This window comes from Nocardia sp. NPDC051929 (assembly GCF_044548645.1).
Classification (GTDB): domain Bacteria; phylum Actinomycetota; class Actinomycetes; order Mycobacteriales; family Mycobacteriaceae; genus Nocardia; species Nocardia sichangensis.
Map to the genome: position 1 here is coordinate 1 of NZ_JBIUCG010000032.1, position 57671 is coordinate 57671.

The following is a 57671-nucleotide window of genomic DNA, read 5'->3' on the forward strand; positions in this document are numbered from 1 at the left end:
CGTCTCGCCGGTATTATGGGTATTTCTGCGACAGCTCAACCAACGCGCTGACACAACACAAACCCCCCACGCCGAACAAATCTGCCCCGAAACCCGTTTTTGGGGGGGCCCCCGCGGGGGGGCCCCACCCCATCAACTACTTCGAAACACCCCCTAGCGCACGTCCGGGCCGTATCGCGGCTCCCGCACACCGGAATGCGGCGGCGCGCCTGACACCGGAGGGTGACGAGGGCGGCTTCCGGTGTCGGCGCACCGGTCCCGGTCCACGCCGCCCATTCGGTTCCTACCGGCGGACTGGGGTGCATGTGACGTCCGCGGCCGATTCGCCACGGCCCCGACCCGAATTCGCGGGTCGGGGCCGTTTCAGCGCCGGAGTAGCCGCGCTCAGAAGCGACGGATGGCGTAGATGTCGAATTCGTCCAGCGGAGTGAAGCCGACCGGCACGCCCTGACCGTACGCGTTGAGCACCCGGCCGTTTCCGGCATAGATACCGACGTGCGAGCCATCGCTGTTCAGCACGATCACGTCGCCGAGCGACAGCGAGCCCCGCGGGACGGGCGCGCCCACCTTCGCCTGCTGCCAAGTGGTCCGCGGAAGACTCACGCCGACCTGACGGTACGCCCACTGCACGAGGCCCGAGCAGTCCCAGCTGTCGGGGCCGGTCCCACCCCATTCGTACGGCTTGCCGATCTGCGTCGTCGCCGCGGCCAGCGCGCCGACGCCGAACACACTGGGTATCGGCAGGTCGGCCGAGCCGCTGGCGCTGCCGGACGAGGAACTGCCGCTACCCGCCGAGCCGAACGACGCGCTGCCCGGCCCGCTGCCGGAGGCGCTGCCGGTGTCGGCCCAGGCGGGTCCGGCGAACAGGAGGATCGTGATGATCGAGAGCAGGAATCCGAGTGCGATGCGGTGCAACGATTTTCTCGGCACGTGCTCGCCCCTTCCATGGGCGCGGTTGACTGGCCGCCGATCGGCAGCCTGGCTAATACATGGCATCAGCAGCGGCCTCCGATGCGGAGCCGCGGCCACCCGCGCCGGTCACATTCCCAGCACGGCCAAATTCCAAGTAGGACACACTGAAAAGAGAAACTGCCGCCCCGGAGATCACCTGGGTAACAGCAGCGACACCGCAGATTGTGCCTGGGATATCGGCGAATTGTCGGGAATCAGCAAATTCTCAGCATGTGATCTAAATCACCAGACTGCGCCGTGAATACCAGGTTTGAGATCGGAAAACCCTGCCATCGTGTTGCCGGCCGGTCGCGTGCGGTACGCGGGCGCCAGGTGAGCGACCCGGGGCATCGGCGACCGAACAGACCGCGCCCGGACCTGTCCGGCCCCGCCGAGAACATCGAGCGGACCGATTCCGGCAGGCTCGGATCGCTGCCACCGATCGGCTCGGAACAAACGGCACCAAGACCGCTCGAACAGCAACCGGGGCGGGACCTTTCGGTCCCGCCCCGGCTCGAAACCCGGCGCTCAGGCCTTGGCGATCTGCGCCCGCACTCCGCCGACCAGATCGGCGGCCTCCGCTCCGGCGTCGCCGAAGGTCAGCGTGGTGGCGAGGATCTCCCCCGCGATCAGGTCACGGTGCGTCTCGGCCCACGCGGCCCGGTCCGCCGGAACGTCCAGGACCACGGTGATGCGGTCGGAGACGTCCAGCCCGGCGGACTTCCTGGTCTCCTGAAGGTCGCGGATCAGGTCCCGCGCCCAGCCCTCGGCCTCCAGCTCCTCGGTGACCACCGAATTCAGCACCACGAGACCCGCGTTCCCGGGCAGCGCCGCGGTCGACTCGGGCTCGGCCGCCACGAGACGCTGGGTGTACTCCTCCGGCAGCAGGGCGATGCCGGCCGCCCGGACTGTGCCGTCGGCGTCCTCGGCCCAGTCACCGGCCTTCACCGCCTTGATGACCGCCTGCACGTCCTTGCCCAGCCGCGGCCCCGCGGCGCGGGCGTTGACCACCAGCTCGAACCGGCCGTGCGCGTCCACGTCGGTGGTCAGATCGACCTTCTTGACGTTGACCTCGTCGGCGACGATGTCGGCGAACGGCGCCAGCCGCTCGGCGTCGGCCGCGGCGATGGTGACCTCGGCCAGCGGCAGCCGCACCCGCAGGTTCTGCGCCTTGCGCAGGCTCAGCACCGTCGAGCACACCAGGCGCACCTCGTCCATGGCGGCGACCAGCTCCGGATCGTCCGGCAGCTCGCCCTCCTTCGGCCAGTCGGCCAGGTGCACCGACTCACCGCCGGTCAAGCCGCGCCAGATCACCTCGGTGATCAGCGGCAGCAGCGGCGCGGCCAGCCGGGTGACCACCTCGAGCACCGTGTGCAGGGTGTCCACCGCGTCGCGGTCCTCGCTCCAGAACCGCGAGCGGGAGCGCCGCACGTACCAGTTGGTCAGCGCGTCGGCGAACGAGCGCAGCTCATCGCAGGCGCCCGCGATGTCGTAGGTCTCCAGCGCCTCGGTGATCACGTCCCTGGTGCGCGCCAGCTTCGCCAGGATGTATCGATCCAGCACGTGCGGCGAATCCGTGCGCCACACACCGGGCTTCGACGCGTACAGCTGCAGGAACGTCCACGCGTTCCACAGCGGTCGCAGCGCGTGACTCACGCCCTCGCGGATGCCGCGCTCGGTGACGATGAGATTGCCGCCGCGGAGGATCGGCGAACTCATCAGGAACCAGCGCATCGCGTCCGAGCCGTCCCGGTCGAACACCTCGTTGACGTCCGGGTAATTGCCCTTGGACTTGCTCATCTTCAGGCCGTCGTCGCCGAGCACGATGCCGTGCGCCGCGACGGTCTTGAACGCCGGGCTGTCGAACAGAGCCGTCGCCAGCACGTGCAGCGTGTAGAACCAGCCGCGGGTCTGGCCGTTGTACTCGACGATGAAATCGCCCGGGAAGTGGCTGTCGAACCACTCCTTGTTCTCGAACGGATAGTGCACCTGGGCATACGGCATCGAGCCGGACTCGAACCAGCAGTCCAGCACCTCCGGCACCCGGCGCATGGTCGAGCGGCCCGTCGGGTCATCGGGATTCGGCCGGGTGAGCTCGTCGATCATCGGGCGGTGCAGATCGGCCGGGCGCACCCCGAAGTCGCGCTCCAGCTCGTCCAGCGAGCCGTACACGTCGACGCGCGGGTAGGCCGGATCGTCGGACACCCACACGGGGATCGGGCTGCCCCAGTATCGATTGCGGCTGATGTTCCAGTCGCGCGCGCCTTCCAGCCACTTGCCGAACTGGCCGTCGCGGATGTGCTCGGGCACCCAGGTGATCTGTTTGTTCAGCTCCACCATGCGATCGCGGAACTTGGTGACCGCCACGAACCAGGACGGCACGGCCATGTAGATCAGCGGCTGTCCGGAGCGCCAGCTGTGCGGGTAGGAGTGCTCGATCGTCTCGTGCCGCAACAGCTTTCCCGCGGCCTTGAGGTCCTTGATGATCACCGGATTCGCGTCGAACACCATCAGGCCCTCGTACGGCGGAACCATCGAGGTGAACCTGCCGCCCGGGTCCAGCGGCTGCACCAGCTCGATGCCGTGCGCGGAGGCGACGTCCATGTCCTCCTCACCGAAGGCGGGTGCGAGATGCACTATGCCGGTGCCGGAGTCGGTGGTCACGTAGTCGGCGGTGAGCACGCGGTGGGCGTGGGGATGGCCGAGGAAGAAGTCGAACGGCGGCGCGTAGGACAAATCCGCCAGCGCGGCGCCATCGAACTCGGCGAGCACCTCCGGCTCCGCGCCGAACTCCCGCGCGTAGTGCGAAACCCGTTCGGCCGCGAGCACATAGCGTTTGCCGTCGGCCGCGCGCAGGTGCACGTAGCGAACGTCGGGATGCACCGCTATCGCCAAGTTGGACGGCAGCGTCCACGGCGTCGTGGTCCAGATCAGCGCGTTGGCGCCGTCGAGTTCGTGCAGCGGATGCTCCGCGGGCACGCGCAACGCCATGTCGACGGTGACCGCCGGGTCCTGGCGCATCTTGTAGGCGTCGTCGAGGCGGGTTTCCTGATTCGACAACGGCGTCTGCTCGTACCAGCTGTAGGGCAGCACCCGGAAGCCCTGATAGATCAGCCCTTTGTCGTACAGCGATTTGAACGCCCACATCACCGACTCCATGAAGTCGGTGTCCAGCGTCTTGTAGTCGTTGTCGAAGTCGACCCAGCGAGCCTGGCGCGTCACGTAGTCGCGCCATTCCCCGGTGTAGCGCAGCACCGATGTTTTGCAGGCCGCGTTGAATTCCGCGAGCCCCATCGCGTCGATCTGTGATTTGTCCGTGATACCGAGCTGCTTTTCGGCTTCGATTTCCGCGGGCAATCCGTGACAGTCCCAGCCGAATCGCCGGTCGACCCGCTTGCCGCGCATCGTCTGGAAACGCGGGACGAGGTCTTTGACGTATCCGGTGAGCAAATGTCCGTAATGCGGCAGACCGTTGGCAAAGGGCGGCCCGTCATAGAAGACGAATTCGGCTGCGCCGGAACGGTTTTCGATGCTCGCGCGGAAGGTGTCGGCGGCCGCCCACGCGTCGAGCACGCGGCGCTCCATCTCGGGGAACGACGCCCCGCTGCCGACGCTCAGGTCGACGCGCGGGTACGCGCTGTTGCTGGAAGTCTGGTCCGCCATTGCGGATACGTCTCCTCGTGCCGAGTCGTTGGCACGGGGACGATGACGGCGCCCGGTGCGCCGAAACCGCGGTACCACCCCGCTTGTCCGGCGTGGCGACACCGGACCTCTCATTCGCGAGCTGTGACGGGCTCACCCGTTCGGTTCTACTGAGCGCCCGGCCCGCAGGCCGTGCCGCCGTTCTTCCGAAGGCTCCCCGGTGATGGCCGGATCGACGCCGTATTCATGTTTGATTCTAGCCCGAGCGGTCAACTCACTTTGTGAGGCAGGTCAGCGTTTGGCATGACGACCAGGAGGCGGCGGGGAATCACTATCCGGACTCCGCATGGACAAAGCACTCACCAACAAGAGCATCGCGCCGATGACGCACACCACGATGCAGCCCCACGCCCAGATCACCGATCCGGTGGTGAGCGCGGCCACGAGCAGGGCGAAGCCGATCGCGGCAAGGACGAGTGTCAAGACGAGCATGGTGACCCCCAAGGCATGCCGGGCGGCTCGACAGTTCCTCTAAACGGTATGCGAACTGCTGTGCTGGGGCGCGGCGCGCTACTTGCCGCCCTTGGCGAATGACGCCGGCGCGAGGTTGTTCGCCGTGTTGGCATCCGCGAAGGCTTCGCCGCCGTCGACCGGAACGGCCGAGCCACGGTTCTCCAGCTCCTCCAGCTGCGACTCCAGGTAGGACTTCAACCGCACCCGGTACTCCCGCTCGAACGTCTTGAGCTGCTCGATCCGGCTCTCCAGCACACTGCGCTGCTGGGTGATGGTCGCCATGATCTCGGTGTGCTTGCGCTCGGCGTCCGCCTGCAGCGCGTCGGCCTTCTCCTTGGCCTGGCGCAGCTGGCTGTCCGAACGACTCTGCGCGTCGGTCAGCATCGCATCCGACTTCTGACGGGCGTCGGCGATCATGGCCTCCGACCGCGTCCTGGCGTCTCCGACCAGTCGCTCGGAATTCGCCCTGGCATTCGACAGCAAGCTCTCCGCCTCGCTCTTGGCGTCGCTGGTCAGCCGATCCGCCATCTCCTGGGCGAGGCTGAGCACCTTGGCGGCCTGCAGGTTCGCGTCCGCGCCCGGCGCGTCCTTGGCCACCGGCGCGGCGGGCATCGGAGCGGGCGGGGCGACGGGAACCGGGGGCTTGATCGGTTCCGGCTGCGGCGGCGGGGCCTGCGGAATCGGCGGTTTCGGACTGTTCACTCCGGCCGGGCCGCGGTTCTTCTTCGCGTCGGCCAATTCCGCGTCGAGTTCGGCGACCCGCTGGCGCAGATCGGCGTTCTCCTCGATCAGACGCGAGAGCTCCTGCTCCACCAGATCCAGGAACGCGTCGACTTCATCCTCGTTGTAGCCGCGCTTCCCGATCGGCGGTTTGCTGAACGCGACGTTGTGCACATCGGCTGGGGTCAGCGGCATGGAAGGATCCCTTCACGCGTCTTTTGGAGATCTAGCAGATCTAGCAAGCTGTCTTCACGGCCCATTCTGTCACACCGGAGCTACCGGCTGCCCGAGCCTGCCCACGATCGACATCAGGATGAAGACGATGAAAAGCAGGACCATTATCGACAGATCCAGGCGAATTCCGCCCAGTGACACCGGAGGTATCAAGCGCCTGAGCAGTTTCACCGGAGGATCGGTGATCGTGAAGATCACCTCCAGGACGACGACCACGACACCGGTAGGACGCCAGTCTCGGGCAAAGCTACGGATGAACTCGACGATCACCCGGCTGATCAGCAACAGCCAGAAGATGAACAGTACGAAGTACAGCACCGCGAACAAGGCCACGAGTTCACTCTGCCGTAAAAATCGCTTCGCGCAAAATGACCGCGCCGCACAACCTGCGACCGGTCTGCTCCACCCCCCAGATCACGAGCTTATTTCTGGTTGTAGAAGCCGGTTTCCGCGATGCGTCTGCGTTCTTCCGCTGATACGTCGACATCGGCCGGTGAGAGCAGGAACACTTTTGTCGCCACCTTGTCGAACGATCCGCGCAGCGCGAAGGCCAGGCCCGCGGCGAAGTCGACCAACCGCTTGGCGTCGGCGTTGCTCAGATCCACCAGGTCCATGATCACCGGATTGCCCTCGCGAAAGCGTTCGCCGATGATCCGAGCCTCGCTGTAATCGCGCGGGCGCAGCGTCGTGATCTTGGACAAGGGGCCTCCGTCCTCGAAGATCCCGGGCCGCCGCACCGGGGCGGGCTCGGGACGCACGCGCTCCTCCAGCCTGCGCTCCTCGGCGTCGGGATCGACGGCGAGCGCGCCACGGGTCGTACCGCGCAGCGGAGGCGGGCTCCCGCCCGCGCGGAACCGGCCCGACGGCGCGGAGTCGATCCGGGTCGGACGCCGGGGCGCGTCGTAGCGGTCGTCGCCGTAGGGCTCGTCGGCGTAGTCGTCGCGCCGCGACACCGAGTAACCCGCCTTGTAGGGCGACTTGTACGCGGGCTCGGGATAGTCGACGTCGTCGAAACGGCTTGCGCCGTACCGATCGTCGGCGTAGCGATCGACGTAGCCGTCGCGGTCGGAGTAGTCACGGGGCCGGGGCCTGCGAGCGCCGCGCTCGTCCACCCCTCGGGGAGCGCGATCGTCGACGTAGTCGTCTTCGTAATCCTCGAGCGGAACCATGCCGAAGTACGCCTTGAACTTGTGCAGCGTGCTCATTGGTCGACCTTCCTTCGGCCCCGGTGGCGGCCGGGTGTTGAAGTCTTGCTCAGCCCTCGTCAGATCCCAGCATATGTGTCGAATGTGACTGATGAGGTTTCTTTGCTAGCCCGAGGTTATCGGTCGCATACCCATCAAGGCGGTACCGACACGCACAACCGTCGAACCATGTTCGATCGCGCATTCCAGATCACCCGACATTCCCGCGGAAAGCTCTGTCGCGTCCGGATGATCGGCGACCAACAACGTGTGCAACATCGCAAGTCGCGCAAATGCGGCATCGGACTCCGAACCCAAGGGTGGAATGGCCATCAGACCCGACAAACGTAATCCCGGAGCGTCCGCAATCCGTTGCGCGAGCACGGGAAGATCAGCGGCCGTGACACCCCCTCGCGCGGGGTCGTCGTCCAGGCTCACCTGGAGCAACACCCGCAGCGGTTCGGTGCGTTCGCCCGCCTCCAGCGCAGCCACCGCGCCGGCGTTCAGAGCGGTTGCCAGACGTTCGCTGTCGACCGAGTGAACCGTGTGCGCCCAGCGGGCGACACTGCGCGCTTTGTTCCGCTGCAACCGCCCGATCATGTGCCAGCGGATGCCGGAGAGGTCTTCCTCACGTAACGCCGCCACCTTGGCGGCCGCCTCCTGCTCCCGCGACTCGCCGAACTCGCGCCGGCCGAGCCGATGCAGGATCGCCACGTCCGAAGCCGGGAAGAATTTCGTCACCGGCAGCAGCCGCACCGAATCCGGCGACCGACCCGCGGCGCGACACGCCGCGTCGATGCGAGCGAGCAGACCGGCAAGGTTGTCCGACAGCTCGGCGGTCCTGGCGGCGAGTGCGCCGTCCACCGCGGCCCCGGCTTCGGCGCTCATGCGCGCGCCTCCCCGGCGCACGGCGCGTCGACCAGACGGGCGATTCGCGCGGTCACGCGGCGGCCTCCATCCAGATCACCCCGCCGATCCGGCCGGTCGGCGCGCCACGGCGATGGCTGAACAAGGTGCGGTCCTCGATGGTGCACCGCGGGTCCACCGCGATCGCGCCGACGCCTGCCTCGGTGAGCTGCCGGGAGATTCCCGCGCGCAGATCCAGGCCCGGCGTGCCGCGGACCGTGGTGGTCGCACTGCCGGGCAGATGCGCTTCGACGTCGGCGCGCATGGCGGCGGGAACCTCGTACTGACGGCCGGAGGCGGCGGGCCCGAGCAGCGCGCCGACCCGATCCAGGCGCGCGCCGACCGAGACCATCGCGTCGAGCACACGCGGCACGATGCCGATGCGAGCGCCGATCCGCCCCGCGTGCACCGCGGCGATCACGCCCGCCTCGTCGTCGGACAGCAGGATGGGCACGCAGTCGGCGGTGAGCACGACCAGCGCGAGACCCGGCACGGTGGTCACGAGCGCGTCGGTGGCCGGGACCGGTTCGGCGCGCGGCCCGTCGACGATCTCCACGTTGCGGCCGTGGATCTGTTCCATCCAGACCAGGCGCTCCGGCGGCAGGCCGATGCCCTCGGCCAGCCGGTCGCGGTTGCGCCGCACGGCCGTCGGATCGTCGCCGACGTGGTCGCCCAGATTGAACGAGTCGTAGGGTGGCGCCGAGAAGCCTCCGGACCTGGTCGTGGTGACCCGTCGGACAGTGATGGTCGGCGCGATAGTCATGGCGACGAGCGTAGTGGCGCTCGGTGAAGGGCGTCGAAATGCCCAGGTAGAGAGCGAATATTCCCCCGGGACGGAATCAGTCGCGTCGTATCGAGCGCCTCGGCGCCCGGTCCCGCCCGGCCGGCCCCCGCACCGGCGTCCCCCGAATTCCTGTGCACAGTCGTGCTTCGGGACCGCTTCGGCGTATCCCTCCGACGCGTCCCGGCGCGGGCCGGGATCGCTCTTTCCAGCTCGGTCCCGGCCTGCGCCGGAACCGGATTCCAGCGCCCGATGGGTGCTGCCGGACGCAGTCCGTCTTCAGCCCGCGCATGGCCGGAGCGAAGGCGGAGGTACGCAGCACGCGCATGGCCGGAGCGAACGCGGAGGTACGCAGCACGCGCATAGCCGGAGCGAACGCGGAGGTACGCAGCACGCGCATAGCCGGAGCGAAGGCGGAGGTACGCAGCACGCGCATGGCCGGAGCGAAGGCGGAGGTACGCCTAATGGGCGCTGCCGGACGCAGTCCGTCTTCAGCACGCGCATGGCTGGAGCGAAGGCGGAGGTACGCCTAGCCCCTCCGCATGAACGACGGCACGTCCACGTCGTCGTCATCGTCGTCGGCATCCGGCGGCGTGATGTGCGGTCGCGTGCCGCTCGTCACCGACGGCTCGCCCAGGGTGCGCGGCCGTTCGGTGTCCCGGTAGCTCGGCAACGTGCCGCGGCCAGCCGTACCCGTGACGGACGTGCTCGGCGTGCTGTCGCTGCTTCGCGCGGTCAACTCGCTGGTTCGGCTCTGCCCGATCTCACCGGACCGCGCCGTGCCGATGGTGCTGCGACCCGACGTCTCGAAGGTGCGCCGGGCCGGGCCGCCGCCGTCGAAGCCCGCCGCGATCACGGTGACCCGCACCTCGTCGCCGAGCGAGTCGTCGATCACGGTGCCGAAGATGATGTTGGCCTCGATGTGCGCGGCCTCCTGCACCAGCGAAGCCGCCTCGTTGATCTCGAACAGCCCGAGATCGGACCCGCCCGCGATCGACAGCAGCACGCCGTGCGCGCCGTCCATGGAGGCTTCCAGCAGCGGCGAATTGATCGCCGCCTCGGCCGCTTTCACCGAGCGGCCCTCGCCGCGCGACGAGCCGATACCCATCAGCGCGCTGCCCGCGCCGGACATCACGCTCTTGACATCGGCGAAGTCGACGTTGATCAGACCCGGGGTGGTGATCAGGTCGGTGATGCCCTGCACACCGTTGAGCAGCACCTCGTCGGCGGAGCGGAACGCGTCCATCAGGCTCACCGCCGCGTCGCCGAGCTGCAGCAGCCGGTCGTTCGGGATGACGATCAGCGTGTCGCACGACTCGCGCAGCAGATTGATGCCGACCTCGGCCTGATTCCCGCGCCGCTTGCCCTCGAAGGAGAACGGGCGGGTGACCACGCCGATGGTGAGCGCGCCGAGCTTGCGCGCGATCTGCGCGACGACCGGGGCGCCACCGGTGCCGGTGCCGCCGCCCTCACCCGCCGTCACGAAGACCATGTCGGCGCCCTTGAGCACCTCTTCGATCTCGTCCTTGTGGTCCTCGGCGGCTTTACGGCCGACCTCGGGGTCCGCGCCTGCTCCGAGACCTCGGGTCAGCTCGCGGCCGACGTCGAGCTTGACGTCGGCATCGCTCATCAGCAGCGCTTGGGCGTCGGTGTTGACCGCGATGAACTCGACACCTTTGAGTCCCTGCTCGATCATCCGGTTGACGGCATTCACACCGCCGCCGCCGATACCGACGACCTTGATCACCGCAAGGTAGTTGTGCGGGGGCGTCATGGGCTCTCGCCTTCCTTCGATCTAAAGCCTGTCGTTTCCGGATGCTCGGCACACCGCTTTTTCGGCCCGGTCCGGGGGTCGGGTCGCTACGAGGAGCGAACCGCGGCTCGGGCAAACCCTAAAGCTCAACCATAGGGTTAGCGTTATGTCAAGTATCCGACTGGTGCGGAACGCTATTCGCAGCCGACGCGATACGCGCGCAGGCGCGCCGAAACGAGAGCCAGAATCTTGCGTGATCCCGCTCGTCTCGCCGCTCCACACGTCGTATGGTGAACGGTTGCCCCCCGGCTCCCTTCTCGGCGCCGGAACAACTCCCGGACCGCCGAAAATTACCTGGGCGCAATGGGTGTGGATCACTTTACCGTGACCAGATTGGGACTCGACACATCGAACACCGTTCCGGGGCGCGTCAACAACGGCAACACGACCGCCGCCTTTCGTTCGGCGTCGTCGCTCCCGCCCCAGAGTACCGTGCGGCCGCCCTTCAGATTCAGCGAAATATCCGAAATGGACCGTGCCACAACCTCGCTCACCTGAACCGCCAGCGCAGGCGGCACGATGGCGATCACCGAGACCGCAGCCCTGGTCACCGGATCGGCGCCGCCGGGATGATCGGTGATCAACTTCGGCACGCCGATCGGAGCCGGCTCGACCGCGAATTCCACGCCGTCCGCGTCCAGCAGATGCGCGCCTTCCCTGCTGTCGTAGAACAACACCGCGGCGCGCTCGACGACCGTCACCCGAACCGTGGACGGAAACACCCGCTGCACCCGTGCCGTGCGTACCTTCGGAATGCTCGCCACCCGGCGTGCCACGGCATTGGTGTCGATCCGCAAGATCGAGCGGCCGGAAGGAATTTCGAGCACATCCCGCACTTGTTGTTCGGGCACCGCCACCGCGCCCTCGATTCGCACGCTGCGCACCGAGAGCACCGGGGTGAACCAGGCGAGAACACAGAGCACTGCAAGGACGCACACGCTCAGCAATCCCCACAGGCGAATTCGGCGCCAGTCGAGCTCGCCGAACCGATCACCCGCGCGGCGCCCGGCTGCGCGCGCCGACCCGACCCCGCGCACGCCGGGTCACCGTCCGTGCTGGGGACGCGCCCGTAATCCGTCGAGAATCTGACCGCCCAGCATCGTCACGTCGCCCGCGCCCATGGTGATCACCACGTCGCCCGGCAACGCCAGCCCCGCGACCTGGCGCCCGACCCGGGACATGTCCGGCTGGTAGTGCACCGGCTTGGTCACCGATTGCGCCACCAGCGCTCCGTTCACGCCCGGCAGCGGCTTCTCCCGCGCGCCGTAGACATCGAGCACGACGACCTCGTCGGCCAGACTGAGCGCGGCGCCGAAGTCCTGGGCGAAGGTCGCGGTCCGGCTGTAGAGATGTGGCTGGAAGACCACGATGACCCGGCCCTGCCTGGACCGGGCTCCGTCGCGCGCCTCCTGCTGGACCAGTTCGGCGGCGGCGCCGAGCACGGCGCGCACCTCGGTGGGGTGGTGGGCATAGTCGTCGAACACCCGCACCCCGTTCTCCCGACCGGCGAACTGGAACCGGCGGTGCACACCGCCGAACCCTTCCAGGCCCTGGATGATCTCGCCGACATCGGCGCCGGTGGCCCGGGCGGCGAGCAGGGCGCCGAGCGCGTTGAGCGCCATGTGCCTGCCCGGCACCGACAGGCGCAGCGTGCGCGGCGCGGCCTCGTCGGTGAGCTGGAATTGCGCGATGCCGCCGACGTCCCGCGGCTCCCAACTGTGCAGCCGGGCGCCCACCGGGACCGGCGCGTCGGCGAGTTCGCCGGAGCCGTAGCCGAGGACTTGGACGTTTCGCTCGGCCAAGCGCGCACCGACTCGCTCGGCCAGCGCCAGCGAGCCCGGATCGTCCAGGCACACCACCAGCAGGCCGCCCGCGGCGAGGCGGTCGGCGAAGTCGTCGAAGACCTGCACGTAGGCCTCGTCGGAGCCGAAGAAATCCAGGTGATCGGACTCGATGTTGGTGACCACGGCGACGTCCGGGTCGTATTGCAGCAGCGAGCCGTCGCTCTCGTCGGCTTCGGCCACGAAGATGTCACCGGTGCCGTGGTGGGCGTTGGTGCCCGCCTCGTTCAGCTCGCCGCCCACCGCGAACGACGGATCGAACCCGCAGTGCTGCAACGACACGATGAGCATGGAGGTCGTGGACGTCTTGCCGTGCGTACCGGACACGAGCAAGGTGCGATACCCCCGCATCAGCGAGGCCAGCACCGTGGGGCGCAGCAGCACCGGGATATCGCGCCGGTTGGCCTCGACCAGCTCCGGGTTGGTCTTCGGAATGGCGGCGTAAGTGGTGACCACCGCGGTCGGGCCGCCGGGTAGCAGGTCCAAGGCGGTGGCGTCGTGCCCGATCCGCACCTGAGCGCCGCGAGCGCGCAGCGCCAGCACGCCCCGGCTCTCCTTGGCGTCCGACCCCGACACCGCGCCGCCGCGTGCGAGCAGGATCCGCGCGATGCCGGACATCCCGGCCCCGCCGATGCCGACCATGTGCACACGCTCCAGCTCCGGGGGCAGCGCGGTCCGTTCGACGCCCGCGTCCTGGACCACCCGATCTGCGGTCGTGTCGCTCATCGGCGCGCCACCTCCAGCGCGATCCGCGCCACCTCGTCGGCGGCGTCGCGGTGCCCGGCGCCTGCGGCGGCCCGGCCCATCTCGGTCAGCCGTGCGGAGTCCATGAGCAGCGGAATCACCTCATCGATCACGTACTTCGGCGTCAACTCGGAGTCGGGGACAATTCTGCCACCGCCCTGGCGCACCACGGGCCGAGCGTTGAGTTCCTGTTCCCCATTACCGTGCGGCAGCGGCACGTAGAACGCGGGCAGCCCCACCGCCGAGACCTCCGCGACGGTCATCGCGCCCGATCGGCAGACCACCGCGTCGGCGGCGGCATAGGCGAGGTCCATCCGGGACAGGTACGGCACGGCGACGTAGCGAGCGCCGTCCGCGGCGGATCCGTCCACGTCGATGGTGTTCTTGGGCCCGTGCGCGTGCAGCACCGAGATGCCCGCGGCGGCCAGCTGGGGCGCGGCGCCCGAGACCGCGTCGTTGAGCGTCCGCGCGCCTTGGGAACCGCCGAAGACCAGCAGCACCGGGCCTTCGGACGGAAGGCCGAAGTGCTCCCGCGCCTCGGCCCGCAGTGCGGCGCGGTCCAGTCCGGTGATCGATTCGCGCACTGGAATGCCCACCACCCGCGCGTCCGCCAGGCCGGAGTCCGGGACCGCCGCGAGCACCCGAGCGGCGCGGCGGGCGCCGACCTTGTTCGCGATACCGGCCTTGGCGTTGGCCTCGTGCACCACCACCGGCACCGGGCGTCTGCGGCGCAGCACACCCGCGCCGGCGGCGAGATACGCCGGAAGCGCAACGTACCCGCCGAAACCGATGATCACGTCGGCCTCGACCGCATCGATGACCGCCCTGGTGGCCGCCACCGAGGCGCGCACCCGACCGGGTAACCGCAGCAGATCGGCGGTGGGCTTGCGGGGCAGCGGAACCGGAGGGATGAGCTCGAGCGGATAGCCGCGCTCGGGAACCAGGCGGGTCTCCAGACCGCGTTCGGTGCCCAGCGCCGTCACCCGGATGGAATCGTCGAGCCGCCGCAACGCGTCGGCCACCGCCAGTGCCGGTTCGATGTGGCCCGCCGTGCCGCCGCCCGCGACGATTACCGAGATCACCTGGATCTTCCCCGTTCTCTTGCGTGATTGACCGGATAACTGGGTTCCCAAGCCCTGGTGGCACGCGCCGAGCTGGTGCCGCGACTCTCCGGCGAGCGGCGGCGCGCCGGTTCCGCACGCCCCCGCCTGCCCTGCGGCAGCGCCGAGGATCCGCGATCGGACGGCCGCGGCGCCCGGCCACGTCGGGCGCTCGCCCGAGCCGGCGCGTACACCTCGGGTTTGGGCAACCGCAACAGCCTACTGAAACGACCGTCCTGTCCGGCGTGCAGCGCCGCGACGGCTTCCGGCTCGTGCCTGGCCGCGTTGGCGATCAGCCCGAACATCAGCAAGGTGATCGCGAGCGATGAGCCGCCGGCGGACACCAGTGGCAGCTGCAGCCCGGTGACCGGCAGCAGACCGACGACATACCCGATGTTGATCATGGCCTGTCCGGCGATCCACGTGGTCGCGGAGGCGGTCAGCAGCCGCAGGAACGGATCCGCCGACCGGCTGGCGATGCGCAGTCCCGTGTAGACGAACAAGGCGAACAGGCCCAGCACCAGTGCGCAACCGAGAAAGCCCAGCTCCTCCCCGATGATCGCGAAGATGAAGTCGTTGTGGGCGTTCGGCAAGTAGCTCCACTTGGCCCGGCTCTGTCCCAGGCCCCTGCCCCAGATCCCTCCGTCGGCAAGGGAATACAGGGCCTGTCGAGCTTGATAGTTGTCGCCCTGCGGATCGGAGCCCGGATTGAAGAAGGACCGGACCCGATTCGACCGGTAACCGGCGGACATGGCGAGCACGCCCGCGGCGACGACGCCGGAAACCGCGATCGTCACGAACAGCCGGATCGGAAGTCCGCCGAACCACAGCAAGGCGCCGAGGATGATGCCCACCGCGACCGTGGTGCTGAGATTCGGCTGGACCACGATCAACAGACAGACCAGCACACCCGCCGGGACGAGCGGCACCAGGATGTCGCGCAGACTCGAACCCATCGCTCGCCGGGAAACCAGCAAGTGCGCGCCCCAGACGATCAAGGTCACCTTCACGACCTCGGACGGCTGCACCGAGACGGGACCGAGGATCAGCCAGCGGCGCGCGCCCTGCACGCTGGTGCCGATGCCCGGAATGAGCACGAGCACCAGCGCCAGCACCGAGATCGCGAACAGCGGGAACGACGCCTGGCGTAACAGGCGCAGCGGAACGCGCAGGGCCAGATAGAACAGCACCGCGCCGATCGCCGCGAACAACGTCTGCTGGATGAACAGGGAGTACGCCGACCCGCCCTCGGCGTACTCGACGACGCCGGACGCGGACAGGACCATGACCAGTCCGAGGGCCGTCAGCAGCGTGGCGATGGTGACGACGAGATGGAAGGACGCGAGCGGCCGTGCCAGCCACGAACCGGGACCCGTCCCTACGCCGCGGCCACGCCGGGATGGCGTCCCGGCTTCTCGTGCGCCCGAGGTCCGGGCCGCCTTACCGGTCCACCGCCTGCCGTTGCCCGAAGTCACGAGACACCCGCGGCCCGCGCCGGTAGCACCACTGTCACAGCGAACCAGCGGAGGCGGAGGATGCTTGCGCGTCCGCGAAAGCGACTCGACCGACCGGGGCGGGTGTCGATACCCCGCCCGCCCCGGTCGGCAGTCATCGCAAACCCCCGATATCGGTGGTTCCGAGGTCACCGTCTTCCAGGGCGTGCACCGCCTGGGCGAAACTGCGACCCCGGTGGGTGTAATCGGCGAACATGTCCAGCGACGCGGCGGCCGGAGCCAGCAGCACGGTGTCGCCGCGGCGGGCGAACCCGGCGGCCGCTCGCACGGCCCGCGCCATGACAGCGTCGGCCGCGGCGGCCCTCGACGCTTCATCACCCATCCCTGCATCGTCTCCCGCGATCAGCTCGACGACGGGGACCTCGGGCGCGTGTCGCGCCAACGCGGCCGCGAGCACCGGTGCGTCGGCGCCGATCAGCACCGCCGCGACCAGGCGGTCGGCGACCTCCTCGACGAGGTCGTCGACGTGCGCGCCCTTGAGCTGGCCACCGGCCACCCAGATCACCTGCGGATGCGCCAGGATCGATGAGCGCGCGGCGTGCGGATTGGTGGCCTTGGAGTCGTCGACGAACTCGACGCCGGACAGCTCGCGGACGAACGCCGCGCGGTGCGGGCCGACCTTGTGCTCGATCAAGCCTTCCCGGACGAACTGCGGCGCGACGTCGATCGCCCTGGTCAACGCGGAGGCGGCGAGTGCGTCGGCGACGCCGGCGGGGCCGGGCGGGCTGATGTCGCCGACCTCGGCCAGGATCGCGGCCTTGGTGAACGCGCGGTCGAGCAGCTTGCCGTCCACCACGCCGAGCTCGCCGTCGGCGGGCACGCCCACCCGGAACCCGACGGTCCGGCGCGCCTTGGACTTGCGGGCCAGCGAGGCCGCGACCGGATCGTCCAGGCCGACCACGCCGACCCGGCCGACCAGCGCCCTGGCCTTGGCCGCGGCGTAGGCGTCCAGGCCGCCGTGCCAATCCAGGTGATCCTCGGCCACGTTCAGCACGACACCCGCCTCCGGACGCACCGACGGCGCCCAGTGCAGCTGGAACGACGACAGCTCCACCGCGAGCACCTGCGGACCGGGGTTGCGCCGCAACGCATCCAGGATGGGCAGGCCGATGTTGCCGCACGCGACGCTGGCGATGCCCGCCGCGCGCAGGATCGCGTGGGTCATCTGGGTCGTGGTGGTCTTGCCGTTGGTGCCGGTGACGACCAGCCATTTGCGCACCGGACCGTAGATCCTGGCCTGATCGACCCACCAGGAGAACTCCACGTCGCCCCACACCGGCGTACCCTCCGCGACCGCGGACGCCAGCACCGGCGAGTCCGGCCGCCAGCCCGGGCTGGTGATCACCAGCGCGAACCGGCTCCAGTCCGCGTTCTCCAGTTCCGCGGTGGTGGCGACGTCCAGCCCGAGCCCGGCCGCCTCGGCCAGGGCCGCTGCGCCGCCGTCGGTCACCACCGGACGCGCGCCGATGTCGCGCAGCGGTTCCACCAGCGAGCGTCCCGACACGCCCCAGCCCGCGACCAGAACGTCGCGTCCGCGTAGGAATTCCAGCATGGGCCCTGGGGTGCGCAGAGCCCGCGGCGAATGTTCGACCATCTCGTTCACCCGACCGCGGAGAGGTATTCGCTGTAGAACAGCCCGAGCCCGACGGCGGAGGCCATCGCGGCCAGCAGCCAGAATCTGATGATCACCGTGGTCTCGGCCCATTTGCTGAGCTCGAAGTGATGGTGGAACGGCGCCATCTTGAACAGCCGGTTGCGCGTGGTACGGAAGACGGCGACCTGCAGCACCACCGACGCCGTCTCGGCGACGAACAGCGCGCCGATGACGATCATCAGCAGCTCGGTGCGGGTGGTGATGGACAGGCCTGCCAGCAGGCCGCCCAGCGCGAGCGAACCGGTGTCGCCCATGAAGATCTTGGCCGGTGCGGCGTTCCACCACAGGAACCCGACGCACGCCGCCGCGCCCGCGGCGCAGACCAGCGCGAGATCCAGCGGATCGCGCACGTTGTAGCAGCCGGTCTCGGGCTTGGTCTCGCAGGCGTGGTAGTACTGCCAGAACGTGATGATCACGTATCCGCCCAGCACCAGGCTCATCGATCCGGCGGCCAGCCCGTCGAGTCCGTCGGTGAGGTTCACCGCGTTGGACCAGGCGACCACCACGAAGCAGACGAACACCAGGAACACGACCACGCCCATGGTCACCGTGCTGATGTCGCGCACGTAGGACAGGTGCCTGCTGGCGGGCGTCAGCCCGCTGCCGCCGCGGAACTGCAAGGCGAGGATGCCGAAGATCACGGCCGAGGACAGCTGGCCGAGATACTTGCCCGCCGCGGTCAGGCCCAGGTTGCGCTGCTTGCGGATCTTGATGAAATCGTCGACGAAACCCACCGCGCCCAGCGCCGTGGCCAGCCCGAGCACGAGCAACGCCGACGCCGACGGCCCGTCGGCGTCGTAACCGATGCCGATCAGGTGGGAGCCCAGGTAACCGGCCCACATGCCGACCAGGATGGCGACGCCGCCCATCGTCGGCGTACCGCGCTTGGCCTGATGGCTGGCGGGACCGTCGACCCGGATCTCCTGCCCGAAGCCCTGCTTGGCGAACAACCGGATCAGCAGCGGGGTGAGCAGGATCGAGACCGTCAGCGCGATCGCCGCGGCGAAGAGAATCTGTCTCATCCTGCTGCCTCCGTGTCCTGTCCCACCCCGTTGTCCGCCGCGCCGCCGCGTGCGGCCACGGCGGCCGGGTCGGTCAGATGCTCGGCGACCTCCCACAGGCCGACCGACTTCGATGCCTTGACCAGCACCACGTCGCCGGGGGCCACTTCCTGCTCGAGCAGCGCGATCGCGGCCGCGATGTCGGGCACGAGGACCGATTCCTCGCCCCAGGACCCTTCCATCACCGCGCCCTGGTGCAGCGCGCGGGCGGGCCTGCCGGTGCCGACGGCGACCACCCGGCTGACGTCCAACCGCACCGCGAGCCGCCCGATGGCGTCGTGCTCCAGGACGGATTCCTCGCCGAGTTCGCCCATCTCGCCGAGCACCGCCCAGCTGCGCCGCGGCGTCTCGGCCGCGCGCGCCATGCTCACCAGCGCTTTGAGCGCGGCGCGGACCGAGTCCGGATTGGCGTTGTAGGAGTCGTTGACGACGGTGATCCCGTCCGCGGTGGTCCGTACGTCCATCCGGCGGGCGGACGCGGCGCGCGCGTCGGACAGCGCGGCGACGGCGGTGTCCAGATCGGCGCCGCATTCCAGCGCGACCGCGATCGCCGACAGCGCGTTGCCCACGTGGTGCTCGCCGTGCACGGCCAGGCGCACCTGGGCGCTGCCCGCGGACGTGTGCACGGTGAACGCGGCCCTGGCCTGGTCATCGAGCCGGATGTCGGTGGCCCGCACGTCGGCGGTCGCGGCCTGCCCGACGGTCACCACCCGCGCCGATGTGCGCGAGGCCATCGCGGCGACCTGGGGATCGTCGGCGTTGAGCACGGCGAGACCGGTGGGCGGCAGCGCCTCGACCAGCTCGCCCTTGGTCTTGGCGATGGCCTCGCGGCTGCCGAACTCGCCGAGATGCGCGGTGCCGACGTTGAGCACCACGCCGATGCTCGGCGGCGCCACCTCGGCCAGCGCCGCGATGTGCCCGGGCCCGCGCGCGGACAGCTCCAGCACCAGGAAGCGGGTGCCCGCGTCGGCGCGCAACGCCGTCCACGGGTGGCCGAGTTCGTTGTTGAACGACCCAGGCGGGGCCACCACCGTGCCCAGCGGCGCCAGGACGGCGGCCAGCAGGTCCTTGGTGGAGGTCTTGCCGGACGAGCCGGTGACGCCGACGACGGTGAGCCCGCCGTCGGCGGCGAGACGCGACACGCTGGCGTGGGCGAGCGCGGCGAGCGCGGTCAGCACGGCGGCGCCGGATCCGTCCGCATCGTGGCTGAGCGCGACCGAACTCGACGGCACGTCGCCGCCGCCTGGCGTGACCACGATGGCGGGCACGCCCACCGGCCGCGCCGCAAGCACCGCCACCGCGCCCGCGGCGACCGCCGCGCCCGCGTAGTCGTGGCCGTCGGAGCGCTCACCCGGCAGCGCCAGGAACAGATCGCCGGAACCGATTCGGCGCGAGTCGAATTCGACCGCGCCGGTCACTCGCACCTCCGGGTCTGCGACGTCGTGCAGCGTGCCGCCGACGACCTCCGCGATCTCCCGCAGTGTCATCTCGATCATGAAACCGTCAAGTCCTCCGCGTGGTTACCTTGCGGACTGCGTCTTTCCAATGCGGCCGCGAGTACGTCGCGGTCGTCGAACGGGTGCTTCACGCCCTGGATCTCCTGCCCTGCCTCATGTCCCTTGCCCGCGATCAGCACCACGTCACCGGGGCGCGCCCACGCCACCGCCGCGGCGATGGCCTCCGCTCGGTCTCCGATCTCCCGCACCTCGCCGCGTTCGGCTTCCGGGACCTCCAGTGCACCGGAGCCGAGGGCGGCGCGGATGGCCGCCGGATCCTCGGTGCGCGGGTTGTCGTCGGTGATGATCAGCAGATCGGCGCCCCGCGCGCCTACGGCGCCCATCAGCGGCCGCTTCGCCGCGTCCCGGTCGCCACCCGCGCCGACCACCACCGCGAGCCGTCCCGCGGTGTCGGCCGCGAGATGACCACGCAGCGTGGCGATCACGGACTCCAACGCCGCGGGCTTGTGCGCGTAGTCGACGATCGCCAAGAAGTCCTGTCCGCGCTCCACCCGCTGCATGCGGCCGGGCACGTCCACGGTCGCCAGCGCCGGAGCCGCGATCGACGGCTCGACGCCCGCCGCGGCGCACACCGCCACCGCGAGCAGGCCGTTGGCGACGTTGTAGCGGCCGGGAAGCCGAAGGCGTACGGGAGTTTCGCCCTGCGGACCGGCCGCGGTGAAGTCTTGTTCGCCGCCGTGCGCCGACACCGCGCCGGTGACGCTCCAGGCGGCGGTCCTGGTGGTCGAGACGGTGACCGGGTTCGGCAGGCCGGCGGCCAGCCGCCGCCCCCACTCGTCGTCCACGCAGACGACGGCGGTGCGGGCCGCGACCGGCGAATCGGGTTCGAACAGCTTGCGTTTGGCGGCGAAGTAGTCCTCGAAGTCGGCGTGGAAGTCGAGGTGGTCCTGGGACAGATTGGTGAACGCGCCCACCGCGAACCGCACTCCGTCCACCCGGCCCAGCGTCAGCGCGTGGCTGGATACCTCCATCACCACCGCGTCCACGCCCTGCTCGACCATCAGCGCGAACATCGCGTGCAGCTGCGGCGCCTCCGGAGTGGTCAGCGCGCTCGGCACCCGCCTGCCGCCGATCCTGGTCTCGATCGTGCCGATCAGCGCGGTGGACAGCCCCGCGGCGGCCAGGCCCGCCTCCACCAGGTAGGAGGTCGTGGTCTTGCCCGAGGTTCCGGTGATCCCGACGATGCGCAGCCGCTCGGACGGATTGCCGTAGATCGTGGCCGACAGCTCGCCGAGCACCGCCCTCGGATTCTCCCGCACCAGCACCGGCACCTCGAGCGGACCGGCCAGTTCCGCACCCGCCGCGTCGGTCAGTACCGCGACCGCGCCGCGGGAGACGGCGTCGCGCGCGAAACGCGCCCCGTGCGCGCGGGCCCCGGGCAGTGCGGCGAACAGGTCACCGGGTAGCACGGCATCCGAGCGCTGCTCGATGCCGGTGACCGCCACGTCCGATTCGGCGCTCGTCGTGGCCCCGATGACGGCGGCCAGCGACGCCAGCGGCGTTGACGGCGAATGCTCTGGCCGCAATGCGCGCGGTTGACCGGACTGCACAGAAACCAGGCTCCTTTCGGGGGCGGCGATCGACGTGTCAGGTTACCGGCGACCGGTCACGGCGGGACCATGCGCCCCGTCGCAACGCCGGGGAGGTCGCCCACCGCACCCTACGGGTTCGCCCGCCCGGCCCGGACCGCGCCACGCGGCACTCGGACGCCGCCGGGCGAGGACGCGGCGCGCACGGCGGGCCGTCGTCGGCCTTTGCCCCTCGAACACCGCACTCACCTGCTGCTTCCTCCACACCGATCCGATGTCTTCGCTACCGACCGCACATCCCCGGAGCGGATCGATCACCCTGCCTGCAAGACGAATTGCCTGGACGGCTGGACGGACGGCGGGATGCGGTCGCGCTGCAGGGCCCACGAGGCGATGTTGTGGAACAGCGGAGCCACCGAACCGCCCCCGGAGCCGTCCGAACTGCGCACGGGCGCGTCGAGCATGAGGCCGATCACGTACCGAGGATTCTCCGCGGGAACCATGCCCGCGAACGTGATCCAGAACGACGACGTGGAGTAGCACCGGCAATTGCGATCGACCTTCTGCGCGGTACCGGTCTTGCCCGCCACCTGGTAGCCCGTGATGGCCGCGGGCCATCCGGTGCCGTTCTGGTTGGCGTTCATGGGGTCACGCTGCACCACCGCCTGGAACATCGTCCGCAAGGTGGCGGCGGTCTGCTTGCTCACCACCCGCACGCCGTCCGGCTGGGTCTCCTCGGTGCGGGCGCCGTCCGGCGCGATCCTCGCCCGCAGGATCCGCGGCGGAATGCGGACACCGTCGTTGGCGATCGCCTGATACATCCCGGCCATCTGCAGCGTCGTCATCGAAAGACCTTGGCCGATAGGAAGGTTGGCGAAGGTGCCGCCGGACCACTGATCCCGGTCCGGCATCAGTCCCGCGCTCTCGCCCGGCAGGCCGATGCCCGTGCGCTGCCCGAGCCCGAACCGGTGCGCCATGTCGGCGAAGCGATCCTCGCCCACGCGCTGCGCGAGCATCAGCGTGCCCACATTGGAAGAGCGGCCGAAGATTCCGGTGGTCGTGTAGGGCTCGACGCCGTGCGACCACGCGTCGTGCACCGTGACACCCGCCATCTGGATCGCGCCGGGCACCTGGTGCACCTCGTCGGGATCGGTCAGGCCGTAGTCGATGGCCGCGGCCGCCGTGACGATCTTGTTCACCGAGCCGGGCTCGAACACGTCCGTGACCGACGGGTTGCTCAGCTGGGCATTGGCCCACTTCTGCGGTCCCAGGTCGGGATTGAAGGTGTTGTCGTTGGCCATCGCCAGGACCTGCCCTGTCTTGGCGTCCAGGACGACGGCCGAAGCGGAACCCGCACCGGAGACGTCTTTGGCCTGCTGCACCTGCTGCTGCACGTAGTACTGCAGATCGGAGTCCAAGGTGAGCTCCACGGCGGACCCGTTGACCGCGGGCTGCTCGTCGCGCCAACTGCCGGGAATGACCGCGCCGTCCGAGCCGCGATCGTAGGTGTGCGATCCGTCGGTACCGGCCAGCACCGAGTCGAGCGACGACTCCAGCCCGATCTGCCCGTGACCGTCCCAACCGACAGCGCCGACGACATTCGCCGCCAGCGACCCGCCGGGGTAGACCCGTGGGCTCTGCTGGTCGGAGCCCACCTGCGGATATTTATCGGTGATCTCGTCCGCGATGCGCGGATCGACATTTTGGGCGAGGAACACGAACTGCTCGTCGCTGTTCAGCTTGGCCAGCAGGTCCGCTTCCGCGGGCGCGTCTTTGCCGAGCTTCTCGTGGATGGTGCGCGCGATGTCGCGCAGCCGCTGATCCGGATCGGGCGCCTTGTCGTTCTTGGCCTTGGCGTCCGCCAGTTCCTTCCGGACCGCGACCGGCCGGAAATGCAGCGCCTTGGCCGACACGGTGAAGGCCAGCGCTTTGCCGTAGCGGTCGGTGATCGGCCCGCGGATGGCCGGGTCGGGCTGATGGGTGGTGCGCTGGCTGGCCGCTTGGGCCGACAGTCCCGGCGCGGCGACGCTCTGCACCCACAGCAGTTGCAGCGCGACGACCGCGAGCGCGACGAACATGACCACTCGTCCGACGCCGAGGCGCAACCGGAGCGGGCCGTCCGAGACAGCTGAGCGCGGTGGCCGCGGCCCGCCCGTGGTGCGGGGCGCCGAGGGCCCGCGCCTGCGCGGCGCGGGCCTGGGATGCGTCACTGCGGGGCTCCGCCGGGCACCGCCTCCGGGGCCTGCGCGGCTTCCTGCTGCGGCGACGCTTCCGCGGGCGGCTGGGGCGAAGTGACCTGCGGTGTGACCGAAGCCGCGGGCACTCCGGGCTGCGGCGGGTTGATCGCCGAAGTCGGGGCCGGGCTCGCGGCCGTGGGCGCCGAGTTCACTTGCGCGTTGTTCTGCGATCCCGTGTTCGGCTGACCCGGCGCCGGAGCACCGGGCGTGGTGGTGACCGGCACCACCCGCTCCCCTCTCGGCGCCCGCGCGGAAGGCGAGGCGTTCAGCGGCGGCACGGGAGTGCCCTCGGCCGGGGCGGGCTTGCCGATCACCGTGACCGAGCCGTCGGGACCGACCAGCAGGCGAGCCGGGTCCTTGGCCGGGATCATGCCCAGTTCACGCGCCCGCAGGGCCAGTTCGGGGGCCGAATCGGCGACCTCGACCTCGCGCTGCAGGGCCGCGCGCTCGTCGGCCAGCCGCCGGTTCGTCGCCCGCGCGTCGCCGAGCTGATAGCTGTCCTCGGCGGCACGGGTGGTCAGCAGCAAGGTCAGCGCGAGGCCGCAACCGAGCAGGGCGATGATCGCCGTGACGAACGGGATGCGCGCCGCCATCGCCGAGCGCCGCACGGTGGGCAGGAACGCGCTGTCCGAACCACTTTCGCGCATTCGCCGCCGGGCATAGGCGCGTTGCGCCGCGCCCGACTTCACCCGCTCGGCGTCCTGGACCCGCCGGGCGACCCGGCCCGGCGCTTCGACGGTCCTCGTCCGCACGCTCATAGATTCCCCTCCTCTGTCCTCCGGGGATGCCGGGCGAGCACAGCGCTCCGCTGTCTCATCCGGCCTCCGCTACCGCTGCGGGACATCCGCACCCGGCCGGCGCGATGCGGGCACTGATCGCTCACCGCGCCTCCTGGATCCGCTCGGCGGCGCGCATGCGTACCGGGGCCGCCCGCGGGTTGTCCTCGACCTCCTGCTCGGTCGCCTTCTCCGCGCCACGGGTCAGCATCCGGAACTCCGGTCCCATGCCGGGAAGCTCGACCGGCAGGCCCACCGGCGTCCTGGACGCGGTGTGGGCGGCGAGCTCGTGCTTGACCACCTTGTCCTCCAGCGATTGGTAGGACATGACGACGATGCGGCCGCCCACCCGCAGCGCGGCGAGCGCGGCGGGCAGCGCGGCTCGCAACGAGTCGAGCTCCCCGTTGACCTCCACCCGCAGCGCTTGGAACGTGCGCTTGGCCGGATGCCCTCCGGTGCGGCGCGTCGCCGCGGGAATCGTGGCGTACAGCAGCTCCACCAGCTCGGCGCTGGTGTGGAACGGTTTGCTCTGCCGACGCCGGATCACCTCGGCGGCGATCCGGCTCGCGAAGCGTTCCTCTCCGTAGGTCCGCAGTACCCGGGTCAGATCGCCGTGACTGTAGGTGTTGAGCACATCGGCGGCGGTGGGCCCGCTGGTCGGGTCCATCCGCATGTCCAGCGGGGCGTCGACGGAATACGCGAAGCCGCGGTCGGCCTCGTCCAACTGCATGGAGGAGACGCCCAGGTCCATCAGGATCGCCGAGACCGAACCGGTGGCGGGCAAGCCGGCCTCCGCCAACGCGTCGACGATGCCGTCGTAGCGGGTGTGCACCAACGTGATTCGGTCCGCGAACGGCTCGAGCCGCTCGCCAGCCAGCTTCAACGCGGTGGTGTCGCGGTCGAGCCCGACGAGACGGAGGCCCGGGTAGGTGCTCAGGAAATGCTCGGCGTGACCGCCGAGGCCGAGTGTCGCGTCGACGTAGACCGCGCCCGGCTCGGCCAAGGCCGGACCGAGCAGCGCGTCGGCTCGCTCCAGCAGAACCGGAACATGGCGGGGACCGCGCTGTTCACGGTTCACCTAGACCTCCCGGAGTCTGCCTCGCGTCGTCGCGCACCGCACACGGGTCGCCTTGATACACAGTGCTTTCCATACGGACACGAATGCCCCGTGGTCTCTGACCGAACTTTCGGCACCTGGCGTCGGGGAAGTACGTCAGGGTCCGCGTCCGGGCAGAGACCGCGTGGCACTCGCGCGCCCGCGGCTAGAAGATTCCGCCCAGCGACTCGTCTCTGGCTTGCGAGAAGTCCTCCTCGTGCTCGGCGAGGTAGGACTCCCACGCCTGCTTGTCCCAAATCTCCAGGAAGTCGACCGAACCGATCACCACGCAATCCCTGTCCAGGTTGGCGTAGCGACGATGGTCGGCGGACAACACGATCCGGCCCTGCGCGTCCGGACGTTGCTCGTCCGTTCCGGCCGCGAGTGCCCGGACGAACGCACGGGCCTGCGGATTGCTTCGAGACGCGGCCGCGGCCCGCCGGGCGAGCGCGGTGAACTCCTCTTTCGGGTACACGGCAAGGCTGTGGTCCTGCCCCTTCGTGACCATCAACCCTCCCGCCAGATCGTCTCGAAACTTCGCAGGCAACGTGAGTCGCCCCTTGTCGTCCAAGCGAGGTGTGTAGGTACCGAGAAACATCTCGATACCTCCCTATTCGATCACCTCGATGGTCGGCCCTTCAGTACTGCGCGCTCCACATTACCCCACTTTCCCCCACTTTCAATCGAAACAAGCGGTGATCTGGCTCCCGACTCAGACGATTCCGCAGGTCATGTCAGCTATCACCGGCGTGGAGAACTTTCGCGAGTTCTGCCGACACGCGCCGCCCCAGGCGACAAACGCCCGAAAACACCCAGCAAACCCCCTGGTGTGGCACCGGAGGGGGCGAAGTGGGGGAAGTTCGTGGGGAGGTGTGGGGCGAGAGGGAAGTCGGACCCGAAGATCATTCGCGGCGTGATCGGTTACACACACGAACCGGCGACGCCGCACCATCGCGGTGCGGCGTCGCCGGTCGTGCTGAAGTTGTCAGGCTACGGGCGAGCTATTCCTGCTCGAACCGCCGCCGGAAGCGATCCTCCATACGCTCGGAGAAACCGCCGGACTTGCGCTGGCGCCCTCGCCCGCCGCCGGAGGACGCCTGCCCGCCGGACCGGTCGTTCTTGGCGATGCTCTTGGAGGTGCCCAGCAGCAGGAGCACGCCTGCACCGAACATCACGATGAAGCCGATCAGGCTGATGATCGGAAAGCCGCCGGGCTTCACGGGCGCTGCGATGCCTGCGACGAGGAGAAAGAGGCCGAGGACGAACAACGCCGCGGCCTGGAGTCTGCGACGACTCGAGGTCGAACGTAGCCGTCCGCCGCGGACGGACGAGGCGAACTTGGGATCCTCAGCATAGAGAGCGCTCTCGATCTGTTCGAGCATGCGCTGCTCGTGCTCGGAGAGTGGCACGGTACCTCCCCCGGCACTAGGACGTGGCTGTCGCCTCCGGGTAGACGACAGATAGCCGACCTTGGCGGCCATCTGTCACCAATGATACGAGTTCGATCAGGGCCAGACCACCTAATGGGCACAGTCGGACGTAGTCCGTCATCAGCCCGCGCACGGCCGCAGCGAAGGCGGAGGTACGCCTCATGGGCACAGTCAGAGCCAGTCCGTAACCAGCCCGCCCGTCGCCGGGGCGAAGGTGAAGGTAGGCCAACACGCCGATAACTAAGCGGTCATACCGCCGGTCATTCCAGGGGCGGGCCGCAACCGGGCCGATGCCGCGAGGAGATCTTCCACGTCGTGGAGGAATGCCGCCACCCGCGAAGAGAACTCGTCCGCCTCGTGTTCGTCGACATTCCGGTCCAGGCCCGCCTCCAGTGCCGCCCGGATCTCCGACCGCGCGCTGAAGTAGTCCGCCCACATCACGAATTCCGGCGCGGCGCGCTGCATCAGCACCCACGCGTTGCGCGAGCGCGCCCTCGGCGCGGTGTCGGCGCCCGTGAGCGCGATCACCGCGCCCGCCCCGCGCAGCGCCGCCAGGTAGGCGGTGCGGAACCGTTCCCGCGGATCTCGTTCCCCCGCCGCCTGCATGAGCAACCCGTCCGCGCGCTCCAGCAACTTGCCGGCCCGGCCGGGCCGGCCCGGATGCTCCACTCGACCAGACATCGCCGTTCCTCCACCCTCGCGTACCTTGGCCCGTATGCGGCGCTGGAGACGGCGTGCCCCACCGCTTTCCAGCACCGCCCGGACCGAACAGGTATTCGAACGTTTGAATTGAGCTTCAATATAGAGACGCCCACCGACAACTTTCCGCGTCCGCGCGACCGACGAGAGCCATGACCGCCGTCAAGCCCAATCACACTCCCGCACCCGCCGTCATCGATCTCTCGGTGGCGGCCCTGCGCTCCCGGCTGCACGACGCGCTGGCGGTCTACGTGGCCGCCATGGACTATCCGCGCGGGACCGAGAACCATCGCGCGCCGATGTGGACCGAGCACACCACCCGGCCCGGCTGGCAGGCGGTCGCCGCGGTGCTGCCCGACGACTCCGGCCGGATCGATCTGCGCCACGCGCCGATCGTGGCGATCGCCTACGGCTATCGCGGCGCCGCGCACCAGTGGTGGCATCAGCAGGTGCACAGCGGAATGCGGCGTTCGGGTTGGCCGGAACATTCCGCGCGCGAACTGCTCTCGGACTACTTCGAGCTCACCGAGCTGCATGTGCATCCAGCCGCGCAGGGCCGCGGCATCGGCGGCACGCTGCTGGAACGGCTGCTGCGCGACCGCACCGAGCGGGCGGTGCTGCTGTCGACGCCCGAGGTCGCCGGTGAGGACAACCGCGCCTGGCGGTTGTATCGCAGGCAGGGATTCACCGATGTGGTCCGCAATTTCGTCTTCGCGGGCGACAACCGGCCGTTCGCGATCCTCGGCAGGCGGCTGCCGCTGTGAGGATCACGTGACGGTGATCGTCGTCGGCTCGGGCCACAACGCCTTGGTGGCCGCGTGCTACCTCGCCCGCGCCGGGCACGAGGTCGAAGTGCTCGAACGCGACGAGGTCCTCGGCGGAGCGGTGTCGACGGTCGAGCGATTCCCCGGCCACCGGGTCGATCGCGGCTCGTCGGCGCACATCATGATCCGCCACACCGGCATCGTCGAGGACCTCGAACTCGACCGATTCGGCCTGCGGTACATCGACTGCGACCCATGGGGTTTCACGCCCGCGCACGCGGATCGCCCCGCCCTGGTGTTCCATCGCGACCTGGATGCGACCTGCGCCTCCATCGCCGCGGCTTGCGGCCCGCGGGACGCGGACGCCTACCGCCGGTTCGTCCGGGTGTGGGGTCCGCGCAGCGCCAGGGTGATGCGGGCGTTCGGCGGCGCACCTACGCCGGGCAGGCTGGTGCGGTCGTTCTGGGGACTGGACGCGAGGAACGGCGGCAGCGCACTCTCGCGCGAGTTCCTGCAATCCGGCGACGCCCTGCTGGACGCGTTCTTCGAGGACGAACGGTTGAAGGCGTCGCTGGCCTGGTTCGGCGCGCAGTCCGGGCCGCCGATGTCGGAGCCGGGCACGGCGCCGATGGTCGGCTTCGCCGCGCTCATGCACACGCTGCCGCCGGGGCGCGCGGTCGGCGGCAGCGGGGCGTTGACCACCGCGCTGGTGGCGCGGCTGCGGTCCGACGGCGGGGTGGTGACCGCGGGCGACGCGGTGTCCGCCCTGCGTCGCGACGGGGACCGCTGGCGGGTGCGCACCGCCTCGGGCCGAGAGTTGCGCGCGAGCACCGTGATCGCGGGCTGCCACGTGCTGACCACTCTGGACCTGCTCCGCGACGGCGGCTTCGACGGCGCGGTGCTCGACGACTGGCGCACGCGCATCCGCGTCGGTCCCGGGATCGGGATGGTGGTGCGGGCCGCCACTTCGGCGCTGCCCCGTTATCCCGGCAGTCCGATCGATCACTCCGCCCGCGGCCTGCAATTGCTGGTGTCCGATCGCGCGCAGTTGCGTCGTGCGCACGGCGCGGCGCTGGCGGGTGACCTCCCGCCGCGACCGGTCGTGCTGGCCATGAGCTTCAGCGCCGTGGATCCGACCATCGCGCCGCCCGGCGAGCACCAGTTGTCGCTGTGGGCGCAATGGCACCCGTACCGACCGGCCTCCGGGGCGGACTGGGCCGGCCTCGCGCAGCGGGAAGGCGACCGGATCATCGCCGAAGTCGATTCCTACGCGCCCGGTTTCGCGGAGACGGTGCTGCGCAGACACGTACAGACACCCGTGGACCTGGAGCGCGAACTCGGGCTCGTCGGCGGCAACGTGATGCACGTGGAGATGTCGCTGGACCAGATGATGCTGTGGCGTCCGCTGCCCGAGCTGGCGGGGCAGCGGGTGCCCGGCGCGCCGGGACTGTATCTGACGGGCGCGTCCACCCATCCCGGCGGCGGCGTCTCCGGCGCCAGCGGACGGACGGCCGCCGCACTCGCGCTGCGCGACCTGAACCGGCCCAGGTTGTCGCGGTGGCTGCGACGATGACGGATTCGGGCGAACTGCCGCCCGAGGCGACAGAACGGTTCCGATACCGCTCCGCGCGTTTTCTGCTGCCACTCGCCTTGATCGTGCTGACGATCGTCGCGCAGATCGGTTACCCACTCGCCGCGGGTGGTGCGCGCGACCGTGTCACCGTCGCGGTCGTGCTGCTCTCCGCCGCCGCCGCGCTGGCGCACGCGACCGCGACCAGGGGGTTGCGCTATGCCGTCGGTTTCCTGATCATCGTCTCCGGCGTCGGGCTCACCGCCGAGGTGATCGGTACCGCGACCGGCATACCGTTCGGCTGCTACGAGTACGCGACCGACCGGCTCGGGCCCGCTCTGCTCACGGTCCCGCTGCTCGTCCCGCTGGCCTGGACCGGCGGGATGTATCCGGTGTGGGTGGTGGCCAGGTTGTTGTCACGGCACACGGTCACGCGGGTCCTCGCGACGGCGGTGGGCGCGGTGGGCTGGGATCTTTTCCTGGATTCGCAGATGGTGACCGACGGGCAGTGGGCCTGGTGTGACACCCACTCCGGCCTGCCCGGGCTGGACCTGATTCCGGTGACCAACTACCTGGGCTGGTTCGCTGTCGCGCTCGTGATGGGCTGCTTGCTGGCGCTCTGGGAGCGAGCGGCTCCGGATCCCGTACGGGTAGCGCGACCGGGTGGCCGCGCGATCGCGGTCGCCGTACCGGTGGCCTTCTTCCTGTGGACCTGGCTGGGGTCGGCGCTGGCCCACGCGGTGTTCCTCGGTCTCCTGCCGTCGGCCGGATACGGTTTCGCCGGTATGGGTGTGCTCGGTGTTCCCCTGCTCGTCGTCCTGGCTCGCGCGCGCCGCTGACCCGGCGTGATTCCCCGCACTCGGCGCGCCGACGCGCGCGATGAGTGGCGCGTTTCATTCCGGGCGGACGGCCTGGCACGATGTCACCCGTGCAGCCGAGTCCCGTCACCACGAAGCTCGATACCCCGGATCGCCCGCTGCGGCGGGTCCCACGCCGTGCCGCGCGTGCCGCTTCGGTCGTCCTGCTCGCGGCGATGCTGGTCCCGATGCTCGCAGCGTGCCTGCGGGTCCAGGTTTCGATGGGGGTCTCGTCCAACGACCGGGTGTCCGGACGGATCGTCGCCGCCGTGGTGCCCGCCGACGCCGGGGACAAGGGCCCGCAGCTGAAGGCGCCCGAGACGCTGGCCGCCAAGGTGCGGGTGGAGCCGTACGCCCAGGACGGATATATGGGCAGCCAGGTCTTCTTCGAGGATCTGTCGTTCGGCGAGGTGCAGCAGCTCGGCGGGCTGTCCGAGCAGACCCAGGGCATGTTCCAGTTGCAATTCCAGCGCACCGGCGACCTGGTCAGCCTGAGCGGGCGGGTCGATCTGAAATCGGTGCCGCCGCACGGCTCGGACGTGCAGTTCACCATCGCGTTCCCGGCCCGCGTCGCAAAGACCAACGGCAGCCGCGAGGGCGACAACGTCGTCTCCTGGAAGCTGCCGCCCGGCGATGTCTCCACATTGCGCGCCGAGGTCAGTTACGCCGACCCGAACACCCGCTCGTTCGCGGGCTGGGCGGGCATCGCGGGCGGCATCACGCTCGCGGTGGCCGCCATCGTCGCGGCCATGGCGTACATGGACCGCAACCCCGCCGCGCCCGGCGCGCCGGAGGTCGGCTTCTCGCTCAGCCGCTGGTGGCGCTCGGTGACGCAGAATCGCTGAGCGACAGGTCGGTGTGCCGCGATAGCGTGGCCCACATGGTGAGTGCCGACCTGCCGAAGACGTTGCGCGCGAACTCGATCCTGCCGTCCTTCGCCGCCGCGGTCGCCGTGTTGGGCGCGGGCATCGCGCTGTACAACCGGATCACCGTACGGCGGTTGACGAACACCCCGACGACGGTGATCGAACCGGTCACGGTCTGTATCCCGGCGCGCGACGAGGCCGACCGGCTACCCGAGCTGATCGGCGACCTGCGCGCCCAGGTGGGCGTGCCGCGCATGGCGGTACGCGTCCTCGATGACGCGTCCACCGACGACACCGGCGCCGCGGCCCGCGCGGCGATCGACGGCGACCCGCGTTTCACCTTGCTGCACAGTGAGTCCGATCCGGTCCCCGGCTGGACCGGAAAAGCCGCCGCCTGCGTCCGGCTGGCCGAGGAGGTGTCGACGCCGGTGCTGATCTTCTTGGACGCCGACGTGCGGCTGGCCCCGACGGCGCTCGCGGCGGCGGTCGGCGCGCTGCGCGAACGACGCGCCGCGTTGGTCTCCCCCTGGCCGCTGCAGGTGGCAGGCTCGGTGGCGGAGGCGCTGGTGCAGCCCCTGCTGTGCTGGTCGTGGGCCTCGACGCTGCCGGTCACCGCGGTCGACCGGAGCCTGCGGCCCGCCACGGCGGTGGCCTGCGGGCAGTTCCTCGTGTTCGACAACGCCGCGTACCGCTCGGTGGGCGGCCACACGGCGGTGGCCGGAAGCGTCACCGAAGACCTCGACATCGCCCGTACGCTGCGGCGAGCCGGTCATTCCACGGTTCTGGTGGCCGCGGGACCGCTGGCCCGCACCAGGATGTATCGCGACGCTGCGGAATTGGACGCGGGCTACTCCCGCTGGCTCTGGTCGGCCTACGACGGCACGATAACGGGTGGAGCGGCGGTGGGACTGGTTGCCGCCCTTGCCTATTGGGTGCCGCCCGCAGTGGCGGTGTTCGGCCGCGGGGCGCACCGCCGGGCGGGCCTGGCCGGCTGGCTCGCCGCCGTCGCCGGGCGACTGCTGGCCCGCTCGACCGAAACCGGCGGCCCGCTGAAACCTTCGGATCTGCCTGCCGCCGTCGCGCATCCGGTGTCGGTGGCGGTGTATCTGCTTTTGTGGGTGCGGTCACACCTGGCCCGTCGCCGCGGCACGGCGCGCTGGAAAGGTCGGCCGCTTCCCTGAGCAGCCGTGCCGCGGTGACGGAAATCTCATGGCACCGGGGTGATTCCCACCGTCGGCAGGAAGAAGCAGGACTTGGCGCCGTTCTGCACCGTGCCGAACATCGCGGCGAGCACGGTGCCCTTCCCGGTGTCCACCGGGACCGCGCGCACCCCGCCCATCGGGAGGGACGCGACGAGGAAGTCCCGGATCGCCTGCTCGGCCGCGGGCCGCTGGTCCGGCGGAACGGCCGCGGGAACCATCGAACGCGCGACCTCGGGCAGCGGCCCCATGGCGGCGGTGCCGCTGCGACCGGTACTCAGATTCAGCCAGCTCACCTGCATTCCGGCGGTATTCGGGCCGTCCGGTCCGAGCCCGTAGGGCACGAAGGTGAACATGGCCTGCCCGGCCTTGACGGCGCTGAGGTCCTGGCCGGGAATCTGGACGGTGGTCTTCGGCCACGGCCCCGGAATGGCGCCTGCCACGGCGGGCGCCAGACCGGCCGTGGTGTTGTCGAGGCAGAACGCCGACGCGCTCGGGTACGCGAACGGCTGGATACCGAGCGCGCGCAACGCGTCGAGCGCGGCTTGATACGCGCCGAACAGGTCACCGGGGGCGGCGATCGGCACGGAGTCCTCGGGAAACGCGGGAATCGTGGCATCCGGAGCCGCGAACGCGACCCCCGGCCCGGCGAGCACGAAGGCGATCGAACTGGTCGCGACAGCGGACAACTGGGTCAGACGGCGCAATATGGTCACGAAACCTCCTCATCGGCGGAACGATCGAGGGGGACAGTACTCCGGCAAACGCAATCAGCAGCCGAGATTGCACACAGCAATTTCGTGGCGAGTCCTGTTTGCCCGGATTTGCCCGGAACGGACCTCCGCGTCGCCCACCGGCGTTCCCCCGCGTCAGCGATAGCCGTATGCTGCATCGGACCATCCCAGTCCGGCGCCACGCGCCCTGGATCGGCGAAGCGCGGAAACTCACCTCGCCCTCGGCAGAGCAGCGCACGCCCGGTTACTACAAAGATCCGATGAATCGGCGTCGACAAGATCTACGCTCACGGTGATTACTTCTCTTGTTCCAGGCTTCCCTTGCTGGGCATCATGATTCGGCTCGCCCCTGACATCCGCTGAAGGGGGGTCGGCGCCAACCATCCAGAGCGACCGAGAGACCTGGCTCGTCGACGTCGCAGCAACCCCCCGGTCACCGGGTGCGGGTGCTTCCGCCGGGACCGATGGAGGAACCGAAGTGATCATCGAGGACCCGTCATGAGCGCGTCCACCGCGCCGGACGCCGCCCCCGAGGCCGCCGCGCCGACCGAACCGGACCCGACCGGAACACCGGCCCCCGCCGAGACCGGCACGACGCCGACCGTCGCGAAGACCCGGCATCCCTGGCGCTGGGTGATCAGTGCCGTCGCGCTGATCCTGCTCGCCCAGTTCGTGCACGGGCTGGCCACCAATCCCGGCTGGGATTGGCCGACGTTCGCGCGGTACATCACGGCCGAGTCGGTGCTGTCGGCGCTGCGGGTCACCTTGGAGCTGACCGCGTGGGGCACGGCGCTGGGTTTTCTGCTCGGCACCGCGCTCGCGATCGCCCGGCTGTCGAACAACCCGGTGCTGCGGGTGATCGCGTGGGTCTACATCTGGGCATTCCGCTCGATCCCGCTGATCGTGCAGCTGCTGTTCTGGTTCAACATCGCTTACCTGTATCGGACCCTCTCGGTCGGCATCCCGTTCGGGCCCGCGCTGTTCACCTTCGAGGTGAACGGGGTGATCAGCGGTTTCACCGCCGCCGTGATCGGCTTGGCGCTGCATCAGGCGGCGTATTCGGCCGAGATCATCCGGGCCGGGTTCATCTCGGTGGACGCTGGTCAGCTGGAAGCCGCCGCCGCCTTGGGGATTCCACGGCTGCGGCAATTCCGCACGGTGGTGGTGCCGCAGGCGATGCGCTCGATCCTGCCGAACGCGGCCAACGAGGTGATCAGCCTGTTCAAGGGCACCTCGATCGTGTCGGTGATGGCGATCGCCGAGCTGTTCTACCAGGTCCAGGTCATCTACGGGCGCAACGGACGGGTGGTGCCGCTGCTGATGGTCGCGACGGTCTGGTACATCGTGCTCACCACGGCGCTCTCGGTGGCGCAGTACTACATCGAACGCCACTACGCCAAGGGCGCGCACCGCACGCCGCCGCCGACGCCGCTGCAACGCGCGTGGCGGAAGCTGCGCGAGGTCGCCGAGGCCGGTCCCGCCGCACCGCGCGGAGCGACCCGATGAGCGCCACACCCGCCGTGCAGGTCCGCGGCGTCCGGAAATCCTTCGGCTCGCACGAAGTGTTGCGCGGCATCGATCTCACCGTGCGATCCGGCGAGGTGGTGGCCGTGATCGGCCCGTCCGGGTCGGGCAAGTCGACCCTGCTGCGCGTGGTGAACCATCTGGAGACGCTGGACGCGGGCACCGTGCACATCGACGGCGAGCTGATCGGATATCGGCTGCGGCGCGACCGCTTGCACGCGCTGCCCGACCACGCGGTGCGCAAGCAGCGCTCCCGGATCGGCTTCGTCTTCCAGCAGTTCAATCTGTTCCCGCATCTGACCGTGCTCGACAACGTCACGCTCGCACCGCTGTCCGCGCAGCGGCGCGATCGGACCGAGGTGGAGCGCGAGGCACGCCTGCTGCTGGATCGGGTCGGCATCGGGCACCTGGCGGACGCGTATCCGCGCAGGCTGTCGGGCGGGCAGCAGCAGCGGGTGGCGATCGCCCGCGCGCTGGCGCTGCGCCCCCGCGTGATCCTGTTCGACGAGCCCACCTCCGCGCTGGACCCGGAACTGGTCGGCGAAGTGCTCGACGTGATCCGCGATCTGGCGCACGGCGGCACCGCGCTGGTGATCGTCACCCACGAGATCGGCTTCGCCCGTGAGGTCGCCGACACCGTGGTGTTCCTCGACGAGGGCGTCATCGTCGAGCAGGGCCCGCCCTCGGTCGTTCTCGACCATCCCGAACACCCGCGCACTCGCGCGTTCCTTTCCCGAGTCCGTTGACGAACAGGTATCCGATGAAGTTCTCCGCCCTGGTCACCGCCGCCGCGACCGCGGTCGTGCTGCTGGCCACCGGCTGCACCGAACCCGAGGCGGACAACGCCGCGCAGCCCGCCGGTTCGGTCACCTTCGACCTCTCCCCCGCCCAGTCCGGCCGCGTTCGGGCCGCCAAGGTCGATGCCATCGCCGCCGAGGTGCCGAAGGCGATCCGCGACCGCGGCACGCTGGTCGTGACCGGCACGTCCGGGGCAGCGCCGCCGCTGCGGTTCTACGCCACCGACGACCGGACGGTGGTCGGCTCGGAGATCGACTTCGCCTCGCTGGTCGCCGACATCCTCGGCCTGAAACTCGATGCGCAGGTGGCCGATTGGTCGCAGAACTTCGTGCGGGTGGACTCCGGTGAGGTGGACGCGTTCATCTCCAACGTCACCGTCACCGAGGAACGCAAGGAGAAGTACGACTTCGCGACCTACCGCAAGGACAACGTCGCGCTGGAGGTGCCGATCCAGAGCAAGCTGGCATACAAGGATCGGACGAGCCTGGCGGGCAAGCGGATCGGGGTCGGCAGCGGCACCAACCAGGAGCAGCTGCTGGTGAAGTGGAACGAGCAGAACCGGGCCGAGGGCCTGCCCCCGATCGACATCGCCTACTTCCAGCAGACCACCGACTACTACCTGGCGCTGGCCTCGCAGCGGCTCGACGGCTACCTCGGCCCGAACCCGACGGCGATCTACCACGCGGCCACCGCGAAGCAGACCAGGATCGTGGGCACCTTCTCCGGTGCGGGCGAGGCGCTGCAAGGCGAGATCGCGGTGCTCACCAAGAAGGACAACGGGCTGATCACCGCCGTGCAGCACGCGCTCGCCTACGCCATCGAGCACGGCACATATCAGCAGGTGATCGACCGTTGGGGCCTGCAGAGCGAGACGGTCACCGAATCGCGGATCAACCCGCCCGGCCTGCCGAAGAAGCGCTGAGCCGATGACACAACCGCTCTCGACCCCGACGCTGCGCGTGCACCGGGTCACCCAGGACGACCCCCTGGCCGCGCCCCTGCTCGCCGAACTCGCCCTCGAGTACAGCAGCCGCTACGGTCGCACGCCCGGCGAGGTGCACGCCTCGTTGCGCGAGCACCCGGCCACCGCGTTCGCGCCCCCGCACGGCGCGCTGCTGGTCGTCACCCGCGACGGAGAAGCGGTGGCGGGCGGCGCCTTCCAGCGCTACGACGCGCACACCGCGGAGCTGAAGCGGATCTGGACCTCGCGGGAGCACCGCAGGCAAGGGCTCGGACTGTTCGTACTCGAGCAGCTGGAAGCCGAGATCGCGCGCCGCGGCTACCGGCGGATCTACCTGACCACCGGACCGCGTCAGCCCGAAGCGGTCGGCCTCTATCTCGCCGCCGGTTACCGCGCGCTCTACGACCCGGACCTGCCCGCGGAACAGATCGGGCCGCATCCCTTCGAGAAGCAGCTGCCCGCGCTGGGAGCGATCGCGTGAAGTTCCTGCTGTTCACTTTGGTGACCCGGGTACCCGACCCGCGGACCGGCCGCCTGCCCGGCACCCGGGAACGCCTGCGCGACGTCGTCGGCCAGGCGCGGCTGGCCGAGGAACTGGGCTACGACGGGTTCGCCGTCGGCGAGCGGCACGAGGAGCCGTTCCTGTCCGCCGCGCCGCCGGTCATCCTGTCCCACCTGGCTGCCCTCACCTCGCGGATCACGCTGTTCACCGCGGTGACCACGCTGAGCCTGCTCGACCCGGTGCGCGCTTTCGAGGACTACTCCACGCTGGACAACCTGTCCGGCGGGCGGCTCGAGCTGATCATCGGCAAGGGCAACGGCGCCGCACAGGCGCAGCTGTACCACGTCACGCCCGACGACCAGTGGGCCCGCAATCGCGAAGGCTACGAACTGTTCCGCGCCCTGTGGGCCGGTGACAGCGTGACCTGGTCGGGGCGCTTCCGTCCGCCGCTGCGCGAGGCCAAAGCATTGCCGCGGCCGTGGCAGCCGAAGATCCGGATCTGGCACGGCAGCGCCACCAGCCGCGAATCGGTGGAACTGGCCGCGCGCCACGGTGATCCACTGTTCTCGGCGAACGTCACCAACCCGATCGAGCCGTATGCCGAGCTGGTGCGCCACTACCGGGAGCGCTGGGCGTTCCACGGCCACGACCCCGCCGACGCGCTGGTCGGCGCGGGCACCGCCGGATTCCAGGTGTCGCGCACCTCGCAGGAGGCGCTCGCGGCCTACGCGCCGATCTTCGAAGCGCGGCTGGCGCTGGCGCGCGAACGCGGGCTGCCGGTGGTGTTCGAGACCCTCGACGACTACGTGGCCCGCAGTTCGGCGCTGATCGGCAGCCCGGAGCAGGTGATCGACAAGGTCGGCCGCCAGCACGAGCACCTCGGCCACGAGGTGATCCACCTGTCCGCCGAACGCGACGGCCGCCCCGAGCGGCAGTACCTGGACGGCCTCGAGCTGTTCCAAGCCGAGGTGGCGCCGGAATTGCGCCGCCGCATCCCCAGCCGACCGTTGGCGACCGGTGTCGCCGATACCGACCCCGACCAGGGCGAGGAGCTCCCCCGCCCCGAAGTATCTGGAGTTGCCCCGTGATCCGAACCCGTCACCGAATCGTCGCGCTGGCCGGCGCGCTCGCCGCGGCCACCACCGTGGCCGCCTGCGGCAGTGATTCGGCCGCGCCCGGCGGCGACGCGGGCCCGCCCCAGCCGGGCGGTGTACTGCGCTACGGCCTGTCGCAGGCGCCGACCTGCTCGGATCCCGCCCAGGCGGGCACCAATCAGACGCTGTACGTCGCCCGGCAGATCGTGGATTCGCTGACCGACCAGGACCCGGCCACCGGCGAGCTGAAGCCGTGGCTGGCGCAGAGCTGGGAGACGAGCCCCGACGCGAAGGTCTTCACCTTCCACCTCGTCGACGGCGTCACCTTCAGCGACGGCACGCCGCTCACCGCCGAATCGGTGCGCAACACGTTCGATTCGGTAGTGAAGATCGGCTCGGGCAAGGCGCCGCTGGGCAGCAGCTACCTCACCGGCTACGTCGGGACCACGGCTGTGGACCGGCTCACCGCCCGGGTCGAGTTCAGCAAGCCCAACGCACCATTCCTGCAGGCGTCCTCGACCGCGGCGCTCGGCATCCTGGCCGACGTGACCACGGCCAAGCCTGCCGAGCAGCGTTGCCTCGGCGACAACGTCGGCAGCGGACCGTTCACCTACGCGGCCTACCGCCAGGACGCCGCGGTGACGCTGGCCAAACGGACCGGCTACCACTGGGGTTCGGCGGTGTTCGCCCATCGGGGCGAGGCCTACCTGGACAAGATCGAGTTCACCGTGGTGCCCGAATCCGGCGTCCGCACCGGCAGTCTCGCCTCCGGGCAGCTGGACGCGATCAGCGACGCGCTGCCGCAGGACGCTCCGCAGATCGAAGCGGCGGGTGGCCGGGTGCTCAGCACCGCCAACCCGGGTGTGCCGTTCGGCTTGCAGCTCAACGTCACCAGAGGTCCGTTGCGCGATCCGGCGGTGCGCCGGGCCCTGCTGCCCGCCATCGATCGCAAGCAACTGGTCGACACCGTGCTCGGCCCGCAATTCAAGCCCGCCACCAGCACACTCGCCAGCACCACACCCGGCTACACCGACCTCTCCGCGCGTCTGGCCTACGACCCGGCGAAGACGCGCACGCTCCTGGATCAGGCCGGGTGGCTGCCCGGCGCGGACGGCGTCCGGACGAAAAACGGCGAGCGGTTGTCGTTCTCGGTGCTGTTCAGCCAGGTGTTCGCGGGCAACCAGGCGATCCTCGAACTGGTGCAGCAGCAGTTGCGGCAGGTCGGCGTCGAGCTGAAGCTGGACCTGGTGTCGTCGGCGGAGGCCACGGCGCGCCAGAGCAGCAAGGATTTCGATTCCTTCTACGGCAACACCACTCGCGCCGACGGTGACATCCTGCGCACCACCTTCGGCCTCGAAGGGCGCAATCTCAACGCGCGCGGCCCCGTACCCGCGTTGGACGACGCGCTGAACGGGCAGGTCAGCACCGTCGACGCCGCGACACGCAACGGGCTTATCCGCACCGCGCAGGAACAGGTGCTCGACGCCGGACTGCAGCTGCCGACCGTCGAGCTGTCCCAGGCGATCGGCGCGAGCGCGAACACGCGCGATCTGAAGTTCGAAGCCTCCGCCCGATTGCAGTTCTTCGACACCTGGCTGAGCGGACGGTAGTCATGGCGCGCTATCTGGCCCTGCGGGCACTGCAGGCGATCTGGGTGCTGTGGGCGGCGTTCACGCTGTCGTTCGTTGTGCTGTACCTGCTACCCGCCGACCCGATCTCGATCGCGGCCGACGGCGGCGGCGCAGGCACGCCGGTGGACAAGGCCGCCATCGCCGAGATGCAGGCCCGCTACGGGCTGGATCGGCCGCTGTGGGAACAGTATTCGACCGCGCTCGGGCACGCCGTGCGCGGCGACCTCGGGCATTCCATCGCGACCGGGCAGCCGGTCACCGGCGCGATCGGTGACGCGCTGCCCGCCACGCTCGAATTGACCGGCACCGCATTGCTCTTCGCGGTCGTCGGCGGCGTCGCGCTGGCGTTCGCGGCCACCCAGACCCGGCGGCCCTGGCTGCGCAACGCTTTGGCCGCGCTGCCGTCGCTCGGCGTCTCGGTGCCGACCTTCTGGACCGGACTGCTACTGCTGCAAGTGTTCTCGTTCCAATTGCGGCTGGCTCCGGCATTCGGCGGACACGGTTTCGCCGGCACGGTGCTGCCCGCACTCACCCTGGCCCTGCCGATCGGCGCGGTCATCGCACAAGTGCTCACCGCCGGGTTGGAGACGACCTGGCGTCAGCCGTTCGTCGACGTGGCCCTGGCCAAGGGTGGGTCGCGCTGGTGGGTGCGGCGCACGCACGTGCTGCGCCCGGCCAGTGTGCCCGCGTTCACCATCGCGGGGGTCCTGGTCGGCAACATGCTCGCCGGATCGGTGGTGGTGGAGACCGTCTTCGCCCGCCAAGGCGTCGGGCGGCTGACCCAGACCGCGGTGCTGGCGCAGGACATCCCCGTGGTGCAGGGCATCGTGCTGCTCACCTCAGTGGTGTTCGTCAGCGTGAATCTGGCGGTGGACCTGCTGTATCCGCTGCTCGACCCGCGCATCGCCGCCCGCTCTCGCGGTGTGCGCGGCGAGTCCGAGCAGACCGCCGCCGACACCGCCGAGGAGGCGATCGTCCGTGCCTGACCACGCTCCCGTCATTCGTAACGCCGGGCTCCTGCTCGGCGCACCACTCGCCGAGGGGGTACGGACCCGTGGTTGACGTCACCGAGGAACAGCACGCAGCGGTGCTGACCGGTCTGCGACGACCGGCCGTGCGGTGGAAGACTCTGCGCGGCAATGCCGGACTGCTGGTGGCGGGCGCCGTCGCGCTGCTCGCCGTGGGGTGGGCGCTGGCGCCGTCGGTCTTCGCCGGTGGCGACCCGCTGACCGGCGTGCCCGCGCAGAAGTTGCAGAGCCCGAGCGCTCGACACTGGTTCGGCACCGATAATCTCGGGCGCGATCTGTACACCCGGATGGTGCACGGCGCCGGGCTCTCGCTGACCGCCACCCTGGCCGCGGTGGGCATAGCGCTGGTCGCCGGGGCGCTGCTCGGGCTGTTGTCCGGCGCGGTCGGCGGCGTGGTGGACGCCGTCGTCATGCGGCTGGTCGACGTGCTGCTGTCGGTGCCCTCGCTGCTGCTGTCGCTCGCGCTGGTCACCGCGCTCGGCTTCGGCACCCGCAACGTAGCGCTGGCGGTGGGCATTTCGCTGGTGGCCAATTTCGCCCGCGTGATGCGATCGGAAGTGCTGCGGGTGCGCCAGGCGGTGTACGTGGAGGCCGCCCACGCCGCGGGCGCACGCTGGTACACGGTGCTGGCCAGGCACGTGCTGCCCAATTCCATCCAGCCCGTACTCGCCTTGGCCGCGGTGGAATTCGGCATGGCGGTGCTGGCCGTGTCGGCGCTGAGCTTCCTCGGCTACGGCGCGAAGCCGCCCACGCCCGAGTGGGGCACGCTGATCTCCGAGGGCCGCAACTATCTCGCGACCGCGTGGTGGATGACCACCCTGCCCGGTCTCGTCATCATCGCCGTCGTGCTCGCCGCGCAGCGCCTCGGCCGCGCGATCGGGAAGGGAGAACGCGCGTGAGCGCCCCGGCATCTCCACTGCTGCACGTCGAGGACCTGCGGGTTCGTTACCGCTCGGACACCGGCCCGGTCACCGCGCTCGACGGTGTGTCACTCACCGTGGCCCGCGGCGAGGTGGTGGCGCTGGTCGGCGAGTCCGGTTCCGGCAAGTCCACGCTCGCCCACGCCGTGATCGGCCTGCTCGGCGCGAACGCCGAGATCGCGGGTGGCACCGTGACCTTCGACGGCGCCGTGGTCGACACCGGCTCCGAACGCGCGCTGCGGCGGCTTCGGGGAGCGCGCATCGGCTTCGTCCCGCAGGACCCCGGGCTGTCGCTGAATCCGGTCCGGCGAATCGGCGACCAAGTCGCCGAATCGCTGCTGGTACACGGACTGGCCGACCGCAAAGCGGCACGGGCGCGGGCGATCGAGCTGCTGACCGACGCCGGACTGGACCGGCCCGAACTACGGGCCACCCAGTACCCGCACGAGCTTTCCGGCGGGCAGCGCCAGCGGGTGCTGATCGCCTCGGCGCTGGCCTGCGCACCGGACCTGGTCATCGCCGACGAGCCGACCAGCGCGCTCGACGCGACCGTCGCGCGCCGGGTACTGGATCGGCTCGCCGAGCAGATCGCGGCGCGCGGCACGGCGGTGCTGCTGATCACCCACGATCTGGCCGTCGCCGCCGAACGCGCGGACCGCCTGGTCGTGCTCAACGGCGGCGAGGTGGTGGAAAGCGGCGCCACCGCCGAACTGCTGGCCACGCCGCACCACCCGTACACCAAGCGCCTGCTCGCCGCCTCACCCAGCCTCGCGCCCGCCGACGGCTACCGCGAGCCCAAGCCCAGGACGGGCGAGCCGCTACTGGTCTTGCGCGAGGTGCACAAGACCTTCCGGGCGCACGGGGGCGACAGCGTGACGGCGGTGGCCGGGGTCGGTTTCGAACTCGGTCGCGGCGAGACCCTCTCGCTGGTCGGCGAATCCGGATCGGGCAAGTCCACCACCGCGCGGATCGCGCTGCGGCTCATCGAACCCGACCGCGGCGAGGTCACGTTCGACGGGCAGTCGCTGTCGCGGGCCCGCGGGTCGCGGCTGCGCGCACTGCGCAAACGCTTCCAGGTGGTGTACCAGAACCCCTACGCCTCACTGGATCCGCGTTGGCGGGTCGGTGCGATCGTCGAGGAACCGTTGCGCGCGTTCGGCATCGGGAACCGCGCGCAGCGCCGCGACCGCGTGGCGGAACTGCTCGCGCAGGTCGCGCTCCCGCCCGGTTTCGCCCAGCGCAGGCCCGCCGAGTTGTCCGGGGGACAGCGTCAGCGCGTCGCCATCGCCCGGGCGCTGGCGCTGCATCCGGAACTGCTGGTGCTCGACGAACCGGTCTCCGCGCTGGACGCCTCGGTGCAGGCGCAGATTCTCGAATTGCTCGACCGGCTGCAGGCCGAGTTGTCGCTGAGCTACCTGTTCATCTCGCACGATCTGGCTGTGGTGCGCCGCATCAGCGATCACGTCGCGGTGCTGCGGCACGGCCGCATCGTCGAATCCGGCCGCACCGCCGAGATCTTCGGCGATCCGCGCCACGAGTACACCCGTGAACTGTTGTCGGCCATACCGGCGCCCGCCCTGGCGAAAGGCGCGTCCTGATGCCGAATCCGACCTACCGCCACAGCCGCGTGCTGAACCGGCGGCGCTGGGCTCCGTGCCGCAGCCGCCCGGAACCCGCCGTCTCGTCCTCCGCGATTACCCCTCCCCGCTCACCGGAGCCCACCACCGGCCACAAGCCGAGCACATGGTGGCACCGACCGAAAAGGATCGCCCTGATGGTGTACTCCGCCTTCAACCGGAAGCCCGACGCCGACGCCGAACCGGCCGCCGCGCCGGACGTTCCAGCCGACCCCGCCGCCTTCGGAGCCGACCCGGCCCGCTGGTGGCGCACCCGCCTGCGCGCCCCGCGCGCCGCCGAGATCTCCGGTAACGCGCGGGTCCACGCGGTCGCACCGGTCCGCGCCGAGCGGGACCGCCGCGTCGTCCGCTCCTCGCCCGGCATACGCGCCGCGCTGTGGCAGCAGGCGTTGTTCTCGGCCCCCGATGTCGCAGGAGCGGGCACGCACCCGGCGCTGCGGCAGCAGATCGACGCGGAGGGCACGGCCTGATGACGGATTCCGGCCTCTTCCTCGCCGTCGAGGCGGCGGGGACCGGCGCGCACCCCGCGTCCTGGCGGCGTGCCGACTCACGCGCCGAAGACCTGTTCACCGGGCGGTACTGGGTCGATCTGATCGTCGCGGCCGAGCGGGCGGGCGTCGACGCGGTGTTCCTGCCCGACTCGTTCGGCTTGCAGCCCGGCGGCTCCGGCGCCACCCGGGGCAGGCTCGACGCGGTCGCGATCGCCGCCCGCGTCGCCGCCGCCACTCACCGCGTCGGCCTGATCCCGCAGGCGCCGGTCACCCACACCGAGCCGTTCCATCTGGCGAAGGCGTTCCAGAGCCTGGATTTCGCCACGCTCGGCCGGGCGGGCTGGGAGGTCACCGTTTCCGAAGGAGACGAGCAGGCGCGGGCGTTCGGACGCAAACCGGCACAGGAGGCGGCCGCGCTGTGGCACGAGGCCGACGAGGCGATCGATGTCGTCACCCGGCTGTGGGACAGCTGGGAGGACGACGCGGAGATCCGCGACGCCGCGACCGGCCGCTTCGTCGACCGGGACAAACTGCACTACATCGACTTCACCGGCGACAACTTCGCGGTGAAGGGGCCATCGATCACTCCGCGCTCGCCCCAAGGTCAGCCGATCGTCGCGGTGCGCGCAGACGGCGCGGCCGACACCGAGGTCGCGCTGCGCCGCGCCGACCTGATCCGGATCGACGCGGCGGATCTCGACGCGGCACGGACGCGGCGCACCGAAGTGCGTGCTGCGCTGACGGCCGCGGGACGCGACCCCGACAGCGTGCAGGTGCTGCTGGATCTGGACATCCATCTGGCGGACTCCCCGGACACGGCACGCGTGGATGTCCACACTCTGGACAGCTGGGCCGACCCGGTCCGCACCCCCGCGCCGACCGCCCTGCGCCACGTCGGGACCACCGCGACGCTGCGTGAACTGCTCGCGGACGTGGCCGCCGCCGAGGCCGCCGACGGCGTGGTCCTGCGCCCCCTCGCGCTTCCCGCCGCCGTGCGCCAGCTGCCCGCACTGGACCGGAAACCGCTGCCCGCGGGCACTTTACGCGCTCGCCTCGGCCTGCCCCGCCCGGCGAGCCGCTACGCCACCAGCACGGAAGGCACGCTGTCGTGACCGACAAGCCCCGCAAGCCCGTCCACCTCGCCGCCCACTTCCCCGGCGTGAACAACACCACCGTCTGGAGCGATCCCGAGTCGGGCAGCCAGATCGATTTCGCGTCGTTCGAGCATCTGGCGCGGACCGCCGAGCGCGGCCTGTTCGACTTCTTCTTCCTCGCCGAAGGACTGCGTCTGCGCGAACACCTCGGCCGCATCCACGATCTGGACGTCGTGGGCAGGCCGGACACCTTCACCGTGCTCAACGCGCTGGCCGGGGTGACCGAGAAGCTCGGCCTTGCCGGCACCATCAACAGCACCTACAACGAACCGTTCGAGCTGGCCAAGCAATTCGCCTCGCTCGACCACCTCTCCGGCGGGCGCGCGGCCTGGAACGTCGTGACCTCCTCCGACGCGTTCACCGGTGCGAACTTCCGGCGCGGCGGCTATCTCGAGCACGGGCAGCGCTACCGCCGCGCGGCCGAGACCGTCGAGGTGACCCGGGCGTTGTGGGACAGTTGGGCCGCGGACTACCTGGTCGTCGATCGGGAGGCCGGGGTGTTCGCCCGCGACATCCCGGAAACCCGGCATCGCGGAACGCAATTCGACATCGCCGCCCGATTCGTGCTCCCGCCGAGCCCGCAAGGCCACCCGGTGCTGCTGCAGGCGGGCGACTCCGACGACGGCCGGGAATTCGGCGCGGCCACGGCCGACGCGATCTTCACCGGCCACGGCACCCTGGCGGACGGGCAGCGCTTCTACGCCGACCTCAAGGGCCGCCTGGCCAAATACGGGCGCACCCCCGACGAGCTGAAGATCCTCCCGGCCGCCACCTTCGTCCTCGGAGACACCGAGGCCGAAGCCGAGGAGCGCGCCCGGCACATCCGCCTGCAGCAGGTCGGTCCGCAGACCGCGATCGCCTTCCTCGAGCAGGTCTGGGGCCGCGACCTCTCCGGCTACGACCCGGACGGCCCGCTGCCGGAGGTCGAGCCCGCCGACGACGTCACCGTCACCCGCGGCCGCGTACGGCACGCCAAGGACCCCCGGGCGGTCGCCGAGGCTTGGCGGGCCAAGGCGGAAGCGGGCGGGCTCAGCATCCGGGAGCTGATCATCGAGGTCACCGCGCGCCAGCAGTTCATCGGCACGCCCGCGTCGGTCGCCGAGCAGATCGACACCTATGTGCAATCCGACGCCGCCGACGGATTCATCCTGGTCCCGCACCTCACCCCGCACGGGCTCGACGAGTTCGTCGACCGGGTCGTCCCGGAACTCCAGGAGCGCGGCAGCTTCCGCACCGAGTACGCCGGAACCACCTTGCGCGACCACCTCGGCCTGCGCCATCCCCACCGTCGCACCACCGCCCACGAAGGAGCCATAGCGTCATGACCACCAGCATCACCAGCGTTTTCGAGACCGAGTGGGCGCGCTGGCACCACGCGCGCGAGGACCAGTTGCGCGACCCGCTCGGCTTTCTCAGCCTGACCGGGCTGCACTGGCTCACCGACCGCCCCGAGCGGCTGCCGGATGTCCCCGGCACCTGGTGGGTCACCGACGAGAAGGTGTTCATCACCGCCCAGCCCGCCGACCGGCTGGAGTACGACGGGCTCGGCATCGCAGGCGTGCAGATCGTCACCCCCGCCGAAGGCGCGCCCGGACTGCACGTCCGGCAGGAGCGCCGGGTGCTCGAGGTGATCCGCCGCACAGGTCGCTACGCCGTCCGGGTGCACGACCCGGCCTCCCCCGCCCTGCTCACCTTCGACGGCATCCCGTCGTATCGACCCGATCCACGCTGGGTGCTCTCCGGGCGGTTCACCCCGTTCGAGGAACAGCGGACCGTGGTCACCGGCTCGGTGATCGAGGGACTCGAACACCACCACAGCGCCGCGGGCACCATCGAATTCCGCATCGGCGAGGTGACCGAACGGGTCGTCGCGTTCGGCGACCGGAACGACCTGCGCGTGCTGTTCACCGACGCGACCAGCGGTGTGACGACCTACCCGGCCGCACGGTCACTGACCGTGGGCGCACCGGAGGCGGACGGCACGGTGGTGCTGGACTTCAACCGCGCGGCGAATCTGCCGTGCGCGTTCACCGATTTCGCGACCTGCCCGGTGGCGCCCGCGCAGAACCGGCTGCGCGTGGCCATCGAAGCGGGCGAGCAGGATCCGCGGCAGGGGCGTGCGGCATGAGCGGGTCCGTTCCCCTATCGATCCTGGACCTGTCCCCGATCAGCGCGGGCTCCACCGCGCAGCAGGCGCTGCGCAACACCGTCGATCTGGCCCAGCACGCCGAACAGTGGGGCTACCACCGGTACTGGCTGGCCGAGCACCACTTCGTCAGGGTGGCCAGTTCCTCCTCGATCACCCTGATCGGCTTGGTCGCCGCGGCCACCAAGCGCATCCGCGTGGGTTCGGCGGCCGTGCAGGTAGGTCATCACACCTCGGCCTCGATCGTGGAGGCGTTCGGCACGATCGACGCGCTGTACCCGGGCCGGCTCGACCTGGGGCTGGGCCGGTCGGGTCATCGGCGCAGCCAGTTCGGGGCCGAAGCCGGGCGCAACAAGGGCGGTAAACCGGTGGTCGACGCGGTGACCGGGCGCACCGAGATCCGCGACGGCGTGGTCGTTCCGCCGCCGTTCGACCCGGGCCGCATCCTGGACCGGTCGAAATTCATCGCCTCGGTGGGCGCGTTGCAGCAGCGCGGCGCGGAGCCGCTGGATTTCGCCGAGCAGATCGGCGAGGTGCACGCCCTGTTGGCCGGTAGTTTCGTCAGCCCGGAAGGCGTTGCGCTGCACGCTGTTCCCGGTGAGAACGCACAGGTACGGCTGTGGCTGTTCGGCAGTACCGGCGGCGAGAGCGCGGAGCTGGCCGGGCGGCTGGGGCTGCCGTTCGCCGCGGCATATCACGTCTCGCCGGGCACCGCGCTGGACGCGATCGAGGCGTATCGCGCGGCGTTCCGCCCGTCCGCCGACTCGGCCGAGCCGTACGTGGTGATCTCCGCGGACGTGGTCGTGGCCGAGGACGACGCGACCGCACAGCGGCTGGCCGCCAGTTACGGTCACTGGGTGCACAGCATCCGCAGCGGGGCGGGAGCGGCCGACTATCCCGATCCGGCGACCATCGCGCCGCTCACCGCGGAGCAGCGGCGTCTGGTCGACGACCGCCTTGCCACCCAGTTCGTGGGATCACCCGGCACGGTCGCGGAACGGCTCGCCGCGCTGCAACGCGTCAGCGGGGCGGACGAGTTGCTCGTCACCACGATCACTCATCAGCACGCCGATCGCCTGGAATCGTATCGGCTGCTCGCCGAGGCATGGGGACTGCGCGCGGCTCGCGCCGCCTGACCAGGGCCCTGCCGGTGCGTCCTCGTGCGCACCGGCAGACTCCGGGATCATCTCGCCCGGGTTCCGTCGATCGGCGTCCGGCTGGCCGCACCGGCACCGGCACCGCGCGCTACCGCTGAACGCCAACTCTGCTCGACGCGTGTTCCGGACACTCACCAGACCGGTGATCGCCGACTCGGCTCGGCCGCACCGGCACCGGAGCACCGCCCGCTACCGCTCAACGCCGATTCGGCCCGACGCGTGTTCCGGACACTCGCCCGACCGGTGATCGCCCACTCGGCTCGACGCGCACGTTCCGGACGACCGCCCGACCGGTGATCGGCCGTTCGACTCGACACGCATTCCGGACGACCACCCGTACGCGCACCGCTGAACACCGCCGGCTCGACGCGCCGTGATCAGAGGACCCCGTGCGCGGTCAGGCGCTGACCGGAGTAGCCGTGACGCCGTAACCGAGATTGGTCAGTACCTCACTGGTCGCCTTGGCGAAATTGAGCGTGATGAAATGCAGGCAGGGCGCGCCCTCGTCGATCAGCCGCTGGGCGATCTCGGTGGCGATCTCGATGCCCGCCGCGCGCACCGCCGCGGCGTTCTCCTCACCGTCGTCGCCCGCCGCCTTGCGCAGCCGGTCCAGCACGGCGGCGGGCAGCGGCCTGCCACACAGCTCCTCGGCGCGCTGCACCGTGCGCAGCGACGTGATGGGCATCAGCTCCGGAATGATCGGCTTCGCGCCCTCGATCGGGTCGAGCGCGACGAGGCGATCGCGCAGACGCAGATAGTGCTCGACGTCGAAGAACATCTGGGTGATCGAATACTCCGCTCCCGCACGCAGTTTCGCGGCCAGGAACGCGGTGTCGGTCGCCAGGTCCGGCGAGCGGTGGTGGCCCTGCGGGAAGGAGGCCACGCCGACGTGGAAATCGCCGAGGTCGCGCACGATGCGCACCAGCTCCTCGGCGTAGGAGACGCCGTCGGGATGCTTGTGCCACTCGCCGAGGGGGTCACCGGGGGGGTCGCCGCGCAGCACCAGGATGTTGCGGATGCCCGAGTCGGCGTACGCGCCGACCAGCGAGCGCAGCTCCGCGACGCTGTGCTCCACCGCGGTCAGGTGCGCGACCGGCAGCAGCGTCGTCTCCTGCGCCAGCTGCCCGGTCACGCGGACAGTGCGGTCGCGAGTGGAACCGCCCGCGCCGTAGGTCATCGATACGAACGCGGGGTGCATGCACTCGAACTGCCGGACGGCGCGCCACAGCCGCGCTTCGGCGGCGGCGTCGCGCGGCGGATTGAACTCCACGGAGAACGGCACCGCGTGCCCCGCGTGCGCCCGCAGACTCTCCACGACCGACGGTGTGGCGGAGACGTTCGGGTGCGTCCGGGACGCCCGGCCAGGGGTCGAGCCGCCCCGCACGTTGTCGAAAGTCACCGGTTCAGTGTAGAGGTGGCCGGTGGCGGCCCTGTCGGGTCGCTCGGACCCTCCGCGTATTCTTCGCATCGGGCGAGTTGTTCGCCACGCCGAGCGACACGCGCGACCGCCCCTCGCTCGGCCCCGAATCATCCGCAGCGCCCGGGCACCCTCCGCGACCCCGTGCGTCCACCATCCGCACGACCTTGGAGGCTCCTCTGTCCGCCGCAACCGGTACTCAGACGCCGCGCCCAGCGGTGCCGCAGCCGGGCACCCCCGCCTTCGTCACCGCCGTGGAAGACGCCCTGACCCATTTCTTCGCCACCCGCCGCTCGACGACCGAGCGCCTCGGGCCGGTCTTCGTCGAGGCCACCGACGCACTCGAGCAGTTCGTGCTCCGCGGCGGGAAACGCACCCGGCCGGCGTTCGCGTGGACCGGCTGGCTCGGAGCGGGCGGCGATCCGCACGCCCCCGACGCCGCCGCGGTGCTCACCGCGTGCTCCGCGCTCGAGCTCGTCCAGGCGTGCGCGCTGGTCCACGACGACATCATCGACTCCTCCCGCACCCGCCGCCGATTCCCCACCGTGCACGTCGACTTCGAGCAGCGCCACCGCGACCGCGGATGGTCCGGCGACTCGGCGCACTTCGGCGCCAGCGTGGCCATCCTGATCGGAGATCTGGCGCTGTCCTGGGCCGATGACATGGTGCACGCGTCCGGCCTCGCCCCCGCGGCCATCGCCCGGTTTGCGCCGGTGTGGGCCGACATGCGCACCGAGGTGCTCGGCGGCCAGCTGCTCGACATCAGCGGCGAGGCGGGCGGCGACGAATCGGTCGAGGCCGCGCTGCGGATCAACCGCTACAAGACCGCCGCCTACACCGTCGAACGCCCGCTGCATCTCGGCGCCGCGATCGCCGCCGCTGGTCAGGAGCTGATCGAGGCCTACCGCGAGTTCGGCACCGCGATCGGGATCGCCTTCCAGCTGCGCGACGACCTGCTCGGCGTGTTCGGCGATCCGGCGGTCACCGGCAAGCCCTCCGGCGACGACCTGCGCGAGGGCAAGCGCACCGTGCTGCTGGCCGAAGCGCTGCGACGCGCCGACGACGCCGATCCCGCCGCGGCCGCGCTGCTGCGCTCGAGCATCGGCACCGACCTGAGCGCGGAGCAGGTGCAGCGGCTGCGCGCTCTGCTGGTCGAACTCGGCGCGGTCGACGAAGTGGAGCGCCGCATCACCGAACTCACCGACACCGGCCTGGCGGCCATCGAGGCCAGCTCGGCGACGCCCGCGGCCAAGGAACGGCTGCGCGCCATGGCGCTGGCCGCCACCAAGCGTGCCGCGTGAGCGCCACGGCGAGGAGACTCCGATGAGAACCGTTGCGGGACCGACCGATCGCGTCGTGGTGGTCGGTGCGGGACTGGCCGGGCTTTCGGCCGCCCTGTATCTGACCGGTGCGGGTCGCACGGTGACGCTGCTCGAGCGGGCCGACCACCCCGGTGGCCGGGTCGGACGCTACCGGGGCGCCGACTACGACATCGATTCCGGCGCCACCGTCCTCACGCTGCCCGAACTGATCACCGATGCGCTCGCCGCCGTCGGCCGCGCCCCGGAGACCTGCGTGCCCCCGCTGCGCATCCACCGGCTGGCTCCTGGCTATCACGCCCGGTTCGCCGACGGCGCCGAGATCAGGGTCTTCGCCGATCCGGACGCGATGGCCGCGGAAGTCGAGCGGGCCTGCGGCCCGGCCGAGGCACGGGGATACCGGCGGCTGCGCGCCTGGCTGGCGCGGATCTACGCGGCCGAGTTCACCGAGTTCATGGACACCAACTTCGACTCGCCGCTGGATATGGTGCGCGTCCCCGAGAAGCGCCGCGCCCTGGCCGAATTGGTGCGACTCGGCGGCTTCGGCAGGCTCGGTCCCCGGGTGCGCGGGTTCCTGCGGGACCCGCGCCTGGCGCGACTGTTCACCTTCCAGGCGCTCTACGCGGGCATGCCGCCCGCGCGGGCGCTCGCCGTGTACGGCGCGATCCCGCACATGGACACCTCGCTCGGCGTGTATTTCCCCGAGGGCGGGATGCGGGCGATCGCCGCTGCGCTGGCGCAGGCGTTCACCGAGGCGGGCGGCACGCTGGAACTGAACGCCGAAGTGGTCGGGATCGACTACGCGGACCGCCGCGCCCGGCGCGCTCGCACCGCCGACGGGCGTTCGTTCGACTGTGACGCGCTGGTGCTCACCGCAGATCTCGGCTCGCTCGACCGGCTCGGCGTGCGGCCCCGGCGCGGGCTGCGCGCTTCGCCGTCGGCGGTCGTCGCGCACGGCACCGTCCCCGCCGCCGTCGCGGCGGACTGGCCGGTGCAGGCCCACCACACCATCGAGTTCGGGCAGGCCTGGGATCGGACATTCGCCGAGATCACGGCCCGTCGGGGCCACGGCAGGCTGATGAGCGACCCCTCGCTGCTGCTGACCCGGCCCGCGCTGACCGATCCGAGCCTGTTCATCGAACGCGCCGACGGACGTCACGAGCCGTTCTCCCTGCTGGCGCCGTGCCCGAATCTTTCGGCGGCGCCGCTGGACTGGCCGCGTCTCGGCCCCGCCTATCTCCGCGAGCTGCTCGCCGTGCTGGAAGCGCGCGGTTATCGGGGCATCGCCGAGCATTTCGCCGTCGACCGGCTCGACACACCGCGGACGTGGCTCGACCGCGGCATGCTCGCGGGCACACCGTTCTCCGCCGCTCACCTCTTCCGCCAGACCGGTCCCTTCAGGCCGAGCAATTTCCCGCGTTCCAGCGACAATGTGGTTATCGCTGGTTGCGGCACCACTCCTGGTGTGGGCGTGCCGACCGCCTTGCTCTCCGGAAAACTGGCGGCAAACCGTATTGCCCGCGCGATCGCGCCCACTTCGCCTGGAACCCCGCGCACCAGCCGGATAGTGTTCGAGGCGACGCCGTAAACTAAGCGCCGACCTATTCGCTCGCGGTTGCGACCGCCGACCATTCGGGGGGACCGACACCAGATGGCATCCCCCGAAACGCGCACCGCAGAGGCCGCCTCCGCCGGTGACGTCCGCTCCTCGTCGCCCGCCTCCGCAGGTCGCGAATCGGCCACCCCTCGCGGTGTCCTGTGGTGGGTCCGCACCTCCGCCGACTTCGCCAGAAGCCCCGAGGGCCATGCCGCACTGCTCGGCTTCTTCGGCGCGATCATGATCATGTTCGGCGGGTTCGGCGCGGGCAGCGTCCGCAAGCGGGACCCGCTGCTCGAAGCCATGCACCTGTCCTGGCTGCGGTTCGGCCACGGCTACGCGCTGTCGACCATCTGCATCTGGATCGGCGTGCTGCTCATGATCACCGCGTGGGTGCGCCTCGGGCGCGCCACGATCGGCACGGGCGACCGGACCGACGCCGAGGTGACGCTGAACGAGTTGCGCGCCATCGTCGGCATCTGGATCGCGCCGCTGCTGTTCGCCGTGCCGATGTTCAGCCGCGACGCCTACTCCTACCTCGCACAGGGCGCGCTGCTGCGCGACGGCTTCGACCCATACCAGGTCGGTCCGGTGGCGAATCCCGGTGTGCTGCTGGACAACGTGAGCCCCGTGTGGACCACCACCACCGCGCCGTACGGCCCGGTGTTCCTGCTGCTCGGGCGCGCGATCACCGCCGTGACCGGCGACAACGTGGTGGCGGGCACCATCGCGATGCGGCTGGTCATGCTGCCCGGCCTGGCGCTGATGATGTGGGCGGTGCCGTATCTGACCAAGCACCTCGGCGGCAAGCCGACCGTCGCGCTGTGGCTGGCGGTGCTCAACCCGCTGGTACTCATCCACCTGATCGGCGGCGTGCACAACGAGATGCTGATGGTCGGCCTGATGTGCGCGGGTATCGCGCTGGTGCTGGAGCGCCACCATGTTGCGGGCATCGTCGTCGTCGCCATCGGCGTGGCCATCAAGGCCACCGCGGGTGTGGCGCTGCCGTTCCTGGTCTGGATCTGGATGTTGCACGAACGCGAACGCCGGGCCGCGCAGCGGGTCGGGCGCGACCCGGCGCACCTGCCCGCCAGTGAGCAACCCGGAGACGCCGCGGAGCCCACCGAGGACATGCCGCATCCCGCACTCATGTTCGGCAAGATCGCGGGGCTCGGTCTGAGCGTGTTCGCGGTCGTCTTCGTCGCCGCCTCGGCCATCGCGGGCGTCGGCATCGGCTGGCTGACGGCGTTGTCCGGGTCCAAGAAGATCATCAACTGGCTGTCGCTGCCGACCGTGATGGCGCACGCGGTCACCTGGATCACCCCGCTGCGGCTGGAATCGGTGCTCGAGGTGACCCGCGCGATGTGCGCGCTGGCCCTGGTCGCGGTGCTCGCGTGGACCTGGTGGCGGTTCCGGCACAGCGAGCGGGAGGCGGTGCTCGGCATCCTCATCGCGTTCGTCGCGATCGTCATCCTGTCGCCCGCCGCACTGCCCTGGTACTACTCGTGGCCGCTGGCGCTGGCCGCCGGGTTCGCGCTGTCCACCACGACGCTGATGGCGCTGGTCGGCTTGTGCACCTGGCTCATGCTGGTCTTCCAGCCGGACGGTTCGATCGGCCTGTACAACTTCTGGCACGTCGTCGCCGCCACCTTCGCCGCGGTCGTGGCGGCGCTGTCGCTGCGCACGGTGGACCCGCTGCGCCTGCGCGCCACGCCGCCGGGCGATGTCGCGGCCACGCCCGGCGAGGCCACCGCTTCGCGCGCCGCCACACCATGACCGAGGACCGCCTACCGGGTTCCGCGCTGCTGCCGCTCGCCTACCGCGAGTGCAGGCAGATCGCGGCCACCCATGGCCGCACCTATTTCCTGGCCACCCGGCTGCTGTCGGCCGAACGACGACCCGCCGTGCACGCGCTGTACGCGTTCGCGCGCATGGTGGACGACGTCGTCGACCGGGCGGGCCGTCCCGCCGCGGCACACGATCGCGACCCGGCCGCGGAACTCGATCTGATCGAACGGGACCTGCGGGCCGCACTGGAATCGCGCCCCGGCAGCGCGAGCGCGGCACCGCACGCTTCTTCCGCCGACCGGCAGAACGACCGGAGCTGGGAATCGGGTCCGCGGCCGCGCGCCCTCGTCCTGGCGGCGGTCACCCACACCATCCACCGTTATGACATTGCCGCGCAGCACTTCTGGACGTTCCTGGATTCCATGCGAATGGACGCGCCGGGCGCCCCGGCGTTCCGTAATCGCTACGCCACCATGGCGCAGCTGCGCGAATACATGCGCGGCTCGGCGGCCGCGATCGGCTTGCAGCTGCTGCCGGTGCTCGGCACGGTCGTCCCGGTGTCCGCGGCCGAGCCCGCCGCCGCCGCGCTGGGCGAGGCGTTCCAGCTGACCAACTTCCTGCGCGACGTCGCGGAGGATCTCGACCGCGACCGCGTCTACCTACCCGCCGACGCCCTCGCCGCGTTCGGCGTCGACGACGCCCTGCTGTTCGAATGTCGCCGCACCGGCCGGACCGATCCGCGCGTCCGACGTGCCCTCGCCCATCTCATCGCGGTCAACCGCGACCTCTACCGCCGCGCCGAACCCGGCATCGACCTGCTCGAACCGCGAGTACGCCCCGCCATCCGCACCGCGGCCACCCTCTACTCGGACATCCTGCACCACATCGAGCGCAGCGACTACGCCGTCTTCGGCCACCGCGCGGTAGTCCCCCGCCACCACCGCCTCCGCATAGCCGCCACCGAATTCACCACCGCCACACTCCGTGGCCGCCTCACCCGCTGACCACGGCCCCGATTCTTTCGGCACTGGTCCGATTGCAGCTTCACGATCCATCCCTCCTCCGAGCGACGGCCCGGACAAGACGCCACCATCAGCGCCCCGCCACCGCCAACGAGGCCTCGCCCTGTCCAACGTAAGAGCACCAGCCCAACCTCCGAGCGCGGCCGAACCGACACGCCGCGCCGCGGTGCCGCCAGCGAGGACCTCCAGGCCGCTCGGCAACCGCGAAACCCCTGGTAGCGACGTCACCACCCGACACAACCACACACACCTCGACCACAGGATCCGAGCGACGCGACACCGAGCACCACCACGCAAGCTCAATAGAACAGGCACAGCAGCCGCACCGATGCCACCCCCACGGAAATCAGCCCTGCGACAACCGCGAAACCCCTGGTAGCGAGGTCACCACCCGACGCACACCAGCTCAACCACAGGATTCGAGCGCAGCGAGACCGCGCATGCGCCGCGCAAGCCCGGTAGAACCGGCACAACAGGGGCAGCAATCCCACCAGCGCGGACCTCGGGCCCGCGGCAACAGCGAAACCCCTGGTAGCGAGGTCACACCGGACGCAAGCACACCACCTCGACCACAGGTTTCGAGCGAAGCGAGACCGAGCCTGTTCCGTTCGCGGCCCGCGAGCCACAAGAGGGCCGCGAACACGCCGCGCCCGCGCGGCCAAAAACTCAGAACGGATCCGCGGCGGCCCGGCGCAGGACTTCGCGGGCAAGGGGCCCGTGCAGGGCGTCGACCGGCTTGCCGGGCAGGGTGTCGTCGTCGGTGAAGATCCACTCCAGGATCTCCTCGTCGGTGTACTTGGCGTCGCGCATCACGGTGATCAGGCCGGGCAGCGGCTTCACGACCGCGCCGGTGTCGTCGAAGAACCGCTCGGGGACACCCGCCACGCCTTCTCTGCGGACGGCGATCAATTGATGGTCGCGCAACATCTGGTGCACCCGGGTTACCACAAGCCCGAGTCGCTCGGCCACCTCCGGCAGCGACACCAGGGTCACCGACTGCGGAAGGACGTCGTCACTGCAGGGAAATGCACTCACCCGGACAACGGTAGACGGTCGCGCGCCGCACGTCGTGAGACACCCGGGGTGGTGCGAGTCGATACCATCGTGGGGGCCGCACGGAGCGGCTGACTTTGTGAAAGCCGGAGGACTTCTCTTGATCGGCCAGATGCTGGAAGGGCGCTATCGGATCGATGCGCCGATCGCCCGCGGCGGAATGTCGATGGTCTTCCGCGGGGTCGACACCCGCCTGGACCGGCCGGTCGCCATCAAGGTGATGGATCCGAAGTTCGCGGGCGACCCCCAGTTCCTGTCCCGATTCGAGTTCGAGGCGCGCGCGGTCGCCAAACTCAAGCATCCTTCTCTGGTCGCGGTGTACGACCAGGGCATCGACGGCGATCACCCCTTCTTGATCATGGAGCTGGTCGAGGGCGGCACGCTGCGCGAGTTGCTGCGCGAACGCGGCCCGATGCCGCCGCACGCCGTGCGCGCTGTCGCCGAACCCGTACTCGCGGCCATCGGCGTCGCGCACTCCGCGGGACTGGTGCACCGCGACA

General features: G+C 70.3%; 50 protein-coding genes and 1 riboswitch (1 of these 51 running past the window's edge). Of the genes, 24 read left to right on the top strand and 26 right to left on the bottom strand.

The features are described from left to right. Positions 1-384: 384 nt before the first annotated feature. The 23 genes from ACIHAX_RS34105 to ACIHAX_RS34215 all read right to left on the bottom strand — a co-directional run bounded on the left by ACIHAX_RS34105 (position 385) and on the right by ACIHAX_RS34215 (position 27924). Positions 385-930, bottom strand: coding sequence for an NlpC/P60 family protein (locus ACIHAX_RS34105; protein ID WP_355079663.1), 546 nt, complete (start codon positions 928-930; stop codon positions 385-387). A 549-nt stretch (positions 931-1479) separates the two neighbouring features. Beyond that, positions 1480-4614: an isoleucine--tRNA ligase gene (gene ileS, locus ACIHAX_RS34110; RefSeq protein WP_397281731.1), complete on the bottom strand. Its 3135-nt coding sequence runs from the start codon at positions 4612-4614 to the stop codon at positions 1480-1482. Between the two features lie 270 nt (positions 4615-4884). Then, positions 4885-5085 carry a hypothetical protein gene (locus tag ACIHAX_RS34115; protein ID WP_355079659.1) on the bottom strand — a complete coding sequence of 67 codons (201 nt, stop codon included), beginning with the start codon at positions 5083-5085 and terminating at the stop codon, positions 4885-4887. A gap of 78 nt (positions 5086-5163) precedes the next feature. Then, positions 5164-6021 (bottom strand): DivIVA domain-containing protein, encoded by an 858-nt coding sequence (locus ACIHAX_RS34120; protein WP_355079657.1) that lies wholly within the window; start codon positions 6019-6021, stop codon positions 5164-5166. Positions 6022-6090: 69 nt separating this feature from the next. Further along, positions 6091-6393, bottom strand: a complete 303-nt coding sequence (locus tag ACIHAX_RS34125) for a YggT family protein (RefSeq protein ID WP_039797136.1) — start codon at positions 6391-6393, stop codon at positions 6091-6093. An 89-nt stretch (positions 6394-6482) separates the two neighbouring features. Beyond that, positions 6483-7265, bottom strand: coding sequence for a cell division protein SepF (locus ACIHAX_RS34130; RefSeq protein ID WP_355079655.1), 783 nt, complete (start codon positions 7263-7265; stop codon positions 6483-6485). A 105-nt stretch (positions 7266-7370) separates the two neighbouring features. Continuing rightward, a complete protein-coding gene (locus ACIHAX_RS34135; RefSeq protein ID WP_397281733.1) occupies positions 7371-8132 on the bottom strand; it encodes a YggS family pyridoxal phosphate-dependent enzyme in 762 nt (253 codons plus the stop codon). 52 nt (positions 8133-8184) lie between these two features. After that, positions 8185-8913, bottom strand: coding sequence for a peptidoglycan editing factor PgeF (gene pgeF / locus ACIHAX_RS34140; RefSeq protein WP_356965199.1), 729 nt, complete (start codon positions 8911-8913; stop codon positions 8185-8187). 547 nt (positions 8914-9460) lie between these two features. Next, the gene (ftsZ, locus tag ACIHAX_RS34145) at positions 9461-10705 is read right to left on the bottom strand and encodes a cell division protein FtsZ (RefSeq protein ID WP_355079649.1); all 1245 of its coding nucleotides are present in this window, start codon (positions 10703-10705) and stop codon (positions 9461-9463) included. A 353-nt stretch (positions 10706-11058) separates the two neighbouring features. Continuing rightward, positions 11059-11688: a cell division protein FtsQ/DivIB gene (locus ACIHAX_RS34150; RefSeq protein WP_397281798.1), complete on the bottom strand. Its 630-nt coding sequence runs from the start codon at positions 11686-11688 to the stop codon at positions 11059-11061. 99 nt (positions 11689-11787) lie between these two features. Next, complete coding sequence (murC, locus tag ACIHAX_RS34155) at positions 11788-13311, bottom strand: UDP-N-acetylmuramate--L-alanine ligase (protein WP_397281737.1); 1524 nt, start codon at positions 13309-13311, stop codon at positions 11788-11790. After that, on the bottom strand, positions 13308-14411 hold the full coding sequence (murG, locus tag ACIHAX_RS34160; RefSeq protein ID WP_355079645.1) for an undecaprenyldiphospho-muramoylpentapeptide beta-N-acetylglucosaminyltransferase: 1104 nt from the start codon (positions 14409-14411) through the stop codon (positions 13308-13310). The genes murC and murG overlap by 4 nt, the downstream gene beginning before the upstream one ends. Next, positions 14408-15904 carry a putative lipid II flippase FtsW gene (gene ftsW, locus ACIHAX_RS34165; RefSeq protein WP_397281739.1) on the bottom strand — a complete coding sequence of 499 codons (1497 nt, stop codon included), beginning with the start codon at positions 15902-15904 and terminating at the stop codon, positions 14408-14410. Before ftsW ends, murG begins: the two co-directional genes overlap by 4 nt. Positions 15905-16037: 133 nt before the next feature. Next, positions 16038-17495, bottom strand: coding sequence for a UDP-N-acetylmuramoyl-L-alanine--D-glutamate ligase (gene murD / locus ACIHAX_RS34170; protein ID WP_355079697.1), 1458 nt, complete (start codon positions 17493-17495; stop codon positions 16038-16040). 47 nt (positions 17496-17542) lie between these two features. Continuing rightward, positions 17543-18619, bottom strand: coding sequence for a phospho-N-acetylmuramoyl-pentapeptide-transferase (gene mraY, locus ACIHAX_RS34175; RefSeq protein WP_039797126.1), 1077 nt, complete (start codon positions 18617-18619; stop codon positions 17543-17545). Further along, the gene (gene murF / locus ACIHAX_RS34180; RefSeq protein ID WP_397281741.1) at positions 18616-20154 is read right to left on the bottom strand and encodes a UDP-N-acetylmuramoyl-tripeptide--D-alanyl-D-alanine ligase; all 1539 of its coding nucleotides are present in this window, start codon (positions 20152-20154) and stop codon (positions 18616-18618) included. Before murF ends, mraY begins: the two co-directional genes overlap by 4 nt. Continuing rightward, complete coding sequence (locus tag ACIHAX_RS34185; protein WP_397281743.1) at positions 20151-21725, bottom strand: UDP-N-acetylmuramoyl-L-alanyl-D-glutamate--2,6-diaminopimelate ligase; 1575 nt, start codon at positions 21723-21725, stop codon at positions 20151-20153. The genes murF and ACIHAX_RS34185 overlap by 4 nt, the downstream gene beginning before the upstream one ends. A gap of 293 nt (positions 21726-22018) precedes the next feature. Next, positions 22019-23782, bottom strand: coding sequence for a penicillin-binding protein 2 (locus ACIHAX_RS34190; protein ID WP_364437227.1), 1764 nt, complete (start codon positions 23780-23782; stop codon positions 22019-22021). Positions 23783-23910: 128 nt separating this feature from the next. Further along, entirely contained in the window at positions 23911-24699 is a 789-nt protein-coding gene (locus ACIHAX_RS34195; protein WP_397281745.1) for a hypothetical protein, read from the bottom strand. 121 nt (positions 24700-24820) lie between these two features. Then, on the bottom strand, positions 24821-25795 hold the full coding sequence (gene rsmH, locus ACIHAX_RS34200) for a 16S rRNA (cytosine(1402)-N(4))-methyltransferase RsmH (RefSeq protein ID WP_397281747.1): 975 nt from the start codon (positions 25793-25795) through the stop codon (positions 24821-24823). A 184-nt stretch (positions 25796-25979) separates the two neighbouring features. Then, complete coding sequence (gene mraZ / locus ACIHAX_RS34205) at positions 25980-26411, bottom strand: division/cell wall cluster transcriptional repressor MraZ (RefSeq protein WP_355079635.1); 432 nt, start codon at positions 26409-26411, stop codon at positions 25980-25982. Positions 26412-26814: 403 nt separating this feature from the next. Continuing rightward, positions 26815-27222 carry a DUF3040 domain-containing protein gene (locus ACIHAX_RS34210; RefSeq protein ID WP_039797093.1) on the bottom strand — a complete coding sequence of 136 codons (408 nt, stop codon included), beginning with the start codon at positions 27220-27222 and terminating at the stop codon, positions 26815-26817. 261 nt (positions 27223-27483) lie between these two features. Further along, a complete protein-coding gene (locus tag ACIHAX_RS34215; RefSeq protein ID WP_355079634.1) occupies positions 27484-27924 on the bottom strand; it encodes an SAV_6107 family HEPN domain-containing protein in 441 nt (146 codons plus the stop codon). A gap of 170 nt (positions 27925-28094) precedes the next feature. Here ACIHAX_RS34215 and ACIHAX_RS34220 point away from each other — a divergent pair, with 170 nt between their 5' ends. The 5 genes from ACIHAX_RS34220 to ACIHAX_RS34240 all read left to right on the top strand — a co-directional run bounded on the left by ACIHAX_RS34220 (position 28095) and on the right by ACIHAX_RS34240 (position 33180). Beyond that, positions 28095-28706 carry an N-acetyltransferase gene (locus ACIHAX_RS34220; RefSeq protein WP_355079632.1) on the top strand — a complete coding sequence of 204 codons (612 nt, stop codon included), beginning with the start codon at positions 28095-28097 and terminating at the stop codon, positions 28704-28706. Between the two features lie 7 nt (positions 28707-28713). Further along, entirely contained in the window at positions 28714-30279 is a 1566-nt protein-coding gene (locus tag ACIHAX_RS34225) for a phytoene desaturase family protein (protein ID WP_397281750.1), read from the top strand. Beyond that, positions 30276-31115: a carotenoid biosynthesis protein gene (locus tag ACIHAX_RS34230; protein WP_397281752.1), complete on the top strand. Its 840-nt coding sequence runs from the start codon at positions 30276-30278 to the stop codon at positions 31113-31115. Before ACIHAX_RS34225 ends, ACIHAX_RS34230 begins: the two co-directional genes overlap by 4 nt. Before the next feature lie 80 nt (positions 31116-31195). After that, a complete protein-coding gene (locus tag ACIHAX_RS34235; protein ID WP_397281754.1) occupies positions 31196-31978 on the top strand; it encodes an LppM family (lipo)protein in 783 nt (260 codons plus the stop codon). A 35-nt stretch (positions 31979-32013) separates the two neighbouring features. Next, positions 32014-33180, top strand: coding sequence for a glycosyltransferase family 2 protein (locus ACIHAX_RS34240; RefSeq protein ID WP_364437158.1), 1167 nt, complete (start codon positions 32014-32016; stop codon positions 33178-33180). A 26-nt stretch (positions 33181-33206) separates the two neighbouring features. Here the strand turns inward: ACIHAX_RS34240 and ACIHAX_RS34245 are convergent, their stop codons facing one another. Continuing rightward, a complete protein-coding gene (locus ACIHAX_RS34245; protein ID WP_355079624.1) occupies positions 33207-33914 on the bottom strand; it encodes a hypothetical protein in 708 nt (235 codons plus the stop codon). Positions 33915-34309: 395 nt separating this feature from the next. Next, positions 34310-34403: riboswitch (SAM riboswitch) on the top strand. A 27-nt stretch (positions 34404-34430) separates the two neighbouring features. On the opposite strand from ACIHAX_RS34245, the gene ACIHAX_RS34250 reads away from it, so the two are divergent. The 14 genes from ACIHAX_RS34250 to ACIHAX_RS34315 all read left to right on the top strand — a co-directional run bounded on the left by ACIHAX_RS34250 (position 34431) and on the right by ACIHAX_RS34315 (position 48954). After that, positions 34431-35438, top strand: coding sequence for an amino acid ABC transporter permease (locus ACIHAX_RS34250; protein ID WP_356965186.1), 1008 nt, complete (start codon positions 34431-34433; stop codon positions 35436-35438). Beyond that, positions 35435-36202 (top strand): amino acid ABC transporter ATP-binding protein, encoded by a 768-nt coding sequence (locus tag ACIHAX_RS34255; RefSeq protein ID WP_355079621.1) that lies wholly within the window; start codon positions 35435-35437, stop codon positions 36200-36202. The genes ACIHAX_RS34250 and ACIHAX_RS34255 overlap by 4 nt, the downstream gene beginning before the upstream one ends. Before the next feature lie 14 nt (positions 36203-36216). After that, positions 36217-37176, top strand: coding sequence for an ABC transporter substrate-binding protein (locus ACIHAX_RS34260; protein ID WP_355079619.1), 960 nt, complete (start codon positions 36217-36219; stop codon positions 37174-37176). Positions 37177-37180: 4 nt separating this feature from the next. Then, on the top strand, positions 37181-37696 hold the full coding sequence (locus ACIHAX_RS34265; RefSeq protein ID WP_397281758.1) for a GNAT family N-acetyltransferase: 516 nt from the start codon (positions 37181-37183) through the stop codon (positions 37694-37696). Beyond that, positions 37693-38805 carry an LLM class flavin-dependent oxidoreductase gene (locus ACIHAX_RS34270; RefSeq protein WP_364437168.1) on the top strand — a complete coding sequence of 371 codons (1113 nt, stop codon included), beginning with the start codon at positions 37693-37695 and terminating at the stop codon, positions 38803-38805. The genes ACIHAX_RS34265 and ACIHAX_RS34270 overlap by 4 nt, the downstream gene beginning before the upstream one ends. Continuing rightward, positions 38802-40421 (top strand): ABC transporter substrate-binding protein, encoded by a 1620-nt coding sequence (locus ACIHAX_RS34275; protein ID WP_355079613.1) that lies wholly within the window; start codon positions 38802-38804, stop codon positions 40419-40421. Before ACIHAX_RS34270 ends, ACIHAX_RS34275 begins: the two co-directional genes overlap by 4 nt. A 2-nt stretch (positions 40422-40423) precedes the next feature. Beyond that, positions 40424-41428 carry an ABC transporter permease gene (locus ACIHAX_RS34280; protein ID WP_355079611.1) on the top strand — a complete coding sequence of 335 codons (1005 nt, stop codon included), beginning with the start codon at positions 40424-40426 and terminating at the stop codon, positions 41426-41428. Positions 41429-41571: 143 nt separating this feature from the next. Then, positions 41572-42369, top strand: a complete 798-nt coding sequence (locus tag ACIHAX_RS34285; RefSeq protein WP_397281800.1) for an ABC transporter permease — start codon at positions 41572-41574, stop codon at positions 42367-42369. Next, positions 42366-43988 (top strand): dipeptide ABC transporter ATP-binding protein, encoded by a 1623-nt coding sequence (locus ACIHAX_RS34290; RefSeq protein WP_397281761.1) that lies wholly within the window; start codon positions 42366-42368, stop codon positions 43986-43988. The genes ACIHAX_RS34285 and ACIHAX_RS34290 overlap by 4 nt, the downstream gene beginning before the upstream one ends. 176 nt (positions 43989-44164) lie before the next feature. Beyond that, on the top strand, positions 44165-44497 hold the full coding sequence (locus tag ACIHAX_RS34295) for a hypothetical protein (RefSeq protein ID WP_397281763.1): 333 nt from the start codon (positions 44165-44167) through the stop codon (positions 44495-44497). Further along, positions 44497-45630 carry an LLM class flavin-dependent oxidoreductase gene (locus tag ACIHAX_RS34300; RefSeq protein ID WP_397281765.1) on the top strand — a complete coding sequence of 378 codons (1134 nt, stop codon included), beginning with the start codon at positions 44497-44499 and terminating at the stop codon, positions 45628-45630. The genes ACIHAX_RS34295 and ACIHAX_RS34300 overlap by 1 nt, the downstream gene beginning before the upstream one ends. Beyond that, positions 45627-46997, top strand: coding sequence for an NtaA/DmoA family FMN-dependent monooxygenase (locus ACIHAX_RS34305; protein WP_364437181.1), 1371 nt, complete (start codon positions 45627-45629; stop codon positions 46995-46997). Before ACIHAX_RS34300 ends, ACIHAX_RS34305 begins: the two co-directional genes overlap by 4 nt. Then, positions 46994-47800: a DUF1684 domain-containing protein gene (locus ACIHAX_RS34310; RefSeq protein WP_397281767.1), complete on the top strand. Its 807-nt coding sequence runs from the start codon at positions 46994-46996 to the stop codon at positions 47798-47800. The genes ACIHAX_RS34305 and ACIHAX_RS34310 overlap by 4 nt, the downstream gene beginning before the upstream one ends. Beyond that, positions 47797-48954 (top strand): LLM class flavin-dependent oxidoreductase, encoded by a 1158-nt coding sequence (locus ACIHAX_RS34315; RefSeq protein ID WP_397281769.1) that lies wholly within the window; start codon positions 47797-47799, stop codon positions 48952-48954. The genes ACIHAX_RS34310 and ACIHAX_RS34315 overlap by 4 nt, the downstream gene beginning before the upstream one ends. A 418-nt stretch (positions 48955-49372) precedes the next feature. On the opposite strand, the gene ACIHAX_RS34320 is transcribed toward ACIHAX_RS34315, so the two are convergent. Then, entirely contained in the window at positions 49373-50374 is a 1002-nt protein-coding gene (locus tag ACIHAX_RS34320; protein WP_355079598.1) for a methylenetetrahydrofolate reductase, read from the bottom strand. 185 nt (positions 50375-50559) lie between these two features. On the opposite strand from ACIHAX_RS34320, the gene ACIHAX_RS34325 reads away from it, so the two are divergent. The 4 genes from ACIHAX_RS34325 to ACIHAX_RS34340 all read left to right on the top strand — a co-directional run bounded on the left by ACIHAX_RS34325 (position 50560) and on the right by ACIHAX_RS34340 (position 56100). Next, the gene (locus tag ACIHAX_RS34325) at positions 50560-51693 is read left to right on the top strand and encodes a polyprenyl synthetase family protein (protein WP_397281772.1); all 1134 of its coding nucleotides are present in this window, start codon (positions 50560-50562) and stop codon (positions 51691-51693) included. 22 nt (positions 51694-51715) lie between these two features. Further along, entirely contained in the window at positions 51716-53299 is a 1584-nt protein-coding gene (gene crtI / locus ACIHAX_RS34330; protein WP_364437191.1) for a phytoene desaturase family protein, read from the top strand. Positions 53300-53362: 63 nt separating this feature from the next. Further along, complete coding sequence (locus ACIHAX_RS34335) at positions 53363-55084, top strand: alpha-(1->6)-mannopyranosyltransferase A (protein ID WP_355079595.1); 1722 nt, start codon at positions 53363-53365, stop codon at positions 55082-55084. Continuing rightward, positions 55081-56100 carry a phytoene/squalene synthase family protein gene (locus ACIHAX_RS34340; RefSeq protein WP_355079593.1) on the top strand — a complete coding sequence of 340 codons (1020 nt, stop codon included), beginning with the start codon at positions 55081-55083 and terminating at the stop codon, positions 56098-56100. The genes ACIHAX_RS34335 and ACIHAX_RS34340 overlap by 4 nt, the downstream gene beginning before the upstream one ends. 684 nt (positions 56101-56784) lie before the next feature. Here the strand turns inward: ACIHAX_RS34340 and ACIHAX_RS34345 are convergent. Continuing rightward, positions 56785-57153 (bottom strand): Rv2175c family DNA-binding protein, encoded by a 369-nt coding sequence (locus ACIHAX_RS34345; RefSeq protein WP_355079591.1) that lies wholly within the window; start codon positions 57151-57153, stop codon positions 56785-56787. A 118-nt stretch (positions 57154-57271) separates the two neighbouring features. On the opposite strand from ACIHAX_RS34345, the gene pknB reads away from it, so the two are divergent. Further along, on the top strand, positions 57272-57671 hold the start of the coding sequence (pknB, locus tag ACIHAX_RS34350) for a Stk1 family PASTA domain-containing Ser/Thr kinase (RefSeq protein WP_364437197.1). The gene runs 1562 nt beyond the window's last position; only the first 400 of its 1962 coding nucleotides appear in the window; its start codon is at positions 57272-57274; its stop codon lies off the right edge, out of view.

Excerpts from the sequence above, each read along its gene's own strand:
- ACIHAX_RS34280 (WP_355079611.1), top strand. The coding sequence starts at position 40,424 with ATGGCGCGCTATCTGGCCCTGCGGGCACTGCAGGCGATCTGGGTGCTG.
- ACIHAX_RS34265 (WP_397281758.1), top strand. The coding sequence starts at position 37,181 with ATGACACAACCGCTCTCGACCCCGACGCTGCGCGTGCACCGGGTCACC.
- ACIHAX_RS34235 (WP_397281754.1), top strand. The coding sequence starts at position 31,196 with ATGTCACCCGTGCAGCCGAGTCCCGTCACCACGAAGCTCGATACCCCG.
- ACIHAX_RS34310 (WP_397281767.1), top strand. The coding sequence starts at position 46,994 with ATGACCACCAGCATCACCAGCGTTTTCGAGACCGAGTGGGCGCGCTGG.
- ACIHAX_RS34250 (WP_356965186.1), top strand. The coding sequence starts at position 34,431 with ATGAGCGCGTCCACCGCGCCGGACGCCGCCCCCGAGGCCGCCGCGCCG.
- ACIHAX_RS34220 (WP_355079632.1), top strand. The coding sequence starts at position 28,095 with ATGACCGCCGTCAAGCCCAATCACACTCCCGCACCCGCCGTCATCGAT.
- mraY (WP_039797126.1), bottom strand. The coding sequence starts at position 18,619 with ATGAGACAGATTCTCTTCGCCGCGGCGATCGCGCTGACGGTCTCGATC.
- ACIHAX_RS34115 (WP_355079659.1), bottom strand. The coding sequence starts at position 5,085 with ATGCTCGTCTTGACACTCGTCCTTGCCGCGATCGGCTTCGCCCTGCTC.
- ACIHAX_RS34335 (WP_355079595.1), top strand. The coding sequence starts at position 53,363 with ATGGCATCCCCCGAAACGCGCACCGCAGAGGCCGCCTCCGCCGGTGAC.
- ACIHAX_RS34120 (WP_355079657.1), bottom strand. The coding sequence starts at position 6,021 with ATGCCGCTGACCCCAGCCGATGTGCACAACGTCGCGTTCAGCAAACCG.
- ACIHAX_RS34260 (WP_355079619.1), top strand. The coding sequence starts at position 36,217 with ATGAAGTTCTCCGCCCTGGTCACCGCCGCCGCGACCGCGGTCGTGCTG.
- ACIHAX_RS34255 (WP_355079621.1), top strand. The coding sequence starts at position 35,435 with ATGAGCGCCACACCCGCCGTGCAGGTCCGCGGCGTCCGGAAATCCTTC.
- ACIHAX_RS34135 (WP_397281733.1), bottom strand. The coding sequence starts at position 8,132 with ATGAGCGCCGAAGCCGGGGCCGCGGTGGACGGCGCACTCGCCGCCAGG.
- ACIHAX_RS34230 (WP_397281752.1), top strand. The coding sequence starts at position 30,276 with ATGACGGATTCGGGCGAACTGCCGCCCGAGGCGACAGAACGGTTCCGA.
- ACIHAX_RS34190 (WP_364437227.1), bottom strand. The coding sequence starts at position 23,782 with ATGTTCGTCGCGCTCGCGGTCGTCGCGCTGCAACTGCTGTGGGTGCAG.
- crtI (WP_364437191.1), top strand. The coding sequence starts at position 51,716 with ATGAGAACCGTTGCGGGACCGACCGATCGCGTCGTGGTGGTCGGTGCG.
- ACIHAX_RS34130 (WP_355079655.1), bottom strand. The coding sequence starts at position 7,265 with ATGAGCACGCTGCACAAGTTCAAGGCGTACTTCGGCATGGTTCCGCTC.
- ACIHAX_RS34315 (WP_397281769.1), top strand. The coding sequence starts at position 47,797 with ATGAGCGGGTCCGTTCCCCTATCGATCCTGGACCTGTCCCCGATCAGC.
- ACIHAX_RS34300 (WP_397281765.1), top strand. The coding sequence starts at position 44,497 with ATGACGGATTCCGGCCTCTTCCTCGCCGTCGAGGCGGCGGGGACCGGC.
- murD (WP_355079697.1), bottom strand. The coding sequence starts at position 17,495 with ATGCTGGAATTCCTACGCGGACGCGACGTTCTGGTCGCGGGCTGGGGC.
- murF (WP_397281741.1), bottom strand. The coding sequence starts at position 20,154 with ATGATCGAGATGACACTGCGGGAGATCGCGGAGGTCGTCGGCGGCACG.
- murC (WP_397281737.1), bottom strand. The coding sequence starts at position 13,311 with ATGAGCGACACGACCGCAGATCGGGTGGTCCAGGACGCGGGCGTCGAA.
- ACIHAX_RS34340 (WP_355079593.1), top strand. The coding sequence starts at position 55,081 with ATGACCGAGGACCGCCTACCGGGTTCCGCGCTGCTGCCGCTCGCCTAC.
- ACIHAX_RS34240 (WP_364437158.1), top strand. The coding sequence starts at position 32,014 with ATGGTGAGTGCCGACCTGCCGAAGACGTTGCGCGCGAACTCGATCCTG.
- ACIHAX_RS34195 (WP_397281745.1), bottom strand. The coding sequence starts at position 24,699 with ATGAGCGTGCGGACGAGGACCGTCGAAGCGCCGGGCCGGGTCGCCCGG.
- mraZ (WP_355079635.1), bottom strand. The coding sequence starts at position 26,411 with ATGTTTCTCGGTACCTACACACCTCGCTTGGACGACAAGGGGCGACTC.
- ftsZ (WP_355079649.1), bottom strand. The coding sequence starts at position 10,705 with ATGACGCCCCCGCACAACTACCTTGCGGTGATCAAGGTCGTCGGTATC.
- pgeF (WP_356965199.1), bottom strand. The coding sequence starts at position 8,913 with ATGACTATCGCGCCGACCATCACTGTCCGACGGGTCACCACGACCAGG.
- ileS (WP_397281731.1), bottom strand. The coding sequence starts at position 4,614 with ATGGCGGACCAGACTTCCAGCAACAGCGCGTACCCGCGCGTCGACCTG.
- ACIHAX_RS34295 (WP_397281763.1), top strand. The coding sequence starts at position 44,165 with ATGGTGTACTCCGCCTTCAACCGGAAGCCCGACGCCGACGCCGAACCG.
- ACIHAX_RS34215 (WP_355079634.1), bottom strand. The coding sequence starts at position 27,924 with ATGTCTGGTCGAGTGGAGCATCCGGGCCGGCCCGGCCGGGCCGGCAAG.